This window comes from Vibrio caribbeanicus ATCC BAA-2122 (assembly GCF_000165125.1).
Lineage (GTDB): Bacteria > Pseudomonadota > Gammaproteobacteria > Enterobacterales > Vibrionaceae > Vibrio > Vibrio caribbeanicus.
In genome coordinates this window covers 57,672-115,342 of sequence record NZ_AEIU01000075.1, presented here as the reverse complement: position 1 = coordinate 115,342, position 57,671 = coordinate 57,672, and the positions used below count along the sequence as shown (strand labels likewise).

Sequence of the window (57,671 nt, the reverse complement as noted above, 5' to 3'; positions counted from 1 at the left end):
GACTACTTTGACGTTAATTTAGAAAATATTCAAGCCAGCGCTGTAGCTGGAGTTGTTTGGTACAACCAATACTTTGGGGCTTCATTAACGTTAGCTGCAAAGAGTCCCGACTATAAAGAGGCATCGAAATCAATCTACGGGAACGGCTCACTATCAATGTTCGTATTCTTCTAAACGCATCATATCGTAAATTTGAGGCAATCAGTGTTCAGGCTACCAGCTCGATCCTCTACTGTGCCACTTATACGCTTGAGTTCCTCGTTGTTACCCTCAAGCTCTTTCATTGCGGAAGAAATCTGTGCCATATTGCCAGCCATGTTTTGACTAGTTAGTGCCAATTCTTTTATTGAGTTAAAAATAATTTCTGTTTGGTTTGACGTTTCGTCCGCTTTCTCTGTAATGAGTTTAAGGGCACCTACCGCACGCTCGCCCCTTTCTCGACCAGTCAACATGGTCTCTTCAGATTTCCCAATATACTGTATAACTTCAGCGCTTTCCTTTTTCATCGTATCAATAGTATCTGATATCTCTGAAACAGCATCGACCGTCCTAACTGCAAGACTACGTACTTCGTCAGCGACTACTGCGAAACCACGTCCTTGTTCCCCGGCTCTCGCCGCTTCGATAGCAGCGTTGAGTGCAAGTAAGTTGGTTTGCTCTGCAATAGCGTTAATAATTTCCATTACTGAATCGACCTTCGAGGAAGCTTCTTCAAGTTGCTTTATGTGTCCAGCAGCAGATGTCATTATTGTGCCGACTTCCTCTAACGAACCGATGGCCGAACGGATGACAGTACCTCCCTCTTCTGCGGCCTTGGTTGTTTCACGTGATATTTCTGCCACGAACTCTAGCGAGCTTGAAACTTGTTGGGTTGTAACGCTAACTTCCTCGGTTGATGAAGCAAGCACTTGAGTCTGACCCAAGACTTCGGTCTGATGATGGGACAAGCTATCTAAGCCTCGATTCAACTCTGCAGCATTTCCCGAAAGTGCATGACTACTTTCTTGCACACCAGCAACTAAGTTACCCAGATTTTCACAGCTTTGATTGATATTGTCTGCCAATATATTAAATTCATCATTGCGGTTATCTGTAATTGCCATCCTATGCGACAAGTCTCCATTGGACACTCTCTGTAATACCGCTTTAGTTCTTTTTAGTGAACGAGAAAGAGAAGTATGCTGCATAACAAAAATGGCAATCGTGAAAACCGCCAAAATCACACTAGCAATTAAAGTTGACCACAATGTTTGAGTCGACGCCCTCTCGGCTACTTTTTGGTATCTACTGCCAATGCCCCCTAAATTTGAAGTAATCTCTCCTATTAACTCAGTCATTTTTGTCTTAGCGATATCCAACTGCTTTTCCACTGCACCTAGCTCTTTGGACAACTCACTTACTCTCGAAAACGTGTTTTTGTATTCCTCAATCTCTTTTTCATACAAATCGAGCATAGCATAAACATTTGACATGCTCTCGAAGCCAGCCATAGCACGATTAAATAGCTTCAGATTCTTCTCAGTGGGTTGTAAAAGATAATTTTGTTGAGATTTAACCATGGCTTGAAAATCTGAATTTAAAGTGACCATACCTGTTTCCAGTATTTTCTGTTCAATGATACCCGCAAGGCCTTTTAGCTTACCAAGTTTACCCTCATCAATATTAAAACCAAGCTCTTGTTTAACTTCAAGCCAGGGTGTTACATCACTCTCAAAATCAGCCACACTCTGAGCGAGTTGTTCCCCTTCTGAGGAAAGTCCTACCTGACTCAAAAATGCCGAGTCTGACGCAACCGCTGCACTAATGGTATTGATCTGACTCTGTGCACCAGCAACATTCTCTCCCGTCATCGTATCTAGCTCAGCACTCAGTGCTAAAATAATGCTCTGCGTTTGATAAATCGAAAGGGAGCCCTGCGCGATGTTCGAGCTACTCTGATACTGGTCTTTCATGTGCGACAAACGTTCGGCTGTAAAGATAGCAAGTGCGGCAAAGCCAAATAATAATATAGATAAAAGAACAACAACTTTCTGCTTTTGAGAGAGCGCAAGCTTCGTCATATCGATTCCTTTAGTTTACTCGGAGGTACCATTTGCCAAAAAATTAAAAAACCAATTAACAACATTGTCATTTAACTTTTTTACAACATAAATCTTAGCAAATAAACTTCTTTTTTATCGTCAACCTATTCTGTAACTTGAGTCCCGTGCTCTCTACATGCCCTATATCATGGGGTTTCAGTAACAAGTCTAGACCTTTTTGAGTCAATAACTAAAAGAGGCTTTAGTAAAATTTAGAATAGATTTACCAGCCTCATAATTCTTTTATCAATTTTGGCAGTGAACGATAAAATCTGATATTACTAGCGTACTAACCCGTAAAATTACGTAACAACAACAATTATTATGTCGTTATGAGTCTCAGTGAATTAACGCTTCTAGGCATCGTCATTGCAACAATGAAATTGGTTTGGTCTGACGTCTCGTCAGTACTCTTGCCCAAACTACTCCACTGCTCGACTTTCCAATATATCACTATGGGCTCAATAGCATTGCTGGTGCTGCTTTGGTCTGTAAAATCAGGCCTCAATGATGACATGTCAGTTCATTTTTTAGGTTTAACAACGCTAACATTAATGTATGGTTGGAGATGCGCCTATTTTATCTCGTGTACAAGCGCAATATGCCTGGTTATTTTAGGGAGCTTACCACTTGAAGCTCTCCCCCATTTTCTTGTCATATCTTGTCTAATACCTATCCTACTGAGCTATCTCGTTTTTGCCATCAGTTATCATGCTTTACCACGTAACATTTTCGTGTTTATTTTTGTCGCAGGTTTTTTTAATGCCGCTTTAGTCTGTATCGCACACTTGTGCATAAAAGGCTTTTGGATTTATTGTTTTACTGATTACGATTGGGAAGCGATTAAAGCAAATTACTTAATTCTCATACCATTGCTCTCTTTCCCCGAAGGTTTAATAAACGGGATGTTTATCGCAGTATTAACCGTGTTCAAGCCGGATCTTCTCCGTGTCTTTTCAGACAGACACTATATTTATGACCAATATCGTGAATAAATTACAGTGACTTAAACGTTTCACTTACCCGCAAAACATCACTCTGGCAGAAGGCATAAAACCAAATTAGAAAATCCGGTTACATTTCCAACTCAGCAAAGACTTGAGCCCATGATTTACACTGACTCTCTCACAATACGCGCTCGGTCACAATTTATGATTAAACACATATTTTTTAAGCAAAATTCCCAAAAACCAACTAATCTTAAATTAGAGAAGAATTGCCATTCCAAGTGGGTTTAATGTCAGTTTGACAGGTTCAGAGGGGAATCTATTATGAGTATTTTTGAACACTTCCAAGCACGCTATGAAGCCTCAAAGGATGAGGAATTATCCCTTCAAGACTTTTTGAGTCTTTGTAAGGATGACAAAAGCGCATATGCCAACGCTGCTGAACGTCTACTGATGGCAATAGGTGAGCCAGAGGTTATAGACACGGCACAAGACCCGCAACTAAGTAGAATATTTTCAAACCGAGTTATTTCTCGTTATGAAACATTCAAAGATTTTTATGGCATGGAGGATGCCATCGAGCAGATAGTAGCCTATCTGAAGCACGCTGCTCAGGGGTTGGAAGAACGTAAACAGATACTGTATTTATTGGGTCCAGTTGGTGGGGGTAAGTCTTCGCTCGCAGAAAAGCTAAAATCATTGATGCAGATGGTTCCAATTTATGTGTTATCTGCCAACGGTGAACGTAGCCCGGTTAATGACCATCCTTTCTGCCTTTTCGATTCCAACGAGGATGGAAACCTACTGAAAGAGGAGTACGGGATCGAGAAGCGTTACTTACGCTCAATAATGTCACCATGGGCTGCCAAGCGTCTACACGAATTTGGTGGGGATATATCGAAATTTAAAGTTGTGAAAGTCAAGCCATCCATACTGGATCAAATTGCAGTAGCGAAAACCGAACCTGGTGATGAAAATAATCAGGATATATCGTCTTTGGTCGGTAAAGTTGATATTCGTCAGTTAGAACACTTTTCGCAAGATGATCCTGACGCCTACAGTTACTCTGGTGCATTGTGTCGTGCCAACCAAGGCCTTATGGAATTCGTAGAAATGTTCAAAGCACCAATCAAAGTGCTTCACCCACTTTTAACTGCAACCCAAGAAGGCAATTATAATGGTACCGAAGGTCTATCTGCACTGCCTTTCGATGGTATGATATTAGCGCACTCTAACGAATCGGAATGGCAAACTTTTCGCAACAACAAGAATAATGAAGCATTTCTCGATAGGGTTTATATCGTCAAGGTTCCATACTGTTTACGAGTATCTGAAGAAGTTCGAATCTATCAAAAGCTACTCGATCACTCAGAGCTATCAAAAGCACCTTGTTCACCAAGTACACTTGAACTACTCTCGCAATTCAGCATTCTATCTCGTTTAAAAGAACCGGAGAACTCGTCTATCTTTTCGAAAATGAGAGTATATGATGGCGAAACACTCAAAGACACCGATCCGAAAGCAAAAAGCTATCAAGAGTATCGAGATTTTGCGGGTGTTGACGAAGGGATGTCAGGTCTATCGACTCGCTTTGCTTTTAAGATTCTATCTCGTGTTTTCAACTTCGACCAAACTGAGGTCGCAGCAAATCCCGTGCATCTGTTTTATGTCATAGAGCAACAGATAGAGCGAGAGCAGTTCCCTGGAGAGACGGCTGAGAAATATCTTGAATTCTTGAAAGGTTATCTAGTTCCACGTTACGTCGAATTTATTGGTAAAGAAATTCAAACAGCCTATCTCGAGTCATACTCTGAATACGGGCAAAATATTTTTGACCGCTATGTCACTTATGCTGATTTTTGGATTCAGGACCAAGAGTACCGTGACCCCGAAACAGGACAGTTATTCGACCGCTCTGCGCTGAACAATGAGCTTGAGAAAATTGAGAAAACAGCTGGTATAAGTAATCCTAAAGATTTTCGGAATGAAATTGTCAACTTTGTTTTAAGAGCTCGTGCGAACAACAACGGCACAAATCCAGTTTGGACAAGCTACGAAAAACTAAGAACGGTCATTGAGAAGAAAATGTTCTCTAACACTGAAGAGCTTCTACCAGTTATTTCGTTTAACACTAAAACGTCTTCAGAGGATCAGAAGAAACATGACGACTTCGTCGCTCGCATGATGGAAAAAGGTTATACAGAAAAGCAAGTCAGATTGCTATCTGAGTGGTACTTACGCGTACGTAAGTCATCATAGCAGTGAATTAAACGTCAGAATAAACCGTCAAATTAGTTTGGCGGCAGAGCGAGGTAAATTTTACCTCGCTCATCTAGGGACAATCACGAGTGTGAGAGGTGGCCTATGTCGCAATTTATCGATAGACGACTGAATGGAAAAAACAAGAGCGCAGTGAATAGACAGCGCTTTTTAAAACGGCACAAAGAACAAATTAAGGACTCTGTCGCCGATGCGGTCAATCGCAGGTCAATCACGAACACCGAAACCGGTGAAGATGTATCTATACCACACAAAGACATCAAGGAACCCGTTTTTCATCAGGGAAAAGGGGGGTTAAAAGAGAGAGTTCACCCTGGGAATGATCAGTTCATTACTGGTGACAAAATTGATCGGCCCAAAGGCGGTCAAGGCGGAGGTTCAGGTCAAGGCGACGCGAGCGCTGATGGAGAGGGACAAGACGATTTTGTTTTTCAAATATCTAAAGATGAATATCTCGATATCCTATTCGAGGACCTTGAATTACCCAATTTAGAAAAGAACCAAATAAATAAAATTACTGAATGGAAGACACACAGGGCTGGTTATCAAACAGCCGGCGTTCCCGCCAATATCGCAATCGTTAAATCGCTCCAACAGTCATTGGCAAGACGTACTGCTATGACGGCAACAAAAAAGAGAAAAGTTAAAGAGTTAGAAAGTGAGCTGGATTCAGTCAAATTGTCTGAGCCCGCGCAAATCTTGGAAGAGAAACGCCTTAAGGATGAAATTGCTACACTAAGAAAAAAAATCGAGACCGTTCCGTTCATAGATACCTTTGACCTAAGATTTAAAAACTATGAGCGCAGGCCCATCCCCTCTTCTCAAGCAGTCATGTTTTGCTTAATGGACGTTTCTGGCTCTATGGATCAGGCAACAAAGGATATTGCTAAGCGATTCTATGTGCTTTTGTATTTGTTCCTAACGCGAACTTATGAAAATGTTGAGGTAGTTTTTATACGACACCACACTCAAGCAAAAGAAGTCGACGAACACGAGTTCTTTTACTCTCAGGAAACTGGCGGCACTATTGTTTCCAGTGCTCTCAAGCTTATGAATGATGTCGTATCAAAGCGCTACCCTGTTGGGGAATGGAACATTTATGCAGCTCAAGCATCGGATGGTGACAATTGGGCCGATGATTCCCCAAGATGTAAAGAGCTATTATCCAAAAATCTACTACCAAATTGTCAGTATTACTCATACATTGAAATTACCCGCCGCTCACATCAGACCCTGTGGCATGAGTATGAGAAGCTAGAAGAAAGCTTTGATAATTTCGCCATGAAAAATATACGTAGTGTCGAGGATATATTTCCTGTGTTCAGAGAGTTATTCAGGAAAGAGACAGCGTAGGGAGGCAATATGACTGCAAAGACAAAAAAACGGACTAAAAACAAGGTACTTTCTGATGGTCCAGATTGGACTTTTGAACTGCTCGAACGCTATCACTCCGAAATAAAGAGAGTTGCTGATTATTACAAGCTAGACGCCTACCCCAATCAAATTGAGGTAATTACCTCGGAGCAAATGATGGATGCCTACTCGAGCATAGGCATGCCCATCAACTACAATCATTGGTCATTTGGTAAGAAGTTTATCCAAACAGAACAGGGCTATAAACATGGTCAAATGGGCCTCGCCTATGAGATAGTCATTAATTCTGATCCATGTATCGCCTACCTTATGGAAGAAAACACAGTAACAATGCAGGCTTTGGTAATGGCGCATGCTTGTTATGGACATAATTCCTTCTTCAAGGGTAACTATCTCTTCCAGACATGGACAGATGCAAGCTCTATCATCGATTACCTTCTATTTGCCAAAAATTATATTGCCGAATGTGAGCAGAAACATGGTGTCCAAGAGGTTGAAGATTTATTAGACTCTTGCCATGCACTAATGAACTTTGGCGTAGATCGTTACAAGCGACCAGAAAAAATTTCAATTGCTGAAGAGAAATCAAGGCAAGAGGAACGCGAAGCATATCTGCAGTCTCAAGTGAATGACTTATGGAGAACAGTCCCTAAGTCAAAAGCGGAGCCAGAAAGCAACAGCCTGCGCTTCCCTTCCGAGCCTCAAGAAAATATTCTTTATTTTATCGAAAAACATGCACCATTGCTTGATTCTTGGCAGCGAGAAATTGTTCGAATTGTTCGAAAAATTAGCCAATATTTTTATCCTCAGAAACAAACACAAGTGATGAACGAGGGTTGGGCAACGTTTTGGCATTACACAATTCTGAATCATATGTACGACGAAGGATTAGTAACAGATAGATTTATCCTGGAATTCCTACACAGCCATACCGGTGTCGTAGCCCAGCCATCCTACAATAGCCCTTATTTTAGTGGCATTAATCCATACGCTTTAGGATTTGCAATGTTTCGGGATATTCGTAGAATCTGTGAAGAACCCACTGATGAAGATAAAGAATGGTTTCCCAATTTAGCTGGAACTGATTGGCTCGGCGCCGTCCATTTTGCTATGAAGAATTTTAAAGACGAAAGTTTCATCAGTCAGTATCTTTCACCTAAAGTAATGCGGGATTTCAAACTTTTCTCTATCGTTGATGACGACAGAAAGAACTATATCGAAGTAAGTGCTATTCATGATGATAGTGGTTACCACGCCATAAGGGAAAAGCTTGCAGCTCAATACAATTTGAGTAACCTTGAACCCAATTTGCAAGTTTTTAATGTGGATGTACGAGGCGATCGATCACTAACGCTTCAGTACATACCTCATGATCGAATTCCCCTTGATGAAGGCTATGAAGAGGTTCTTAAGCATTTATATCGGCTTTGGGGTTTCGATATTGTTCTTGAAGAAGTTAAAGAGAGCGGCAGACGAGAAATTTTAGGAACGTGTCCTCAGAGAAACGATTACGATGGCAAGATTTAATCGTTTTTACTAGTTATTCAAGGCCCCTTGCGGGGCCTTTTTATCCAACCAGTCTTCTTACAATTTCCAAGTCTTCGGGAGTATCGACACCAGCAGGGGGACATTCTCTCGCAATATCAACGTGAATTTTCTCGCCGTAATACAGAACACGAAGCTGTTCAAGACACTCAATTTGCTCAAGTGGTGAAGTCTGCCACGAGATATATTTATTTATAAAGCCTGCTCTGTAGGCATAGATTCCTATATGTCTTAGCAGAGGGTTCGAAGACGATAAGATTTCGGGGAAGTTTTCTCTGTCCCAAGGGATACTTGCTCGACTGAAATATAACGCGTGGCACGCCTCATCTCTAACTACTTTCACAACATTAGGGTTAAACACTTCGTCGTTATTCTCAATCTCTACAGCGAGAGTGGACATCGGAGCTGAGCTCTTTGCTAAGTTTTCTGCCACTTGCGCAATATTAGAAGGAGGAATAAGAGGCTCATCACCTTGTACGTTGACCACAATGTGATCATCAGGTATTGCCATATTTTCAACAACTTCAGCTAGCCGCTCCGTCCCTGATTCATGCTTACTTGATGTCATACATAACTGGCCACCAAACTTTTTTACCGCATTTTCAACCCTAACATCATCAGTAGCGATGATAACACTTTCGGCACCGGACAAGAGTGCTTGCTCATAGACTCTCTGAACCATTGTCTTGCCACCGATATCTGCAAGTGGTTTACCAGGTAAACGTGCTGATTGATAACGTGCTGGAATCACGACGGTAAAAGCCATTAGTTATCTTCCTCTAAACTGATTCTACGAGCTTCAGACTCAAGTAGAACAGGAATCCCTTGTTTAATTGGATATGAAAGACGATCAAATTTACAAATCAGTTCTTGTTTATCTTTATCAAACGTTAATTTGCCCTTACAGATGGGACATGCAACGATTTCAAGCAGACGATGATCCATACTTTGCCACAACCTCTTTAATTTTATCTAGAATAAACGACGCATCTTGTTGCGAAAACTGCGCAGATACCGGCAAATACCACCATTTGTCATTCGCATACTGAATGCATTTGACTGCATCTTTTTCCGTCATCAACAAATACTCACCTTTTTCGGCAAGTTGCTCGAGTTCAGAGCGCTCAAATGACTTATGGTCTGCAAAACCTTTTTCATAGGTGGTCTCTATCCCCAAATTCTCTAACATATTGAAAAATCTTTGTGGATGCCCAATTCCGGCCATAGCGACTACACCACGACGAAACGAAGAAATCTCTCTCTGTTCCTTTGTCTTTAAATTAACGGCATTTTGTGGTTCGAGCGACATTAATTGTTCTCCGTTCACCCCTTTACCGCCATTGTTAATAATAACATCTACCTCTTCTAGACGCTCCAATGACTCACGTAATGGGCCTAGCGGTATTAAACTTTCGTTGCCAAATTTTCTTGAACCATCAACAACTATGATCTCTAAGTCTCGCTCCAAGGCATAATGTTGCAATCCGTCGTCAGTTACAATGATATCAACACCAAGTGGCAGCAGTGCTTGCACAGCTTCTGCTCTGATTGGAGAGACTGCAACGTGTGCTGAAGTACGATCAAAAATTAATTTAGGTTCATCACCACTGTGCATTGTCGGCGTATCTGATTGAACGATCAATGGATAGGCAGGAGCTCGCCCTCCATATCCACGAGAGACCACACCTGGAGATAGCCCCATTTGCTTAAGCTGTTCGACCAACCAAACTACTACCGGCGTTTTACCGTTGCCTCCAGCGGTTATATTCCCAACAACGATGACGGGGATCGGAGCTCTATAACTGGGTTTAATACCAGATTTATATCGAGATCTACGAAGTCTAACTACCACGCCAAAAACCAAACTAAGCGGCCATAGCAGAGGCCAAAAAATATATTTAGCCCAATGATTTTTAAACCATATTTTCTCTATCAAAACTATTCACCAAACTGAACGCGATGAAGCTGAGAATAAGCACCATCTTGGCTAATGAGGTTATGATGAGCTCCTCTCTCTACTATCTCACCTTCATCAACAACTAAGATTTGATCTGCATTCTCGATGGTTGAAAGGCGATGTGCAATAACAAGAACTGTCTTGTTTTTCTGAAGTTCATCCAGTGCTGACTGAATGGCCTTCTCTGATTCTGTATCCAAAGCAGACGTTGCCTCATCGAGAATCAAAATAGGCGCATCTCTTAATAATGCTCTTGCTATAGCGATACGCTGACGCTGTCCTCCAGACAAGCTTGCTCCATTTTCACCTATTATGGTATCGAGACCTTGCGGCATTTTCTCAATAAAGTCCATGGCAAAAGCTAGTCGTGCCGCCCTTTCAATCTCATCGCGACTATATTTTTCAGTTGCTGCATAAGCAATATTGTTTGCAATTGTGTCGTTGAATAAGTGTACATTTTGAGAAACGAGCGCAAAGTGAGAGCGAAGGTTATTCAGTTGGTAATCTCTTATATCGTGATCATCCAAACAAATACTCCCAGCCTGAACGTCATAAAAACGGGTTAATAGGCTGGCGATAGTACTTTTTCCAGACCCAGAACGTCCAACCAAGGCAATGGTTTCGCCTTTAGCGATAGAAAAACTAACATTATTTAATGCTGGCTTTTCCTTGCCATCATAACTAAATGTAACGTTCTTTACTTCGATATTACCGCCAATGTTATTCGCGACATATTTCCCATTATCTTTCTCTGGCTCCAAGTCCATAAGCTGAAAAAGCGTTTGACTTGCCGCCATTCCACGTTGAAATTCAGAGGTCACATCTGTTAGCGCTTTTATCGGCCTCATTAAAGCAAACATTGAACTAAAGATAACCGTGAACGTTCCCGGAGTAAGTTGAGTTCTAATCGAGTCATTGCTTGCTAAAAAAAGCACAGCAATCAGCGCAATAGAGGCGATGAGCTGAATAACTGGGTTTGCAATCGCTTGTGCAGCAGTAAGTTTCATCGATTGTTGACGCATCTTGTTACTAACTTGGTCAAAACGCTGACTTTCAACACTTTGCCCTCCGTAACTCAACACAACTTTATGCCCTTTTAGCATCTGCTCAGCTGATGAGGTTACATTGCCCATCGCGTCCTGCATATTTTTAGAAATTTTTCTAAAACGTTTCGAGACAAATGAGATCCCCCACGCCACGATAGGTGCAATAATGAGTAATACCAGAGACAATTGCCAACTATTCCAGAACATAAGCACTAGCAAGCCAACGATACTTGCGCCCTCGCGAACAATACTAACAAGTGCTCTACTCGTTGCTCCGGCAACTTGTTCGGAATCGTAAGTAATGCGGGAAAGAAGACTTCCTGCCGATTCTTTATCAAAGTAAGAAACTGGCATTTGCATGAAGTGATTAAATATTGCTCGACGCATTTTCATCACCACATTTCCAGAAACCCAACTCAAACAGTAGGACGAAACAAAATTACTGACACCTCTGATTAGCATCATGGCAAATATGATAAGAGGAAGAGTACTCAAAAAGTCAGATTCAGCATTACCAAAGCCCTCATCCAATAAAGGCTTTAATAAGGAAAGCATATAAGTATCAGACACAGCACTAGCGATCAAAGCTACTACTGCAACCGCTAAACCGGCTTTGTACAAACGGATATAAGTCCAGAGTCGTTTGAAAGTTTGCCAGGTTGTTTCGTCTTGGTTTAGAGACATAGATATGTATACATTGCGAAAGTTTAGCGGCTATTCTACCTGCTTACGCAGCATATGCCTATACCAACTATTGCCCTTAGAGGCTCTACGCGTATTTAGTTTGTAATCGTCAGTATAAACATCAACCACTACTTGGCCGGAGCTTCCAGTATCTATCCACTCAACACCTCTGTCAGTGTAGCGCTTTTTCACTGCTGGATCAGGCAGGTTCCACCTTCCTCCAATCGTACTCGACGTAACTGCGATTGATGGATTGACAGTTTCTATAAATTTAGGGATCGATGAGGTTTTACTTCCATGGTGAGGAACGACGAGTAGCTCAGCATTTATCGACCAAGGCTCTCTTATCAATAACCATTCCACCATTGCGACAATATCGCCAGTTAGTAATACACTGAATTCACTCTTATTATCAGAAACTTTTAAAACACAGGAATGTGGATTGTAAGCCCTACTAACTGTTTTTTCCGGCCAAATTACTTCTACGTTTAATGCGCCCCATTTCCAACTCTCCCCCTTTATACATGGTATTGAAGCATCAGTACTTTGGCTGGAGACTAACTCCCTCGGAGACCATTCATCACGAAGTATATTAGCCCCTCCTGCGTGATCGTTATCGAAATGACTGATTACGAGGTAATCTAAATACTCAATACCGTGGTAACGTAATAAGGGGGTCACCACTCGGTCGACTTTGCTAGATTGCTTTGTCGCGCTGCCTGTATCGTAAACGAGAGCTCGATTTCCTTGTATGATAACGATCGCTAGGCCATGCCCTACATCCAACACGTTTAGTTGCCATGACGGAGGGGTATGCCAATTTCTGAGAGAGAAAATAATGGTAATCCCCAACAGCCCAAGAGTTTTCTTTGAAAAGATCAAACTACACATAACGACTAGTGGCAGGAAGAAAAAATACGGGATAAGCTCTGAATCTATATCCCACCAGCCCTGTGGTAGATGGTTAAGCACGTAAATCACTAGGTCTAAACTAGCGTCAACTGAACTCCACAATATTTGATTCACTTTCCCGAAACTCAGAGTTAAAAAGGCCAAAAAATTTAATGGAATGACAACAAAACTAAACCAAGGAACAAACAGTATGTTAAGAAAGAGGGAAAAGGTACTGATCCCATGAAAAAAGAGCACAACGATCGGTGCCATAAAAACAAATATAAACATTTGCATGCAAAAAGCACTCTTAAGCCAATGTGATTTTTTTTCGGTCATACTTTGATATAAAAAAATTACCGCTATCGCCCCAACCGACATCCAAAGGCTTGGCGAGACCACTGAGAAAGGATAAATTGCCATTATTATTGAGAGTGTTAGCAAAAACTTGTAAGGCCCGGACATACGACCTATCAGATATTGCATTAAACAATAGAGCACACACATTACAAAGGCTCGTAACGTAGGCACGGAAAATCCAGCGAGCCAAGCATAAAAAAAAGCAGCAGAGACACCTAAAACAGCAGGAAAGTATATAAAACGTGAGTTTAATCGTAAAAAGACCAGCCCCGCTCCCCAACCTAGAGAATAAATAATCCCGATATGTAGACCTGATATAGTTAACAAATGGCTTAAACCACTCTGTTGCAATCTGTCACGCAGTTCATCATCAATATTATTTTTTATGCCAAACAGAAGGGCTTCTATCATACCTATGTTATTCAGCTGGCGAATTTTTTCATTCAGATTATTAATTAAATAGCTATGAAACGAGAAGCGACTTTCTATGGCTAGGCTTTTCGTGGCAACAACATTTCCATAACCAACAATGCCCTTCGATAAAGCAAACTTTTCTTTATCTGGTCCAACAACATTCATCATGCCTCGAATATTTTTCAGGCGTAACTCTGCATCTAAAACCTCCCCATACTGAAGTGGGACAGGACTTGTAAGCCATATTTTGGGCCGAAAAATATTTGGTAAATCCTGATCATTAATCTTTTTAACGATAACTATTCCTTGAAAGCCGTACTGTATTGGTTTAAAAAGACTATCAGCTTCAACGATGGCAGAAATCCTTTGACCTGACTGAAAAAGAATTTTTGTTTTGTGCTGCAGAATGTGTCCATGAGAGAGGACTACGATAAAGGCAAAAATAAGCCCCACAGAAAATCGTCCTTTTCTATACTTGAACGACAGACAAAGTATCGTGATGCCGATCATCAGGAAAGACAAGTTTGGTAATTCAGGCCAATGTGGACTGCTCATTACAACTGCAACAAAAGAAACCAGCGTCCAATAATGTAAGTAGAGAGTCATATTTTTATATGCCGAAAAAAATAATCAAACGTTTTATGCCAGACCATGAGGTGATCAAACGTCAAAAGGCACTTAAGGTTTTTGGTAATGTCTTGTACAACCCAAACTTGTGGTGTCTGAATCGTCGCTCTGCCTCTGGGGCTTTCGCAGTAGGCTTGTTCATGGCTTTTGTTCCTTTACCTAGCCAAATGATTATGTCCGCAGGTTTAGCCATTGCCTGTGGTGTAAACCTTCCACTTTCTGTCGCACTGGTTTGGGTGAGTAACCCTGTTACGATGCCAGTCCTATTTTATTTCGCATATAAACTTGGAGCATGGGTGCTTCAAGTTCCGCCACAAAACTTCCACTTTGAGCTATCGTGGGACTTTTTACTTGATCAAATGACTACGATTGGGCCATCTCTATTGCTAGGGTGTCTTATATGTGGTGTTGTTTCCGCTGCTCTGGGTTATTTCGGTATACGCACCTTTTGGCGCTACTCAGTAGTAAGAAGCTGGCAACAAAGAAAAATTAGAATAAAACTATTGAAGAAGTAAACAGAAGAATATCGTTATTTGTAACTCATGCTCTCTAATGTGAAAAACATAAGTTTATCAAGGACGATTACAATGGGCTCTCAACGAGCCCATGTATATTTATTTTGAACTTAAAACCGTTGCAGGCTGTAGCTTGCTGGCTCTAGAGGCAGGGTAAAAAGTAGCGACGAGACTCAAGGCAATCGCGGTCATCGAAACAAGTGCTACATCACTTAGCTCAAGCTTAGAAGGTAAGAAGTCAACAAAGTAGATATCTCCTGATAGAAACTTATGCCCAATGACCCCTTCGATGCAGGTGATAATATAAGTTAAATTTGAGGCGATAAGCATACCGACGATACTCCCAAAAAGACTACCGATCACACCTGATAGAATGCCCTGCCACATAAATACTTTCTTTATTAAGCGGTTGTTTGCCCCCATCGTACGGAGAATAGCAATATCTGATGCTCTATCTTTAACCGCCATCATTAATGTTGACACAATATTGAAACTAGCCACACCAATAACAAGCACCATGACTAAATACATAATGATGCGAACAAGTTGGATATCACGATAAAGAAAGCCAAATTTTTGTTGCCAGCTTTTTAAATAGACATAAGTATCAAGCGTGCCTCCAACTTCTCTGAGTATAGAGTTGGCCTTCAAAACGTTTTTGAATTTTAGAGCAACGCCGGTAACACTGGTACCGAAGTTAGAGTACTTTTGTGCATCAGCAATTGGAATCAAAGCAAGGCTATGGTCGATTTGTCCGTTCAATGATAAAAGTCCGATGACTTTTAATCTTACTCTCTTAAGAGATTGAACTTTTTGAATCGCCCCTTTAGTTGGGATCATCAAACTCACATAATCCCCGGTCGTTACCGATAACTTCTCAGCAACACCTTTGCCTAAAATAATCTGTCGTTCTCCCGCTTTTAAATTTTGCCAAGCATTCTTCGTAACGAAGTTAGGAATATCAGAGACACCGCGCTCCATACTGGGATCGACTCCCCTAACTTCAATCGCTTTAAGTAAGCTCCCTTTTTCAGCTAGAGCGGTAATCTTTACATAGGGTGCCGCCGCAACGACCTCAGGGTGCTGCTCTGATTGCTCAATAATCGAGTTCCAATTGGAAATGGGACCGCGAACTCCCTCAAGCTCACCATGTGGAATTACAGACAACACTCGGTTCTCTAATTCTCGCTCAAAACCATTCATTGCTGACAGCCCAATGATAATGACAGCAACACCGACCGCTATACCAATGGTCGAAGACATAGAGATAAAAGAAACCATTTTATTTCTTTGCCTTGCGCGGCTAAAACGGAATCCGATCAATAGTGACAGAGATTTAAACACCGACTAATCTCCAATTCCAAGCAAACGACCATCCTTCATATGAAGTTTTCGCTCCATTTTATCAGCGAGATCGTTATCATGTGTTACGACAAGAAAAGCAGTTTCTGACTCTTGGTTAAGCTCTCGCATCAAATCATAAATAGACAATGCGGTGCTATAGTCGAGATTTCCCGTTGGTTCATCTGCTAACACCAACGCAGGACGATTAATAAGTGCTCGCGCGATCGCAACCCTCTGGCGCTCCCCTCCCGACAACTCGGCTGGCCTATGCTCAATTCGGTGTCCAAGCCCAACTTTTTCCAACAATTTTCTTGCTAACAGTTTGGCTTGTGATAGCTTCTCACCCCCTATTAATAGGGGCATTGCAACATTCTCTAGCGCACTAAAGTCTGCCAATAAATGATGAAACTGATACACAAAGCCTAGGTGTTGGTTACGTAGCTTAGCTTGACGATTCATACTTAAGGCACCTAGGTCCTCTCCAAGAAAAGAGATATTGCCAGAACTCGGGGTATCCAATGCCCCCAAAATATGGAGCAAAGTACTTTTACCTGAACCTGACGAACCAACAATGGAGACTAACTCACCCTTCGTGAGCGATAAACTCACCCCGTTTAATACTTGAGTATCAATCGCACCATCATTGTAAGTTTTAAATAAATTGTGGCACTGAAGAATATTACTCATACCTTAAAGCCTCTGCCGGTTTCACTGAAGATGCACGAATGGAAGGAAAAAATGTTGCTGCTAAACTTAGTAGGACAGCAAGTATTATCACAATAAGAATCTGACTCGGTTCTATTAGAATGGGTAATTGTCCCCCGTTTGAAAAAAGTGCTACGCCCACAAAAGACAGAATTAGATTAAGGTTAAGAGACAAAATAACACCCAATATACCCCCTAGAACGGCACCAGCGATCCCACTACTTGCACCTTGAAACATAAAAATAGCGAGCACTTGATGATTACTCATACCTTGAGTTTTAAGTATTGCAATTTCAGACTGCTTCTCCATCACAACCATAATCAAAGCAGAAATGATATTGAAGGCCGCTACCGCAATAATCAAACCTAGCATCAAACCCATCATGTGTTTTTCCATTTTAACTGCTTGGAACAACTCCCCTCTTTCAGCTCTCCAATCCTGCCACTTCCACCCTTCTGGTAGCGTCTTTTTGCTCAACTCACTAACGGAAAAAGGATCCTCAAAAAACAACCTCCAACCTGATATAGTTTTTGAGCTAAATCCCATCAGTCGACCTGCATCTTGTATATGTGTCACCATTAACTGTCCATCAATATCAGAACCTGTATTATAGATACCAGCAACCTTAAAGAGTCTTTGAGAAGGTATTCTACCTAACGGTGTATATTGACTTGCGCTAGTAACCATCAATCTTACACTTTCACCCACAGAGATACCCATAGCACGTGCCAGCGAGTGGCCGAGAAACACTCGATATTCCCCTGCTTCAAGATTTACGAGCTTACCTGCAATCAAATAGCGACTTATCGGATCGCTGTTTGATGGATCAATACCGATAATTATCCCAGCACTAATCTGATCGGCACTTTGTATGATTGCTTCACCTTTAACTATTGGCTCAGGGGCCTGTATCGATGGAAATTGAGAGACAAATTTGGGAGGCAATGGCGACATGTCAGTTTTGTCATTATTTTGGGAAATAACAGCCTGAGGTAAAACCCCGAGAATCCGGTTTTTTAATTGAGCTTCAAACCCATTCATTACCGAAAGAACGGTTACTAGCGACATAACACCAATTGTAATTCCCGCTGTAGACATGTAGGAGACAAAACGACTAAATTTGTCGTCGGATCCTCCCCTAAGATAACGCAAGCCTATAAAGGCAGATACTGAATGAAGCATAATTAACTATCAACTTTGGGACATAAGAGCACTTGGGATGAACCGTACTTTACCTATTAATTTACAATGGTTGTAGTGTTTAATTGCCAATTAGCCGTTAAAATAACAAATAAACAACTAGATACCTTGATTACCCGTCAGAGATAACGATAATCAAAGGTAATATAGAAGGAATCTAGAATGTCTGAACAAGAATTTTTTACTGTCAATCACACAATGACCGTTAACGTTGAAGTGATGACTGTCAACTTTTCACTCCCGAGCGTCGAAAAATTTGAGGCTGAGATTCCTGCGCCTTTTATCGTTGCAAGTGAATTTAGTAATCTTGACCTCCTCAATGACGCTGCACGAAATGAGTTAAAAAATAGTGACTTCAAACACGTTGTTCAGTTACTCGATAACCAGAACTCAAAACTCAATTTACTACTTACTTTTATGCTTTCTCAACAAGACGATCCCTCGATGCGTTTTCAGACACATTCTTTTGGGGCCAGTCAATTTACTTATTTTTCACCAGAACAATTAGATCTCGACCAAAAAGTCAGAGCAAAGCTATTTTTAGAGCACCCAGCGGCAGCTGTATATTGCTACGGTCACGTATCTCAGATCGAAAAAGTAGATGATGCGTATTTAGTTACGGTAAAATATGACCTACTGAGAGAGCTTGATGAAGACTTACTCATCAAAGCTGCGTTACATCAACAACAGAAACTCCTCCGTCAGCGCTCACTGGATCGCGACAAATAAATAAAAATTATGACTCAAAAAACTCTATTTAATCTGGCGAGTCCTTCAACCGCTGGAGACAAAAAACAATTTGGTAACCTCATTGGCTCGAGCCTTCCAATTGCCATCTCTGAGCTGGCAAAGTCTCACAATGCTCACGCTCTGCTGGTCGTACCGGACCCGCAAAGTGCGCTCAAAATTACTCATGAACTTGAGCAGTTTACTGATCAATCGGTATCCTTATTTCCCGATTGGGAGACTCTACCCTACGATAGTTTCTCGCCACATCAAGAAATTATTTCCGACAGGATATCCCATCTCTACCATTTGCCTACTCAATCTGAAGGCATAACAGTTGTCCCTATTAACACATTACTTCAACTCCAATCCCCACGAGAGTTCTTATTACAACACACGCTTATGGTAAAGGTTGGAGATTTATTCTCGTTAGACAAATTAAAGATACAGCTCGAAAAGTCAGGATATCGACACGTTGAACAAGTGTTTGGCCCGGGAGAATATGCGACCAGAGGCTCGATTTTGGATCTCTTCCCCATGGGTTCCGACACCCCCTTTAGAGTTGATTTCTTTGACGAAGAGATTGACAGTATAAGAACCTTTGACCCAGAAAATCAACGTTCACTCACGGAGACCGACGAAATCAGGCTGTTGCCTGCTCATGAATTCCCTACGACAGAAAGTGCGATTGAAGATTTTCGTGTTCGTTGGAGACAGCGATTCGAAGCTCGAAGAGAACCAGAATCTGTCTATATGCAGGTATCAAAAGGAGTGTGGCCAGCAGGCATTGAATACTGGCAACCACTCTTTTTTGAAACGACAGAGACGCTTTTCGACTACATACCCGATAATAGCCTGATGATTGTCCTTGGCGATATAGAGTCTGCGATGGAGACTTTCCTAAATGACGTTGACTACAGGTACGAACAAAGGAAAGTGGACCCACTTCGTCCATTACTCCCTCCCGACCAACTATGGTTGAAAAAAGATCAGCTTTACAAACGTTTAAAAGATTTTCCACAAGCTCAACTATCTACTGATGTAATCAATGAAGAAAAATCTGGGAAGCATAACTTAGAAGTCGATAGGCTCCCAGATCTGCGAGTTAAACACCAAAACAATAACCCGCTATCGGCCTTACAAGAGTTTGGGGAGAGTTTTGCAGGTAAAGTGGTATTCTCCGTCGAATCTGAGGGCCGAAGAGAAGCACTTCTCGAACTCATGAGCCAAATTAATCTTCGCCCAGAGATCACTGATAGTCTGCAACAAGCATTAAATAGTGACTCAAAATATTCATTAATTATTGGCTCAGCAGAACATGGATTTGTCGCAAAACACATCCATTTTGCATTGATTTGTGAGAGCGATTTACTTGGTGATAGAGTCATTCAACGTCGACGAAAAGGACGTAAAGCAACAAACAGTGATTCGGTTATAAGGAATCTTGCGGAACTCAAGCCAGGACAGCCCGTTGTGCATATCGATCACGGTATCGGCCGCTATACAGGACTGCAAACATTAGAAGTTGGCGGTATCACCACTGAGTATGTAACACTCGAATATCAAAATGAGGCCAAACTATATGTTCCGGTAGCAGCCCTAAACCTTATAAGTCGATACTCTGGTGGAGCAGAAGACAGTGCGCCGCTACACAAATTGGGTAGTGAGTCGTGGTCAAAAGCAAGGCGAAAAGCAGCGGAAAAAGTCAGAGATGTCGCCGCAGAACTTCTAGATGTGTATGCCAAGCGAGAACTCAAACCGGGTTTTCAATTTCAGCTCGATAGAGGTCAATATGCAACATTTAAAGCAGGTTTTCCTTTCGAAGAAACTGACGATCAAGCTATGGCAATTAATGCTGTCATGTCTGATATGTGCCAAGCAAAAGCAATGGATAGACTCGTTTGTGGGGATGTCGGATTTGGGAAAACAGAGGTTGCGATGAGAGCGGCTTTCGTTGCAACGGACAATGGTAAACAGGTTGCCGTTCTGGTCCCTACTACCCTTCTTGCCCAACAACATTTCGAAAACTTCCGAGACCGTTTTGCAAATCTACCCATTCGTGTTGAAGTACTTTCAAGATTCAAAACTGCGAAAGAGCAAAAACGTATTTTAGAGGACATAGAAGCAGGTAAAGTCGACCTAGTAGTTGGCACACACAAACTTCTCTCAAACGATATTAAATTTAAAGATCTGGGCTTGTTAATTGTCGACGAGGAACACCGTTTTGGAGTACGTCAAAAAGAAAAAATGAAATCGATGAGGGCAGACGTAGATATACTAACGCTTACAGCAACTCCGATACCAAGAACTCTCAACATGGCGATGAGCGGCATGCGTGATTTATCGATAATTGCGACCCCTCCAGCACGCAGACTCGCGATAAAAACGTTTGTTCGTCAAAAAGATGATGTTGTAGTTAGAGAAGCGGCTTTACGAGAGATCATGCGTGGTGGTCAAGTCTATTTTCTACACAACCAAGTTGAGACGATAGAGAAAGTCGCAAGTGAATTAGAAAAACTCATTCCAGAAGCACGGGTTACTTTCGCTCACGGTCAAATGCGGGAACGAGAGTTAGAACAGATAATGAACGACTTTTATCACCAAAGATATAACCTTCTGGTGTGTACAACCATTATCGAAACTGGTATCGACGTCCCAACAGCCAATACAATTATCATGGACAGAGCAGATAACCTAGGGCTAGCACAGCTGCATCAGCTCAGAGGCCGTGTTGGACGCTCCCATCATCAGGCTTATGCCTACTTATTAACTCCTCACCCCAAAGCTATCACTAAAGACGCAATCAAGCGACTTGATGCTATTGCATCACTTGAAGACTTAGGTGCTGGGTTTACCCTCGCAACCCATGACTTAGAAATTAGGGGAGCAGGAGAACTATTGGGGGATGAGCAAAGTGGTCAAATCCAATCGGTTGGTTTTACTCTTTATATGGAAATGCTTGAGCAAGCCGTAGAAGCACTCAAAAACGGCAAGGAACCTTCATTGGACGATCTCTTACGAGAGCAAACTGAAATTGAGCTTCGCATTCCGGCTTTACTTCCCGATGACTACATTCCGGATATTAATACTCGCCTTTCAATGTATAAACAAATCGCAGGTATAGCAGACAGCGATACCTTAGCAGATGTTAAGGTTGAGTTGATTGACCGCTTTGGGAAGCTACCAGATGCAGCAGAAAACCTTCTATCGGTCGCTAAGCTCAAACTCCAAGCGGCATCACTAAAAGTTAATAAAATAGAAGCGCATGACAAAGGTGGCTTCGTAGAATTTTACCCCGATGCTGACATTAACCCTGTATACTTGGTTAAACTATTGCAATCTCAACCGCAAAAATTTGCGATGGACGGCCCAACCAAGTTTAAGTTTACGGTACCATTAACAGATAGGCGTAAACGAATTCAATTTGTTACAGACACGCTAGGTGATTTTCAAAAAAACCTCGTGCCAGCACTTTAGCGTTAAAATAGAAACAATGAGGCCTTCGGGGCCTCAAGATGGAGATGTAATGAAAATACTGGTTCCTTTATTATTCATGCTATTTGCGATGCCAGCGTTGGCTGAGCGTCAGTTTGATATAGAAGTCGTCATTTTTAAGCGTGCTATTGACGCAGAAAAGACCAATGAATCATGGCCACAAAATTTACCGAGCATAGAGTTTAAAAATTCGGGCTCATTAAATGACTCAAATTACCGAGCTCGTAAAGGGGTGGTTATGCTTCCTGCATCAGAATATAAACTTAACGATCAAGTTACAAAGTTGAGTCAACATGCTGGTTTTAAGGTCCTGATGCACAAGGCTTGGCGACAAGGGGATAAAGGTCGATATGGTTCCCCCTCATTCCATATAAAAGCAGGTAAAGATTTTTCAAAACGTTTCAATGAAGATGGCACTATTCGTTTAAATACGCCAGCGGTTTCAAATGAAGGAATCACGGAACAGAGTATTCCTAAACCAATCCCACAGCTTGAAGGTAAACTTCAAATTTTTGTAGAACATTATCTCTATGCCGATTTGGAACTTGATTTAAAGGCACCTGGAACTAGGTCACTAGGTTTCTTGCCTCAAGAATTCAACGAGTCAAATATTCAGCCATCGTTTAACAATCAAGTTACTCACGTTGGAATGATGGAGGAAATTGCCCCTTCCATCCATGAAGAGGAGTTTTTACAAACCTTCAGAATGGACCAAAAAAGGCGCATGAGGAGTAACGAGACACATTATCTTGACCACCCCTTAATGGGAGTACTTATCCAAGTACGACGTGTCAACCAATAGACTAATTTGCTATGTCTCCAGATTTCCAAATTGTTACCCAGAATTTTATCCTAAGACTCATCAGAATTGATGAGTCTCAACAACTCGCGCACTGCATTAATCACTCACCGAGCCTTTATCCTTGGATCGACTGGTGTCACGCTGATTTTAGCCAACACGAGGCTGAGGCATTCGTAAAAGCGACGCGCCTTAGCTGGATAAAAGGCGAAGCATATGGATTCGGGGTTTTCTCTCGAGACAACTCTGTTCTAGTCGGCATGGTTGCAATCAATGAGGTTTATCATACATTCAATATGGCGAGTATCGGATATTGGATAGCAGATGAACATCAGAGGATTGGGCTAGGAATCAATGCTGTAAAAGTACTACTTGAGTTCTGCTTTGCCGAATTGAGTCTTACAAGAGTTGAGGTCGTGTGTGATCCTGAAAACACCGCAAGCCAAAAACTAATATTAGCTTGCGGTGGCGTCTTTGAAACGTTAGCCAGAAATCGTTTCATTCATAACGGAAAAGCGAGAACTGGCGCCGTCTACTCTGTTATACAATAGGTAAACAGCGCTGAGCTAGTAAACATAGTTCAGCGCGATTCCAACTTAATGTAATTTTAAGTTGGGTCTCAACACGCGGTTAATCCGTCCAACTAACATCATTAAGCCAGTTTTAAACATACCATGTAGCGCCATCTGGTGAAGGCGGTATAAGGATATATAAACCACGCGTGCAATCCTACCCTCGATCATCATCGATCCTTTAGTTAAGTTGCCCATCAAGCTCCCAACTGTAGAGAAGCGGCTCAAAGAAACTAAAGATCCATGATCCCTATATATATAAGGCCTTATCTCTCTTCCATTTAGCTTGGCAACAATATTTCTAAATGTGTGCGATGACATTTGATGGGCAGCCTGCGCGCGTGGAGGAACAAATGAGCCATCAGGTTGTTTGCACTCCGCAAGATCACCAATGACAAAAATATCTTCATCCTTGGTGGTCTGTAAAGCCTCGGTAACCACAAGCTGGTTAATGCGATTAGTCTCTAGGCCACCTATGTCTTTGATAAAATCAGGTGCCTTAATCCCTGCAGCCCATACCATTATTTGAGCGGCGATTTTTTCTCCACTCTGAGTGACTAAACCATTTTCATCAGCTTGAGTAACTCTTGTCGAAGTTCGTACATTAACGCCGAGCTGAGTTAATTCCTGATGAGCGGCTGATGAGATACGAGTGGGAAGAGCAGGGAGTATTCTGTCACCAGCTTCAATCAGATTCACGTTGAGTTTGCTAGAATCTAAATCACCGAATCCATAGTTGTGCAATTCTTTGACAGCATTATGGAGCTCAGCAGACAATTCAACACCCGTTGCACCTGCACCAACAATCGCAATATCTACTGTACCGTTGCCATGATTTGCATGTAGTTTCAAAAATTGATTATTCATCTCGCTGCGAAACAGGCTTGCCTGCTCTGGACTATCGAGAAAAATACAATGTTCTCTGACACCTGGAGTATTAAAGTCGTTCGATGTTGAGCCAAGAGCTAATACCAAAATATCATATTCCAACTCACGACTGGGCATCAATAAATCACCATGTTCGTCTTTCAACTCACTCAGCGTTATCGACTTCCTCTCGCGATCAATATCTTCTAAACTGCCCATTTGAAAATCAAAATGGTGATTTTTAGCATGGGCACGATAGCTAATCGCATCCACACCCTCATCTAAAGAGCCTGTTGCGACCTCATGCAATAATGGCTTCCAAAGGTGACTTGCTTTACGATCGACTAATGTAACCTCAGCACGACCTTTTCTGCCTAGAGTTCGCCCGAGCTTTGTTACCAACTCTAAACCACCTGCTCCACCACCTACAACGATGATTCTTGTCATAGTAAATTTCCTCAAAAGTATTATTAAACTGGGTCAAATCGAATTTCGACTTTAAAAATTTGAAAATGGAGACGTCCACTCGACAAAGAGTGAATGTTACTTCTAGAGGAAGATTGTTCTTCGAGAGTATTAAAAGCTTAGAATTCTCGTCTACTGAAAGAACAGCGCTATCTACCATAATGGCTTAGTTACTACTCTACCATTATATCGAGACGAACAGTGTACGCAACAAGATATATATATTATCAAGTATATTGTAATTGTTGTAATGCGTATGCGTTATAAACTATCGGGAAATAGTATATACCCGAGTGACTTAAAGGTGTAGGTTTCAAAGCGGTGTCATCTCGTTAGGTTTAAGAACAACACTACGAAATAATCGACTCTTTTTAGGTTGTTTGAGCAAAGATAAGTACTTTATGTGTCACTACTAACCGTCAAGTCTTCAGCAATTTGTGACGCTGTCAAAAAGTAGGCTTCATCACCCCAAAGTTGGAAAGCCAACAAATACCAGAGCATGGCCATCATTTTTGCACGAGGGCGCCAAGCAATAATACCCTCAATCCAATTATCTACATCTTCGATGCCGCGTAACTGACAGTAGCGATAGCCGACTTCCAATGGTTTTTCACCCATCATTTCGGCACTCAAGACTAAATCTAGCCTTGGGTCTGTAATAGTTGCATATTCCCAGTCAATGATTTTATTTCCCGCATCTGTTCTCACAATATTATGCCCCGCTAAATCTAGATGGCACAATACCTGACCGACATCAACGAGGTTTGGAGTTAAACGCCACTGATTGTATATAGATAAGAATGGTTCTACCTTATTCTGTTCGTTCAGAAGGATCCAATAGTGGTCTACTCTCGCTGTGTAGTTAAAAGGCGCAATAGGAAGCTTTGTCGCATCAAATTCATGCACCCTTCCCAACAGCTTTAGTAAAGCATCTAACTTTATATCATTGTTGCTTGTACTTCCCTCAACCCAACTAACTAATAATCCATGATCATTTAAATACATCGCTGAGGGCGCAAGATCCGTTGGTTTTAAAGCATTTAATATCTGAAATTCTTGGAATCGAGAAATTGAGAAGGCTTTAGTGATTGGCGTGACTGGTCGCCAGACATAACTTTCGTTTTCAGATAAGACAACTTTCCAACAACGATTAGTCAACCCACCAGTCAACGTTTGTGCATACTCAGGAGGGTAAGAAAAGTAGTGTCCTAAGCTAGAGAGCGATTGATCAAGCCTACAAGCTTCATCCCATAACATCCTAGCCATAAGACACTCCTTTACCATGAAATTATAAGCCTAGAAAGCTCTTAGATTCCTGCTTACGAATTTCTGTTTCATCAGCCCATTCAATAAGACCCGTTTTGAGATCCATTAGGCGCATCGTCATTTTATAGTAGACGTCTTTATCACTCCCCGCATTTTTAGCAATGCTAGATAGATTTCCATATAGCATGTATTGCGCTCCGACCATTTTGCCGAATTGGATAGCTGTGCTCTGATTCACAAGCTCGTCATTATTTTGGAAGTTTAGTTGCTCACGGACAGACTCGACTCTATCCATATCAACAAAACGAAATTTCCCGGAGTTCAGCATTTTGGTACTGATAGTGTCTGTTATTGACTCAGTATCAATATGTTCACTTGTCTTATTTTTTATGCGTTCAACGAAAACAATCGGCCTAGAATCACGAGTTAATGCCGCTACTGAACCAGACATCATCATACTATCAACCATCTCACCAGCAATTTTTTGTAAGTCTGTTGACCCAAAGTCGATAGTTGTCGTCTCAACGGCCTGCGCATCACCATAACTCACTTGGTTGGAACAGCCGCCTAGGACGACAGCCAAACCGAGCAATGCAATCACACTTTTTTTCATGGTTAATTCCTTAGATTTCTCTATAAATTTTATCGGTCATTCGACCTCTAGTCTTTTAGTTGTCGGATTTGTACGCGAAATTCGCGTCCATTAGGATTAATTGAAACCTCAGAAATCGAAGCTTCTTCAGTTCCGTGAATGATAAGCTGTCTCCAAGGACCGCGTTTAGCGTTAACCTCAAGCCCTTGATCATCATACCAATAAAACCGGTATTGAATTGATTGGTCACCTTTGTATTTACTTACTAGTCGCACAACTCCACGAGTTCTACCATCGACGATAGTTGTTGAAATATCTTCGATTGAAAGTCTCCCAGCGAGTACATTATCGCCATAGATGACTCTTTGTGAGGCACCTTCAATCTTTAACCCCGATGTATTGCTAGCACAACCTAAGAGAGATAACGTGGCGGCCGCTATTGCTAACCATTTTTTCATTTTATGTTTCCTAACTGTTTATGCCAAATTGTGGCATGTGCACCTTGACGAGAGAGCCAAACCAAAGCCGTATTTCCAGCTTGGAGTTCAAAATTATATTCTTGTCCTCCAACAGACACAGTTTGCATTCCCGGATTCACGACCATACTTGAGGTGTAAATTTGAGAAGGTAAGGTTAACCAACTTCGAGTATCAGGTTGTTCAGTCAATGTATTCCAAACATTAACCAACAAACTACCAATATTTTCTTCTTCGGTTAGACTCTTCCTAATCATATCTTTCGCCCATACACGAAGTGCTTGACGGATAATGATTGAAGGTAACCTCTCACTCAAACTTTGACTGGCCATTAAATCTACGTCGGCGATTAAATTCGAGTCTGCCTTGCTCCCATTTACACTTAGAGGAGGAAAGGATGGACGCAATTTATCGCTGTAATACGGCAAAGCAATAGAGTATAAAGCACCGTTACCGCGGCTATCATATAGCGGCAGAGATAACTTCCAACTATCTAATGAATCGACGACCCCGCGCTCATCCAAAATAACAATTCTTGATTTGGACGCCGGTAATGGTTCAACTTGCCCATATTGTTTTTCTAGGAGTTTGAGATCATTACGCATACCAAGCCGCTGAGCCACACGCATCGTTCCGCGGATAACCTCTAGATTGTTAGGAGCAACAGCGAGAGCTCGACGGTAATCCACATAAGCGTTATTCAAATCTCGATTAGCTTCGTATAACAGTGCCGACAAGTAAAAAAGGTAACCGTTCTGAACAGCTTTTAGCTTTGACCCTGCGTCTGGATAATTTGCTAAAATACTTCCCAGATTGGGAGAAAGCCCTTGTGCCGACATTTGTTTTTGGTCAGCCTCTAATTCGCCTTCCCGATCTTTGCGCGCTTTTTCTTGCACTTGATTTGCTCGACGCATCTCAACCAATGCACCATCAAGTTGGTTCTTCTGCACATAAGTTAGCCCAAGATACAAATGAAGGAAGCCCAACTCATAATCCGCAGGCTCGTAGGTCTTAAAGTTATCATTGACAGCGAGTGCACTGAGACTTTTTGTAGTTTCACTGACTGAAATAACTGCTTGATCCTGCTGTTTGCGAACCGCCAAATCTGCACTTTCAAAAGCCGATTTACTTTCTTTATAATCTGCATTTAAAAAGTACACACGCCCCTTTTCCATATTGTCGAGAATAGGGCCAGCGACCTGATCGCTTAGGGATTCTTCTGCCTGTTTGTAGTTCCCATAAAGAACGGCTTGATGAACATCGTCATTCTGAGCACTGTAATGACTAAATATATTTCCCGCTGTTAAATTTGCACAACCTGCGTTGAAAACTGCTAGCAAAGTAACTAGGGCTCGTATTACGAGTCTTTGCACCACTAACTCCAAACTTTACGTGAGTTTGATAGATCTATTTGTCCCAATAAAGTACTAGGGCAACATTTTTTACTTTTGGTTCATGTTATTTCATCTAACTCAAAAGCATTGGGCCTAGTGGCCTACCCCCAACCAAATGCATATGTATGTGATAAATTTCTTGACCACCATGAGCATTGCAGTTGACGATCAGTCTGTAGCCATCTTCATCGATCCCTGCCTCTTTTGCGAGCTTACGGGCAACTGTAAACATGCGTCCCAACGCGATTTCATCTTCAATTTCGATATCGTTTATCGTTGGTATAAGTTTGTTTGGGATAATAAGGAAATGCTTTGGTGCTCGGGGGTTTATATCTACGAAAGCAGTGACTAAGTCGTCTTGATAAAGAATTTCAGACTCTATTTCGCCACGAATAATCTTACTATATATTGTTTCTTCCGCCATCGGACGCTCCGTCGTTTCTTTGACATAATTTTTATGACACGAGTATGCGTTAACTAACGAAAAATAACAATTAAAAACACCGTTCGATAATAAATTTATTTAAATATGGTCAACTTTTTACGCCGCGCTCTCTTTATAAGAGTACAATTCGAGTGATACTCATGCTTGTAAAAATAGTGTCATTTTTATGAAATTGAAGACTTATTTTACGTTGGAGCCCTTGTTTTTTGATTTTCGGATGCCTATATCATTATATGGCCTGCTACTCATATAATTACACTTTCCACCAGGCCATACACGAGGAAAATAAATGGCTGTGCATGTTGGGATTATTGACCAAGATCCAATCAGACTACTGACTCCGATGCTAGACAGTAGGACCATCAGTAACCACATTATTTTTATTGGTGTTTCTGACCAATTAGAGATGTATCTTCGCTTAGATAGCGTGCTCAAAAAAAGAGGCTTAAGCTCAGAGTTTTTTGAAATTCCTGACGTAGCTAACCCAACACAGATTAAATGTTCACTTAGTCTTTTGACTCAAAAATTACTAGATAGAAAAGAAGAAATAAAACTCAACGCTAGCTGTGGACTAAGACACAGACTGCTGTCAGTTTATGAAATTTTTCGCAGTAACGAATGGCCAATTTTTGTTGTTGAACCAACGACCGATAAGCTGTGTTGGCTATATCCAAACGGAAAAGAAGATACCCAAGTCCAAGATAATATTACTATCTCAGATTACCTCACCGTCTTTGGTGCTCGCGGTGAATTTTACGACCAGCAATTTTCAGAGCAACTAGACGAGAAACTTCACTCACTTGGTGAACGCTGGGCGAGTAATGCATTAGAGTTAGGACCAGGACTTGCCACCCTAAATTATTTAGCAACAACTTGTCGTAAAGAACAAAAGCTTGATGTTTTTTTGTCTGATAAGCAACAAGGTTACCGAGAACTCAATATACTGATATCTGACCTAGTCAGTGCAGAAATAGCCACTTATGAAGAGGGCAAACTTACATTTTCTGATGAAGGGGCCCGAAGGTTTGCTAATGGTGAATGGTTAGAGACTTTGGTTCACAGCACTGTTCGACAGATCAGAAAGGATATGCCAACAATTCAAGATCACTCACTCAACGTACAAGTTTATCGCCAGTTAGGTGATAAAGAGGTGCGAAACGAGCTTGATGTAGCGTCAGTGGTTAATAATAAGCTTCATATTATTGAGTGTAAAACTAAAGGAATGAGGGATGATGGAGATGATACTCTCTATAAATTAGAATCTCTTCGAGATCTTTTAGGTGGGTTACAGGCTCGAGCCATGCTAGTTAGTTTTCGCCCCCTCAGGCACAATGATATCATTAGAGCAAAGGACCTTGGGCTTGCTTTAATTGGTCCAGACGAACTGAAAAACCTTAAATCGCAGCTAGAGTTGTGGTTCGAGGGAGCAGGAGGGAATGACGAACAAGGACTTTAGTCTGACTAGGAAAAGAGTCGCTAATCAAGCGACTCTATGGATTATCAACTGTCGTCTTCCGTAAAGTTAGTCGGTAATGACGTCTTCATCTGATTCCAAATCTGAGCACTTTCCATTCCGTAGTTTCGAACAACTATTAATATCTTATCTCGATTACCAGATTGACAGACCTCTAACAGATCTCTATAGAACTGTAGGGCGAGTTGGCGAGCCTTTACATTTGAGAAGTAGTAGCTCCCTACTCTATCGTAAAGCTTTTTGATGCCGTTAAAAATCAGACCATAGATCTGATTTCCTGAGTGAAAAGCAAGACGCTGGAAAAGCATATAATCATAGAAATTAAAAGTTTTAGCGAGCAATGCCGAATGGCGTTTCGCTTCATCTTTTTCACCATCGTCTTTTACAAACTGACGAATTTTTTCTGCATATGGAGAAGACTCCATGAATACATCCCACGATTCAGCAGCAATGAGAGCTTCACATGAATCAATAACACTTATGATCGTTTTTTCGGAGTTTTCTTTATTTGCTTTAAAAGCATAACGCATAAAGATCGGACTTATATTAGTCCTTGCGGCCAACAAATCCTCAACGATCGACGTTGCATTATCAGCATCTAAGGTCATGAGCGTATCGAGTATATGAAGCCCAGATGTTTCCATGAACTGATTTACTCGAGTTGGTTTACCGTGCTGTATCGTCAGCCAGCCATCACGCGCAAGGCGTTGTAGCACCTCTCTAAGTGTTGTTCTTGTAACACCTATGAGCTCTGATAGCTCTCGCTCAGCCGGTAAAATAGAACCAGGCGGAAAACGGCCTTTCCAAATACTCTCAATAATATATTTTTCAGCAAACCCCGCAGGGCTCTTAGCCTTAATGACCATGTAGATTCTATCCAAACTTGTATATTTACGGGTCTAATATGACTCATCATACCACTAGTTTTGCAATATCGGAAACTAGACTCTGTAAAGAATTTTTAATTTATAAATAGAACAAATACTCTAACTGTGAATAATTAGTAAGCTCACGTTAATGATAAATACCCGACAGTTGTTGTTTGAAAATCCGACTTGAACAGATTTACCATGTCATTGGAGCAAAAGGTGAGGAGAAAGAATTGATGTGTTCGATTCGCTAATTACTATTTTCTTGTTTATTTGGCCTTTTCGTAAAGTATAAGAGCTCAAGATGAACTTTTAGTATGTTATTTGATGTTTTTTCGCAACTTTGATCCCGTTTTTACCAAAAAATATGCTAATAAAATACTCAAACTAAATTTATGATTGACTAAATGATACCAATGGGTAGAGTGACGTCCAAAGTAAAGGAGTACTTGTCTATTTTGAAACGTAGCTTGATGTAATACATCCTTTTTAATATAAGGTTAGACTTTTACTAAGTTGCTGTTAAACCGAACATATTTCTCATAATATATCTCTTCTCATAATAATCAGGGGAATATCACTCTTCGGTAACGAGTTCGCAAGTGCACGCAGTGTCTATTCATAACAACATTAAGAGTATCTCAGTCATGCCGATGTCGCTCGGAAACGCGTTTATTAAAAATTTTCTAGGTAAAGCCCCTGATTGGTACAAAGTCGCGATCATCACCTTTTTAATAATTAATCCTCTTGTCTTTTTTCTTATCGATCCTTTTATAGCTGGCTGGCTGCTAGTTGCTGAGTTTATTTTCACGCTCGCCATGGCACTTAAGTGTTACCCACTCCAGCCAGGCGGGCTCCTTGCTATAGAAGCAATAGCCATCGGAATGACAAGTCCTGGTCAGGTAAAACATGAGTTAGTTGAAAACATAGAAGTTCTGTTGCTGCTGGTCTTTATGGTCGCAGGTATCTATTTTATGAAGCAACTGCTGCTTTTTATATTTACCAAAATATTGTTGGGAATACGCTCTAAAAGCATGCTTTCATTAGTGTTTTGTTTTGCAGCAGCCTTCTTGTCCGCTTTCCTAGACGCTTTGACTGTTATTGCCGTAGTGATAAGTGTGGCCGTTGGTTTCTATGCGATATACCACAAAGTCGCTTCTGGACAAGGCCCACATGCAAGTCACGATCACACTCGAGATGACCATCTATGTGAACTCACTAGAGACGACCTCGAAAATTATAGAGCTTTCCTACGCTCACTTCTCATGCATGCCGGAGTTGGTACTGCGCTGGGTGGTGTAATGACAATGGTCGGAGAGCCACAAAACTTGATTATTGCCGACCAAGCGGGATGGTTGTTCGGAGAATTCATTATAAGAATGCTCCCTGTTACCGCTCCAGTTTTTATCTGCGGTATGATCACATGTGTCGCGGTAGAAAAATTAAAGATTTTTGGCTACGGCGCCCGATTACCAGACAATGTTCGCACGATTCTGGTCGAGTTTGATCGAGAGCAAAAGAAACGTCGAACCAAGCAGGATATTGCGAAACTATGGGTTCAAGGGATCATTGCTATTTGGCTAATTGTAGCACTCGCTCTGCATCTGGCAGCAGTTGGGCTGATAGGCCTTTCAGTGATTATACTTGCGACAACATTTACTGGTGTTATTGAAGAACACTCCATGGGTAAAGCGTTTGAGGAAGCACTACCTTTTACTGCACTTCTCACCGTATTTTTTGCGGTCGTTGCCGTTATTATTGACCAAAAACTATTTAAACCAGTCATAGACGCTGTCCTCCATGTAGAAGACAAGAATACCCAGTTGGCTCTTTTCTATCTCGCCAACGGAATTTTATCTATGGTGTCTGATAACGTTTTTGTAGGTACTGTCTACATAACTGAAGTCAAAACTGCACTTATCGAGGGTATCATCAGCCGTCCTCAATTCGATTTACTTGCGGTTGCGATCAACACAGGAACAAATTTACCTTCAGTCGCGACTCCTAATGGACAAGCTGCGTTTCTATTTTTGCTTACCTCAGCTTTAGCGCCGCTGATACGTTTATCTTATGGCAGGATGGTCATAATGGCTTTACCGTATACGATTGTTTTAGCTATCGTCGGTCTAATAGGTATTATGTTCTTTGTTGAACCAATGACTGCTTGGTTTTACAGCCATGGTTGGATTACTGAGGGAGCCAACATAATCGATTCTGCTAATTCTGTGGCGCACTAAAAATAGCAGTGAAAAACTTTCTCTTCCTAGGAAACTTTTCATGTATCTTAAGCTCTGAGTAATCAGAGCTTTTTTATTATAGGAATCCTATGTGAACATTTTTTTAACACTCGATCAGCTTTCTCGCAAACGAGGAAGCTGGAGCCTTCTCTTCCTTCTTACCTTAGTGATAGAGATTTGCGCATTATTCTTTCAACATGTTCAAGATCTTCAGCCATGTGTTATGTGTATTTACGAGCGGGTCGCAATGTTTGGAATTCTGGCGGCAGCTCTTATCGGGCTCATGAAGCCAGATAATGTGATCTTGCGTACTCTAGCCATGATAAGCTGGGGATACGCCTCATATAGGGGTTTGGCTTTATCAAATCAACATGTTGACTTTCAATTTAACCCATCTCCATTTGCAACATGTGATGTTTTTGTGTCTTTCCCAGATTGGGCACCTCTAAACACTTGGCTACCCTCTGTTTTTGAGGCTTATGGTGACTGCAGTGAAGTTGTTTGGCAATTTTTTGGACTTTCCATGCCGCAATGGCTCGTCATCATCTTTTCTTTAAATATTCTTGCCTGTGCAATTGTTTTTATATCTCAACTAGTTGCACGAATGCTTCCAAAACAATAAAAAAGAGGGTTGATAAAATCAACCCTCTTTTCTAATTAACCTCACGCCCTGGGGCTGGTGCTAGCACTTCTCGATTCCCATTATGTCCTGGGGCACTAACGATACCATGTGCCTCAAGTTGTTCGACAATACGTGCAGCCCTATTGTAACCAATTTTAAATCGACGCTGTACGCCCGATACAGAGCCTCGACGTGACTGAACAACATGTTCAACAACCTGATCAAATAATGGGTCAGTCTCTTCCTCACCCTCTGGCTTTTCTCCTGGTAGTAAAGATTCAGAACCTTGGTCGCCACTCGTAATTTCATCAATATACTGTGGTTTGCCCCTAGCCTTCCAATTATTTACCACAGAATGAACATCATCATCTGAAGCAAAAGCACCATGAACACGAACTGTATGACTCGAACCAGGAGGAAGGTAAAGCATATCTCCCATGCCAAGCAATGATTCTGCTCCACCTTGATCTAGAATAGTCCTTGAGTCCGTTTTGGTCGAAACGGTGAAAGCAACACGAGTAGGTATGTTCGCTTTGATAAGACCGGTAATAACATCTACTGAAGGTCTTTGGGTAGCAAGTATCAAATGGATCCCTGCTGCACGGGCTTTTTGCGCTAACCGTGCTATTAGTTCCTCTACTTTTTTACCTACTACCATCATCAAATCAGCAAATTCATCCACGATGACAACAATGTAGGGAAGTTTCTCCAGTAATGGTGGTAGCTCATCCATACTGTCGCCTTCTTGCCACAGCGGATCATGGATAGGGTGACCAGCCTCAGATGCCATTTTTAGTTTGTCATTGAACCCTTTTATGTTCCGAACACCAAGCGCTGACATTAATTTGTAACGGCGCTCCATTTCACCAACACACCATCTCAGAGCGTTGGATGCATCTTTCATGTCAGTAACAACTTCAGATAAAAGATGAGGGATCCCCTCGTATACCGAGAGTTCAAGCATCTTAGGGTCGATCATAATAAAACGGACATCCTCAGGGCCAGCTTTATATAACATACTAAGAATCATCACATTGACCCCAACAGATTTGCCTGAACCTGTCGTCCCCGCAACCAATACATGGGGCATTTTCGCGAGATCGGCAACCAAGGCCTCGCCTGCAATATCCTGCCCCAGAACGACCGTTGTTGGAGATTTAGCTGTTTGGAATTGCGGGCTTCCAACGACATCTGAAAAATAGACCGTTTGCCGGCTCATATTAGGTAACTCTAGACCTACATAAGGTTTACCCGGAATAACCTCGACAACCCGTACCGCCATTGCTGAAAGAGAGCGTGCTAAATCCATTGATAGGCTCGATATACGGCTTACTTTGACTCCTGGTGCAAGGTCGAGCTCAAACCGCGTAATGACAGGCCCTGGAAAAATATCAACGACCGTTGCTTTTATCTTATAATCAGCAAGTTTAGCCTCAACCAATCTCGCTATATTTTCTAACGCCTCTCTATCAATGAAATTTTCCCTTTTTTCAGGGTGATAAAGTAACTCTAAAGTTGGCAGAGGCTCATCTGGAACTGGAAGGTTTGATTCTTTTTGAACTAGGAATGGGTTTTGTTTCGCTGCACGCTTCTCCTGAGCTTCTGTTACAAGTTCCTGAAATGCAGCTGCATCATCTAAATTATGTGAACCTGGAGACTCTTGGTCATGGTCAGCGTCTTGTTCTTCATTAATACTTGCAAAATCTATGTCTCTCTCAATATGCTTGAGCTCTACTTCCTCAACGATTGTATTTAACTCTTCAGCTTTTATTGATGGTTCAGTAACAACCTCTCCAATCCTAGACTCATGCCAAGGCAAGTCCTCTTCTTTGCTTTCAACTTTATCTTCACTACCAACTGAGCGATCGAGTTTATCCGAGTATGTGACATGAGAGACTTGCTCTATATCTTCTTGAGCTATGTCATCGTTCATATCGGTCTCAATCTCAGCTATCGTCGATTGAAGTAATTCATCTTTCCTCATCACAAGCTCAGATATTCTGTCATTATCAAACTGAGCTTTCAGTGGTTCAACGACTTCTGATTCAACGCTCGATTGATTCGATAAAGTTCTCTCCATTTGAGTAACAGTTTCTGGAATATGGATATTGAACTGCCGATCATGCCTTTTGCTATCATTACCTTCGACTTCTGAACCTGATGACGTTACATCGAGACCATTGTCTTCTTGAATTTCACTAGCTTCATTACTTTCATAGAGCTGCGGTTCTAACACCTCTTTCGAGGTCCCTCTGAAGAGGTTGATGAAATGACTTATAATACGAAGAGTCGAAGATCCTATAGAATCGACTAAGTTAAGCCACGATATTCCAGTGAGCAACGTAAAGCCCGCTCCCCATAAGAAGAGAAGAACTAGTGTTGTCCCAAGAACGTTCAAAATAGGAATGGCAAGATTTGATAAAACATCTCCGATAACACCACCAGAAGAAAAGTACCAAATATCATCAAAATTAATGTCCGCTAGTCCACAGCTGGTCAATACAAGAAGGGTTAATCCGAGGAGGCGACTGCCCCAGATCATAAAGTCTACAGGTTCATCTTCTGCTCTTTTTCGAAAGAGAACCCAGCCAAATAGGGTAATAAGAAGTGGTATAGTGTATGCAAGCAAGCCGAATGAGAAAAATAAACTATCTGCTAACCAAGCACCAAAAACACCCCCCGCATTATTTACTTCTCCTCCCCATGCAGTTTGTGACCATGATGGATCAGCCTCATTGAACGTGATTAATGCAACGAATAGCAATATAGAGGTCAGTACCACTACAATAAGACTGCTCTCTTTCAAGCGTTGCGGTCCGTTTAGCCTGAGAGGTTGAGCGTTATTTCCAGTCTTTACTATCGTCTTTACTTTGTTTTTGGTTTCTTTGAACATACCCAACTTAATATGTGTTTGATTTCTTGCGATAATGAGATAATAAAAAAGCCTGAGCGGAACAACCACTCAGACCCTTCAATTTAAACACATCAAGCAGAAAAACCCAATTGCTGAAAGTCAGAATATGGAAAGCCTTTACAACCAAGAGACTTTAAATCGCTTGGGTAGAACGATCCAAACCTAAATAATTTTCTTTATCGAGTTTTAATAACAAGCTGGTTCGTTTGCTTGACTTCTTCCATGACAACATAAGTCCGAGTGTCATTGACTCCAGGTAAGCGTAGCAGAGTATCACCCAGAAGCTTACGATAAGCACTCATATCTGATACTCGGGTCTTAAGTAAGTAATCAAAGTCACCCGATACTAAATGACACTCTTGAATATCATCTAGCTTCTGCACCGCCGTATTGAACTGTTCAAACACATCTGGGGCTCCACGATTGAGGGTAATCTCTACAAACACGAGGAGAGACGCGTCAAGATACTGAGGATTCAACAATGCCGTGTAGCCCGATATATAGCCTTGTCGCTCTAAGCGTCGAACACGCTCCAAGCAGGGTGTAGGTGATAGACCCACTCGCTTAGACAATTCTACATTGGAGATCCGACCATCTTTTTGTAACTCATTTAAGATATTACGATCGATTCTGTCTAGGTCTTTAGACGGTCTTTTGTTGTTGTCTACCATTTTTTATTCCACCTTATTACTTCCTTGCAAAAAAATATACTACAACTTTTTAATATTCAGTATCAAATTTTACTTAATCATATCTATACTAGACATTAATTCGACAGAATTACCCTACATATAGTTAATACAACCAGCATTATTTATGCAACCAACATAAAATGAGGAGTCAGGATGATCATTGGCGTACCAAAGGAAATTAAAAACCACGAGTACCGTGTTGGAATGATCCCAGCCAGCGTTCGTGAGCTTATCTCTCACGGACACGAAGTTTTAGTTGAGACCAACGCCGGTTCAGGTATTGGTTTTTCAGACGATGATTACATCGCCGTGGGCGCATCCATTCTCCCTGCTGCTACTGACGTTTTCGCCAAAGCAGACATGATTGTAAAAGTAAAAGAGCCTCAAGCTGTCGAGCGAGCTATGCTTCGCGAAGGGCAAATACTGTTTACTTATTTACACCTTGCACCTGATTTTCCACAAACTGACGATCTAATCAAGAGCAAAGCCGTTTGCATAGCGTACGAAACTGTAACAGATAATATGGGTCGCTTGCCACTACTCGCGCCAATGTCTGAGGTAGCGGGCAGAATGTCTATTCAAGCAGGTGCACAAACATTAGAAAAATCTCATGGTGGTCGTGGCCTTCTACTAGGTGGCGTTCCTGGCGTAGAGCCAGCTAAAGTTGTCGTCGTCGGTGGTGGAGTAGTCGGTGCAAATGCGGCACGTATGGCTGTTGGTCTACGCGCAGATGTTACAATCCTTGATCGTAACGTAGATACTTTGCGTCGTTTGGATGAAGAATTTCAAGGGCAAGCTAAAGTTGTTTACTCAACAGTAGACGCAATTGAAAAACATGTCCTTGAGGCCGACCTAGTCATTGGCGCAGTACTTATTCCGGGAGCAGCAGCGCCGAAGCTAGTAACGAAAGAACACATCAGTAAGATGAAGCCAGGCGCTGCGGTAGTCGATGTTGCTATCGACCAAGGGGGATGTTTTGAAACTTCTCACGCTACAACGCATGCAGAACCCACCTACGTAGTTGATGACGTCGTTCACTATTGTGTTGCAAATATGCCTGGAGCAGTAGCTCGTACTTCAACATTCGCTTTAAATAATGCAACTCTTCCTTATATCGTAAAACTTGCGAATAAAGGTTATCGTGCGGCCTTAGAAGAAGATAAAGGATTCTTGGAAGGCTTGAACGTAATCCACGGTAAGGTAACGTGTAAAGAAGTTGCTGAAAGCTTTGATCTTGAATTCGTAGAGCCCTCAGAAGCTGTTAAAATGTTCAGTTAATCGCTAAGGTTAAAGAAAAAGGCAGTTAACTTGGTTAACTGCCTTTTATTTGAGATTTAGAACCAACGCTCTAAAGACGCTTTATCCAACTGCCTAAATGCACGACTAAGAATCTTAGCTAGTTCCTTATATCGGGGAGATGGCTTTGCAGGCTCTAAGGCGCACCCACTCTCTATTATTCTCTGATGTATTTCCCTATACCAAACCGCCAGAGAAGGTGGAAGCAAGGTGTTCGCTCTATTGCCCAGCCACCAAATTCCCTGGAGAGGTAGGCTGATAGCAAACAAGGCGATAACGATCGACTGTGTCATTGCACCATATTGAGAAAAAACCATTTGCATGAGCACACCGATAGTCGCAACTGCAGGCATCACCTTTATGCCAAAACGTGTGGCTTTAATAATCCGTTGTTCTGGGAACAATAGATTCAGCTCTTTACGCATGGGCCACACATCCATATAGCGCTGTCCATCACGCAAGCTGTGGATTAAACCAACTTTTTCACTCATAAAATCCCCTCGCTTACTCTAAGAGCCAAAAAATAGTTGAATAATTCAACTAAAGGTACAAAAATTGATAAAAAATAACGTGAATTCAAATTTTTTTTGTTATTATTGAGCATTATCGTTATTCTTTATAGGCCCACAACCTCATTGTTGCTGTTCTTTACAATTTAAGCAACTTTTGAGACTTTTCTGCAACGGACGCTAAAGTGATAGTTAACACCCGTCACTCTGTATACGGAGTTAGAGGCCTTTTGACCAAAGACGAATCATGTTTATAAAATTTAGTTCGTGTTTGTGGTTGTTTTTTATTCTAACTGATTGTCACAGGTAATCACTCATGTCAAAGCTAGTCTTAGTTTTAAACTGCGGTAGTTCTTCTCTTAAATTTGCTGTCGTTGATGCAGAAAATGGTGATGAGCACCTAACAGGTCTCGCCGAATGCCTACACCTACCAGAAGCACGTATCAAGTGGAAACTTGACGGAAAACACGAAGCTCAACTAGGTAACGGTGCAGCACACGAGGAAGCACTCGCATTCATGGTAGAAACTATTCTCGCTTCTAAGCCAGAACTCTCTCAAAACTTAGCTGCGGTAGGCCACCGAGTGGTTCATGGTGGGGAGAAATTTACCCAATCAGCACTCATCACCGACGCTGTTTTAAAAGGTATCGAAGACTGTGCGACTCTTGCTCCTCTGCACAACCCAGCACACATCATCGGCATTAAAGCGGCACAAAAGTCTTTCCCTGAGTTAAAGAATGTCGCAGTATTTGACACCGCTTTCCATCAAACAATGCCGCAAGAATCGTACCTTTACGCCTTGCCTTACAACCTGTACGAAAAGCACGGTATTCGTCGCTATGGGATGCATGGTACCTCACACCTATTCATCACTCGTGAGGTAGCGGGGTTACTAGAGAAGCCAATAGAAGAATTGAATATCATAAACTGTCACCTAGGTAACGGTGCATCGGTTTGTGCGATCAAAAATGGTCAATCCGTCGATACTTCAATGGGACTGACTCCATTAGAAGGTCTAGTCATGGGCACAAGATGTGGCGATATTGATCCAGCAATTATCTTCCACCTTCATGATACACTTGGTTATTCTGTTGAAAAAATCAATAACATCCTAACCAAAGAATCGGGCCTTGCAGGTCTAACTGAAGTAACTTCTGATTGTCGATTTGTTGAAGATAATTATGGTGAAAAAGAAGAAGCAACTCGAGCAATGGACGTCTTCTGCCACCGCTTGGCAAAATACATCGCGGGATACACTGCTTCTTTGGATGGTCGTTTGGATGCTATCGTGTTTACAGGTGGCATTGGTGAAAACTCAGCTCCAATCCGTCAGATGGTATTAGAGCGCCTTGGTATCTTTGGAATAGAAGTTGACAATGATGCCAACCTTAAAGCTCGATTCGGAGGCGAAGGAACGATTACAACAACCAACAGTCGTATTCCTTCTATGGTAGTTTCTACTAACGAAGAGCTTGTAATTGCAGAAGATACTGCACGTCTCGCTGAAATTTAAACCATAGCTTGGCTGGTACATAACCCAGCCAAGCTTCTTTTTGATACTTTTAACGTCTACTCTTTAATAGAGGACGGAAAATAATCGCCACAGGTATCTATAGATGTCACGTACAATCATGCTTATTCCTGCAAGCGCTGGTGTTGGCTTAACTAGCGTTAGCATGGGCACTCTCCGCGCTATGGAGCGTAAGGGAGTAAATGTCTCTTTTTACAAACCAATTTGCCAACCAAGAACTGGTGAAGATCAACCGGACTTAACCTCTACTATCGTTAGTGCAAATAGTGATATGCAAATTGGTGAGTCTTTGGCCATGTCCGTCGCCGAAAGCTTAATCGGCCATGACAACATGGATGAGCTGCTTGAGACCATTGTTGAACGTTTTAATAAAGTTAACAAAAATGCCGACGTAACACTCATTGAAGGACTGGTTCCAACACGGAAACACCCTTTTGCAAACCAAGTAAATGCTGAGATTGCTGCGACGCTAGGCGCTGAAATCGTTCTAGTTGCAACACCCGGAACCGATAGTCCCGCACAACTAAAAGAGCGTATTGAAGTCGCTTGTTCGAACTTCGGCGGTACAAAAAACAAGAATATTTCTGGCGTCATCATTAACAAACTCAATGCTCCAGTTGACGAAACGGGACGAACTCGTCCCGATTTATCAGAAGTTTTTGATGATGCGGACAGTGCAAAACAAAACGAAATGAAGGTAATGGAGATATTCGACTCCTCGCCAATTCGTGTTCTCGGATGTGTTCCGTGGAGCATTGACCTGATCGCAACTCGCGCAATTGATATGTGTAACCACATGAATGCCGAGATTGTAAACGCTGGTGACATTGACTCACGTCGTATCAAAGGCATTACCTTCTGTGCACGTTCTCTACCAAATATGATCGGTCATTTCAAACCTGGTTCTCTATTGGTAACCTCAGCCGACAGACCAGATGTTATCGTTGCTGCGTCTCTCGCTTCAATGAATGGTCTTGAACTTGGCGCTGTACTCCTGACTGGTGGTTACGATATCCCAGAACAAATCGTTGAACTGTGTCAGCCTGCATTTGATTCTGGTCTACCCATTTTTAAAGCTCAGGGAAATACATGGCAAACCTCACTGAACCTTCAAAGTTTCAGTCTTGAAGTTCCTGCTGATGACAAAGAGCGGATCGAGCTTATCAATGACCACGTGGCAGGTCACATCGATGCAAGCTGGATTGAATCAATGACAGAAGGAACTGAGAAGTCACGCCGATTAAGTCCTCCTGCCTTCCGCTATCAGCTTACCGAATTTGCCAGACAAGCAGGTAAACGTATCGTACTTCCTGAAGGCGACGAGCCGAGAACTGTTAAAGCAGCAGCAATCTGTGCTGAAAGAGGCATAGCAGAATGTGTTCTTTTGGGAAATCCAGAAGAAATTAAGCGTGTTGCAGCTCAGCAAGGTGTTGAACTCGGTGCTGGTGTCAAGATTATCGATTCTGATGCCATTAGGGAAAACTATGTTGCACGATTAGTTGAGCTACGTGGCGCAAAAGGTATGACCGAAGTCGTTGCGAGAGAGAAACTTCATGACTCTGTATTCCTAGGTACCATGATGCTTGAGAATGATGAGGTTGACGGACTAGTATCAGGTGCGGTTCACACGACGGCAAATACCATCGTGCCTCCATTCCAGATCATCAAGACAGCACCTAACGCCTCAATAGTATCATCGGTATTCTTTATGCTGCTTCCCGACCAAGTGTTGGTATATGGCGACTGTGCAATTAACCCAGATCCTACAGCTGAACAGTTAGCAGAGATTGCGATACAATCAGCAGACTCTGCGGCCGCTTTTGGTATTGACCCACGTGTTGCGATGATATCCTATTCTACTGGTGAATCTGGCAAAGGTGCCGATGTAGACAAAGTCCGCGAAGCAACAAAGTTAGCTCAAGCTAAACGTCCGGATCTTGTCATCGACGGCCCACTTCAGTACGACGCTGCTATTATGGAGAATGTCGCAGCCTCTAAAGCACCTAACTCTCCTGTGGCGGGTAAAGCGACTGTATTTGTCTTCCCTGACTTGAACACGGGTAACACAACTTATAAAGCCGTTCAACGTAGTGCTGATTTAGTTTCTATCGGTCCGATGTTGCAAGGAATGAGAAAGCCTGTTAACGATTTATCTCGCGGTGCATTAGTCGATGATATTGTTTACACCATCGCCTTAACCGCCATTCAAGCGGACCAAGAGCAAAAATAATATTGCCAGCCTTTCTAAGCCCTTTTCTTAAAGGGCTTTTTCATAGAAAGTCTCTACCGTGCGCTGAATACAACTCTAGATAAGGCCCTTGGGGAATAACCTGCGTTGGATTGATATTCTTATGGCTAAAGTAATAGTGGCGTTTAATATGCTCAAAGTCTGTCGTTTCAGCAATCCCATCTAATTGATACAGTTCTTTAAGGTAGCCATACAAATGCACATAATCCGCAATACGCTTTTTATTGCATTTGAAATGGCCAACATAAACAGGATCAAAACGTACTAATGTTGTAAACAGTCTCCAATCGGCTTCAGTGATTGTGTCTCCCACTAGATAACGGTGGTGGTGTAAATGATTATCCAATTGATCCAGCGCATCAAACAGGCTTAAAAACGCTTCATCATAGGCTTCTTGGGTTGTGGCAAAACCGCATCGATAAACACCGTTATTGATATTCGGATACACAAAATTATTCCATTCATCGATAATGTGACGTAGCTTTTCAGGATAGAAGTCTAAGTCATTGCCCGTAATATGATTAAACTCACTGTTAAACATCCGGATGATTTCAGAAGACTCATTACTCACAATTACATTTAATTTTGTATCCCACAGCACTGGAACCGTTACTCGACCTGTATATTGAGGTTCGCATTGAACGTAAAGTTGGTAAAGGTATTGGAAACCAAAAAGTGGCTCCTTTTTTGATATTTCCCACCCCTGCTCCATCATTTCAGGGTCAACGACCGTCACAGCGATGTGTGGTTCAAGCCCCTTAAGCTTTCTATATATCAAGGTTCGATGTGCCCAAGGACATGCCAGAGAAACGTAAAGGTGATAGCGTCCGGACTCCGCATTAAACTTCGTTCTCTTATCAGCCCTTACCCATTGCCGAAAACCTGCATCTTCACGCACGAATCGTCCTTTAGATTCCTGCGTATTGTACCAAGTGTCATACCAAACACCCTCAATCAGCTTTCCCATAATACTCTCTAAGACAAACTCCTTTATCGAAGTATATACCCCCAGCGACTCATCTGACTTGAATTAGAGCATATTAAGGACGTCAATTTCATGATTATCGAGCACATTGGTAAGGCGACGAGTAGAAATTCTCATGCGGTATACCAAGAGAAAAAAGACGCACTACCACAAAGGCAGCGCGTCTAAGCCTGTCACAGGCTGAAGTCGTAATGATAGAACTGAATTAATTCAACACTTATCTATCTTTTGGATCTAAAGCATCTCTTAGACCATCACCAACATAGTTAAAACAGAACAAGGTTACGACCATAAAGGCAGCTGGAAACGCGAGTTGCCAAATAGCAATCTCCATGGTTTGAGCCCCCTCTTGCAATAAAGCACCCCAGCTTGTCATTGGCTCTTGGACACCTAACCCCAAAAATGAGAGGAATGATTCTGTAAGAATCATGCTTGGTATAAGCAATGTAGAATATACGGCAACGATACCTAATACATTTGGAACAATGTGCCTTGTGATGATTTTCCAGTTACTCACCCCAGAGACATTTGCCGCTTCAATGAATTCTTTATTTCTTAAACTTAGCGTTTGGCCACGAACGATCCGCGCCATATCTAACCATGCGATAGCACCGATAGCGACGAATATTAGGACTATATTCCGGCCAAAAAACGTAACTAAGACGATAACTAAGAACATGAATGGAACAGCGTAGAGAATTTCTAATATACGCATCATGATGCGATCGACTTTACCACCAATAAAGCCTGAGGTTGCTCCATAGAGTGTTCCAATCAGAACAGCAACGAATGCCCCTAGGATTCCGACCATAAGTGAAATACGACCACCCACAAGGGTACGAACATATAAATCTCTTCCCAAACTATCGGTACCAAACCAATGATCAATATTTGGACCTACATGCATCGCATACCAATCCGTATCATCGAAGGTATGCTGGGCGATCATAGGCAAGAAGACAACAGCAAGAGTCATGACAAATAAAATGCATAGACTGACCATTGCTGCTTTATTTCGTACAAAGCGGATACGAGCATCTTGCCATAAGCTTCGACCCTCAACCTCGAGGTTTTCTGCAAATTTCTCGACCGCTTCAAGATTTTCTTTTTTCGTTAGCATAACTATACGTCCTTGTTAGTAGCGAATTTTAGGGTCGATCATTGCGAGCAGAATATCTACAATCGCATTGAACAAAATAAACAGGAAACCGATTAGAATGGTAATTCCCATCACAAGTGAGTAATCCCTGTTAAACGCCGCATTGACGAACAATTTACCAATTCCCGGCAAACCAAAGATGGTTTCGATAACAACAGAGCCCGTTATAATACCGACAAAAGCAGGCCCCATGTAAGAAACGACGGGCAAGAGTGCAGGTTTTAACGCGTGTTTTATAACGATGTAACGATAACTAAGGCCTTTAGCACGAGCGGTTCGAATAAAATTACTGTTTAGTGTTTCGATCATAGAACCACGAGTGATCCGAGCAAAGGTCGCGATATAGAGAAATGACATACCCAGAATAGGCAAAATCATGTACTGAATTGCCCCGCCGTTCCATCCACCAGCGGGAAACCAACCTAACTTTATAGAAAATATGTAAATTAGAACTGGAGAAAAAACAAAAGACGGCAGAACGACACCAATCATGGACGTTGACATGACCGTATAATCGAGCCATGTGTTTTGTTTGAGCGCAGCAAGAGTCCCTACAGCAACTCCAACAATAACCGTAAATATAAAGGCATAAAAACCGACTTTGGCTGATACGGGCAAAGACTCTGCAACCAATTCGTTAACCGTGTAGTCTTTGTATTTAAACGAAGGACCAAAGTCGCCCATTAATATATTGCCTAAATAAGTTGTATATTGCTCAAACAGTGGTTTGTCTAGACCATACTTCTCATTAATATTCTGGAGAACTTCTGGCGGTAATGTTTTTTCCGATGAAAAAGGACTTCCCGGAGCAAAACGCATTAAAAAGAAAGAGACCGTTATCAGAACTAATAAGGTAGGGATTGCCTCAATAACTCGAGAAAAAATAAGTTTAATCATACAACATCTCACATCTAAAAAATAATGCGCCAACCAATTGTTTTGGCGCATTGTTTGTTTACTTTAAAAGTTATTTAGTAAGGTACAAATCTTTAGAGTAGACGTTGTCTTGTGGGTTTTTCTCTGGATATCCTCCGACATGACTACTTACCAAGCGAGATTTAACATACTGATAAATCGGCGCAATAGGCATATCATTCGCTAATTGAGTCTCAGCGATTTCATAATATTTATTTCGCTCCTGCTCTGTTTTAGCAACATTAACCGCGTCATTCATGGCTTTGTCGTAGACCGCGCTGTTATATTTTTGGTCATTCGAGCCATTATCACTGACGGCAATGGCCAAGAAGGTGGAGGCTTCATTGTAGTCAGCACACCATCCAGCGCGACGGACATCAAAGTCACCCTGCTTTGAGCTTTCTAGGTATGTTTTCCACTCTTGGTTTTCAAGCTCTACATCAACGAACTTTCCGAGTGACTTTTTCCACATTGACTGTATCGCTACCGCGATTTTCTTATGGTTGTCGTCTGTATTGTATAGTAGTGAGAAATCTAGTGGCTTATCCTCGCCAAAGCCGGCCTGAGACAATAGTTCCTTAGCTTTTGCGATACGCGCATCGTGATCCATATTTGCATATTCGGGCAAGACAGGGTTAAATCCGGTAATACCGCTATGCGTTAACGCATAGGCAGGCTTTTGACCTTGACCTAAAATCGCATTTGTTATGATGTCTCTGTCGATCGCGTAAGATAGCGCTTTACGAACTCTCGCATCATTAAAAGGTGGGCGTTCATTGTTAAAACCGTAGTAGTAAGTACAAAGATATGGTGAAATAGCAACCTCGTCAGGATGTTCTTTCATCAAACGTCGGAATTGCTCATTCGGTAACTCGTCCGTCATGTGGATTTCACCAGATAAGAAACGATTCATCTCCGCATTTTGATTTTCAATCGGAAGGAAAGTCACTTTAGTAATGATAGTATCTTTGTCATCCCAGTAATTGCTATTGCGTTCAACAACAATTTTTTCGTTTACAACCCAATCAGTGAGTTTATATGCGCCATTACCAACAAAATGTTCAGGCTTAGTCCAGCTGTCGCCATATTTCTGAACAGTCGCTTTGTGCACCGGATACATAGTTGTGTGGGCTAACATCTTAACAAAATGAGGAACGACAACATCTGTCTCCAATACAAGAGTATGATCGTCAATAGCCTTCACGCCTAGGCTATCGATACCCTTCTTGCCTTCAACGATATCCTTGGCATTTTTCATTTTAGTGTATTCAATGTACCAAGCGTAAGGAGACGCTGTTTTTGGATCGACAGCGCGCTTAAAACTGTACTCGAAATCGTGTGCAGTGACAGGGTCACCGTTTGACCACTTAGCACCTTTACGTATCTTGAATGTAAACGTCTTATTATCATCTGTTGACCACGACTCTGCCACACCTGGAATAGTGTTTCCTTCAGCGTCTTGGATGACCAAGCCCTCCATTAGGTCTCGCAAGACATGCGATTCTGGTACGCCCTCTGTTTTATGAGGGTCAAGTGACGCCACTTCAGCACCATTGCCACGAACTAATTCTTGGACATCAGCAAGCTCGGTTGACTTAGAACTAGAAGCTTCTGTCGCTTTCTTTTCATCAGGTTTGTCACCACAGCCAGAAAGGGCTAAAGATAGGCCAGCGCTTAAGAATATAGCGCGAGTTATTTTATTCTTGTACATGCATTTAACTCCGAGTTTTTTGTATAGCATCCATGACTTCTTCACATTTTCACTGGAACGGCCAGCATTTCAGCTTTTTTTGCCTAATAAATAAGCATAAAATACTGAAAATTTGTAAAGATTGCAGCACACATTACCAATCATCATTCCATAATTCCATAAAAAGGTATCAAAAAATCATCAAATACTGACGTAATCGATACAAACCAGTTACAAGCACTGGAAGGCAATTAACAACTAGAATAAAAGTTTAATATTTACATCTAAGGTAGATTAACACGCCACTAGTTATGACAGATATCTCATTAGAAGATTATGCTGGCGTGTATCGTGCGAGAAAAAAAAACAAAGTTACACAGTGCAGTTAACATATATGCAAAAAATAACACAAAAACTTAACGTTATGTGAGGTTAATCACCTGATATCATTCTTGATTTTAGATTTGGTATTTTAAGTATCTGGCATAACAAACGTTAAACCAACTGATAAGCATCAACTAAATCTTGTCTTTTATCAGCTCCTATACTTTAAAACTTTTGGTACAGGATCTCAGAAAAAACATTTCAATTTGTGTGGTTTTGAAGCAAGAACACATAAGCAACACTGTGCATTACCCATATTGATAAATGACCTTTACCCTTCGCCAACATTCACACAGCAAATCAATTGAAAACAAGAAAAAAGGTGATGTATGCGAAATATTAATTATTTATTATTATTCCCAATAGTTTCTGTCTCTCAAGCAGCAAGTGTTGTCAGCATTGACGATATTGACTTAGCTAAGACTATAAACGACACCAATGGTGCAACACAGGTGTCGAGTGTGTTGCCAATATTGGCATTCGAAGACGTTACTCAAGCTTCAACACCCATTCATAATTTAGTTAGAAAACGACAGCTTCACCGTGGAATACCGGTCTACGGACAATCAATTGTTGTCGACCAATCACAGCGATTTGACACAGCGGTAGACGGAACCGTAATGGTAGGTATAGAGAACGACGTCACTTCAGTACACCCAATGCTCAGTGCTCATCAAGCTATTACTATTGCCCAAAATCAACACAAAGGTTTTACCAATCAAAGCCAAGAAGATGCGAAAGCTAACCTAATCATTTGGCAGGATAAACAAGCCTTAGCCAAACTCGCCTATAAAGTCGACTTTTTGTCTTTTGAAGGGATGAACCCTTCTAGACCTATTAATATCGTCGACGCAAATACGGGAGATATCTTAGATTCATGGGAAGGCATAAACTTTATAGAAGCGGAAGGTCCCGGCGGCAATGAGAAAAGTGGACGCTACTATTTCGGTGCCAACACAAAATACGGTGGATTTACTGTCAATCAGTATTGTCAGATGGATAGCGACAATGTGGTTACCTTGGATATGAATAACCAACAATATGGGGGCCAAGTTTATCAGTTTAACTGTAAGGTCAACAACTACAAAGCCGTTAATGGTGCTTACGCCCCACTCAATGATGCTCACTATTTTGGTCAAAGAGTGTTTGATATGTACAAGGATTGGATGGGAACTCGCCCTATTCAACAGAAACTTTCAATGCGAGTACATTATGGTTCCAACTACGGTAACGCCTTTTGGGATGGACGTCAGATGACTTTTGGCGATGGAAATTATTCGATGTATCCACTGGCCACATGGGACGTAATTGCTCATGAAGTCAGTCATGGTTTTACCGAGCAAAATTCCGGTTTAGAGTATCGAGGCATGTCTGGAGGCATGAACGAGTCATTTTCAGATGTTTCGGCAGCGGCTTTAAGCTTCTATGTTCATGGTGACTTCAATTGGAAAATGGGTGAGCACGTCATGAAATATTCACCTGCGATGCGGTATTTCATCAACCCTAGCCATGACGGATCTTCTATTGACCATATCAATCAATACTATAATGGTATCGACGTTCATCATAGCTCTGGTATATTTAATAAAGCCTTCTATCATCTCGCAACCTTCAATGGTTGGGACATCAAGAAAGCCTTCCTCACATATGCCACCGCAAATCAACTTTTTTGGCAACCCAATTCCAACTTTACCCAAGGAGCGGATGGGGTTTGCAAAGCAGCTGCAAAACTTGGATATGACACTGCTGGAGTCACAAATGCATTTAACCGAGTAGGAATACAGTTGCATTCTTGTTCTGGCTCAGCTCCAAATCCTGAGCCAACCCCTCAGCCACCAGTACCTCAACCAAATATCACAACTGTTGAGATAAACCAGCCTTACCCTATTTTGAGTTCTGATTCTGATGAACAGCACTTTTTGTTACCAAGCTCCAATGCCAACGAGATATGGATACAGACTTACAATGGTAGCGGAAATGTTGACATGTATGTCGCTATAGGACGTCCCGCTTCACTTACCGATTACGATTGCAGTTCTTCCAACCAAGATAATAGCGAATATTGTGGCTTCGATGGCATCAAAGGTATGAATATCTATACCATGGTGACGGGAGCTAACTCTTCAAATGAAGCGTATTTCGGTGTTAGTGGTTATGTAAATGCTTGCGATAACGTTTATGAATGGGCCTCATATTTCTATTACACCGCTGGTACAGAGGTCCAATATCAAGGCAATAAATTCATTGCGACACAAGATAATTGGGGGGCAAATCCCTACGAGCAGTATTGGAACTGGTCTTACCAAGGAAGCTGCCAATAACCTTATAACCGTGAGCCCACCAAGTGGGCTCACATTTGTTTGGGCAATGATTTATCGCCAATACCAGTGGCTACCTTGAACGCTCGCACCCAATGGCCAATTATTGTGGTTTCTTTTAAGACTGTTACCTAACCCATTTTTAAGCTGATTAGAATCCCAACGCCACTTTTGCGTATCACTCATGTCACACTCTTCTATAGTAATGTTGATCCCATCTTGATCTAAACATAAGTCGGGAGCGACTTTACTCGTGAGTTGACCTAATGCATTCAGTTTCCATAACTGATTATCACCATTATGACAGTGCCAACTGTAGATCCGAGATCCAGCATTGTAAGGTCCTGCCTCAACATCTAAACACTGTGAGCCGTTTGTCACCAACTGGTGCCATTCTTCTTTGGGCTTATCATCTTCAGATGATGCGGCTGCGAATAATGCACTTACTATTGAAGTCATTGGCTGGCTGTAGTGAGAAGCACTTGGCGCTTTTGTTCTCCAACTTTCGGGGACAACGTCTTTTACATCCCAGCTTCCAGCGCCATCATAGTATGATTTGGCAATAGCATCAGGCGTTGGTGTCCACAAGAAATCTGGATGACGATTTTGATACCACTCTCCTCCTATGGTATTCCCATCAGAATCCAGCTCTAGGTCGTAGTAGTATTTCACCCTTGCAACGCCATCAAGTCTCGGCGCATCATACTCACGATGAGTAGGATTGGTTTCAACCATATACTCTACAATCATCTCAACGCCAACAACCGATTCGGCCCTTGCAGAACGGTAGGAAGAGAATTTATCTTTGGTATACTCCGATAAAGCTATGGTTACATTATTCGGATCATTTGACGCTCGATTTGTCTGTGGGTTGAAGTAGGTCAATTTATACCCCAGGAGTGGTTGATTCCAAACCTGATAATCATAAGTCGCGTCCATGATTACACTGCGTTTACTGATCCCCAATTGGTTCAAGACAGATAGATGCCAGGTTGCGGGGTTGGTATCGACACAGTCTGGCTCAATGATACGGCCATTCTCGTCTTTTTCTGGACTTTTGATATTACAGCGACCACCAACAAAACGTGTGTTAAATGGAGCCTCGGACCAAAGCAGTGTACCGAGTGCTTTTATATCTGATGGATAGAATTTGATCGATTGTCCATTTGGGGCCTTCACATCCATTGATTTCATTGGCCTTGGAAGCATATATGCTGCCGCTGCCCAGCCGTGACAAAGACCCATCCAGCGCTCAACTTTACCGCGTGATTCATAATACCTTCTACCCGAATCCCAAGACCGTTTGGTCAGGGTAAAATTAGTGTCGCCAACTAAAAGGTCATATTTCTCTGCTGGCGAAAGTAAATGACGCTGATCATTGGGATAGCTATCTAACGGCTTTATTGATTCTGAAAAATCGTAATACTCTTGCCATGTATAGGCGGATAAATCCCTATCATTATAACGCCAAGCCGCAGCTCCAGAATAAAGCGGCCAATACGTATCAGACCAAGGTTGCTCATCTAATTTCATTGAATTTGGAGCTTTGAGACTGAGCTCATTTAGGTTGCGAATCAACCCATAACCGGCATCGACTAGCCTTGCCGGATTGTCATTACTTCTGATAGGTGAAAACATTCGAGCGTCGTTCGATGACCTTTCTATAATTAGGTCACGCAGATCCGAATGCAATTCGTCATCTGCAGACCACTCGACTGCAGAGTAATCATCTCCTTCTTTAGGTGGTAGTTGATTCATTGCATTAACGGGATCAGAATGAAAATAATCCATGAATGCAGAGATACTTGTTTCGTCCGCCATTACGTTAAATGGCAATGATGATATGGAGAGCAAAGCTATTAATTTTTTCATTATTAAAAAACCTACATAATAAATTTATATTATTATATTCACGCCATTTATTAATTTATTTGGCGAGACGTAGATTGTTCACTTTTTACCCTAAAATCAACGATTACTTGGTAGCAGATTAAAATAATGCTAGTGAATGCATCAAAAAAATCAGTTATATATATTAATTATATTTAGAAATGAATTTGACTATAAATAATTCAGAAAATCATCAAGATAGTATTTATGAACAAATATGTATTTATATCTATTTATAAAATAACAGTGTGTATTATAAAGTTTGTATGAGTTTCATAAGTACGTTAGATATTGATTGGATAGACAATAAAAGCATTATTTTGTACAAAATTTACGCCCCAAAACTTCAAATAATCCCCGAATATATACCCAAGTGATTTCAAGATATAGGACTCAGAGCTATGGATTAGGAAAATAATGCTACGAAGTAGTCGGCTCTTACCAAGTTGTTTGACGATGAAATAGGCACTGTAGCCCGTTCCAAAAGGGTAACTTACCCTGCTTTACATAGGTCATTAGCGATGTTCGGTTTTACATGTGAGATATTCAAATCGCTTCCATCACGACAAACGAATAATATCCCACTTAAAACCGCACACCTCGAGGTTAATGGACAATCAATTAAGCTCTATTCCTCACGCATGGAATACATCCAGTATTCAAAAATTGGTTTTAACAAGAAGGAAGCTGGAGTTCTTTCGTCAGTGCGAATAAACGCATCGACAAGCATACCTGGGACTAACTCAAGCTCTGCAAGATCCTGTTTGGCCTGTTCATCAAGGGTAATTTCTGCGGTAAAAAATGAGGTACCGCTATTAGGATCAGAGATGACATCTGCGGATATATTCTTTATTTTACCATAGACCTCAGGAGTCGTTACCGCATTAAAGCTTGGAAAGCGAATTCTCACTTCTTGGCCAATACTAACTCTGTCAATTTGCAATGGGTCGATCCTAACATTAACTACCAAGGGCATAGAACTAGGCACAATATTTGCGATTTCTGTACCTGCTTGAATAACGCCTCCAATAGTATTCGCCGAGAGCCCAAGAACACGCCCACTCATTGGTGCACGGAGTACTAACCGCTTTAGTTTGATACTATTTAGGTCAATATTTTCGATAAGCTCAGCTTGCTTTACTCGGAGATCTTGTAGCTCAGATTGCGCATCCTCTTGGAATTTTGTTTTTTGTCTTAGCCACTCAATTTCGTGATCAGCAATGGTGTTACGTGACTCGGCAATACTCGCTTCTAACTGCCCTAACTCACTTTCATATTTCGCTGCCTCTCGATGCAAAATTCGTAACTGTGTCTTTGAAGCAAACTCTTGCGCCTGAAGTCGCTCCTGAGCATCAAGGTCTTTTTGAGTCAGCTTCAGTTGCTTTTTGGTTGCAGCGAGCTGACGCTGTAATCCGGAAATCACATTCTCAGTTCGTTTTTGTCTAATTTGAGACTGTGCCTTTGTTTGATCAATAATGGTCTTCCGAGCATTAAACAACATCTTTTCATTGTTGAGTATTTCTTCGAAGCCCTCTATACCTGTCCCCATTTCAATAAGTTTTGAGGAGTAGTTCAGCTCATTCGAACCACTAATCTCACTAAATAACCTCTCTATACGAGCTCGAGCTTCTACCCTCTTACGTTTAAGCACGGTTTGCTGAGTATGTAAACTCGCACCATCGAGAAGGAGTAGTGGCTCGCCGATTTCAACAAATGCTCCTTCTCGTATATAAATGTGTTTTACTATGCCGCCGTCTGGGTGCTGCACGGCTTGCTGCTTGGCCTCTACACTAATCTGTCCAGAAGCCACGACCGCACCATCAATTTTTAGGCTAACCGACCAAAGAACAAAACCACCTAGGCCGAAAATCAATGCTAACATCCCCACGAAGAGATATCGCTGCATTGATACGTAGAGTGCAAAATCATTAGGATCACGGTTTTCTTTCATGAGGTGGCTCCAGATCGAGTGACTTGATTAAGCACTTTATCTTTGTCGCCAAATGCCACCATTTTACCTTTATCTATAACCAACACCTTATTACATTTGGTCAAAGCTGATGGTCTATGTGCGATGACTAATACCAATTTCTCTGAATTACGCGCATTTTTAATTGCTTGATTTAATGCTTGCATACCCGGCTCATCGAGGCTTGAGTTAGGTTCATCGAGAATCAGCATCACTGGGTCATCGTAAAACGCTCTAGCTAGACCTATTCGTTGCTTCTGTCCTCCTGAAAGTACTCCCCCACTGCTCGTGATTTGAGTATCATAACCATTAGGAAGTTTTAAAATAAGATCATGCGCCGCAGCCTGCTGACTTGCAGCAATGATTTTTTCTGAACTTTTGTCGAGGTTAAATCGCGCAATATTTTCAGCCACCGTTCCTGGGTATACTTTCACATCCTGCGGTAAATACCCAATTAAACTACCTAAAGTTTCATCATCGTATTGATTGAGTTCAGCGCCGTCTAACCTAATTTCACCACTACTCGGAGGCCAAAAGCCGATTAGCGCACGAGCGAGTGACGTTTTCCCAGATGAGGAGGGACCAATAATACCAATCGCATCACCGGGCTCTGCTGCAAAGGTTATTCCCCGAATTACAGGAGAGGTTTCTCCCGCTGGAACAACATATAGGTCATTGACAATCAACTTTGCTTTAGGTCTGGGTAACTCAGTTTTAGCTGGCTCAGCAGGATACTTTTCTAACAGTTTATTTAATGATTTCCACGAGTTTCTTGCTTGTTGGAAGATTTGCCACTGTCCAACAACTTGCTCAACTGGTGCAAGAGCTCTACCTAGCAAAATCGAACCCGCAATCATGGTGCCACCCGTCAAATCTCCATTCAACACTAACAAAGCACCAAGTGCTAAAATAGCTGACTGTAACAGTTGACGAGTAGTCTTGGTAATGACCGACAGTAATCCACCGATATCAGCAACTTTTATATTCGTTTTGAGTGCTCGTTGACGAGTTTGGCGCCATTTGGTTGCCATCCGATTGGACATTCCCAAGCCCTTGATAGTCTCGATTGAAGACCGGACCCATTCGGTTTGTAGATCGGCTTGGGCAGATTGCCGACTTGATTGGACTTGGCCTTTGCGAGTTTTAAACTCATTTAGTACTGATAGGAAGAAAATAAGTATTGCGCTTGAAATAGAAAACCATCCTAGCCAAGGATGAAAAAGAAACATAACGCCAATATAGAAAGGCGTCCAAGGTAAATCGAATATCGCGCCAGTGGCAGATGAAGACAAACCGGCTCGGAGCGACGACAACTCTTTCAGTGGACTTGCAGGTTGATCTCGAAAGGTTTGTGACTCAGCCTGCTTCATAACAATTTTAAATACAGTCTCATCCAACGCAGACTGTACACCAGAACCTATTCTAGCAAGAATTCTTCCCCGGCAATGGTCCAGCACCCCCATTACAACGTAGACAAAAACCACAATAATGAATAATGCAAACAAGGTCGCGGTCGAGTGACTTGCTAAAACGCGGTCATACACTTGTAACATAAAAAGAGGCCCCACTAACATCAGGATGTTAACAACGGCACTGAAAATAGCGACACCAATGAAACTCATTCGGTGTTTTTGAATTGCTTTCTTTAAGCTGTGGCAGCCTTGGCTGGAACTTTTTAAAGGCTCTGTCATACTTCTACTTCAAAATGAATTCAATTTACAGTTCAGAGAAATAACCTTATTTGTCTGAAAAATGTGAGAGTATTTGTTCATCTGCCGTGGTTCGCCATCCTTCTGGGACATTCTCCCCGAAATAGGTAAGTACACGCCCTGTTTTGCCACCAGGAGTTACCCTCAAACCTCGAGCAAAACGATCGGAAAACCTTTCACGCAATACGCTTTTAAGTGCCAAAGTATGCTTTACAGAAAACGGGGAAACATAATCAACAAACCATAAACGATCCCCAGAGTTCCAATCCTCAAGGCGTATTAACGATGGGTCACGTATATATCTTAGCTCAGCATCTTCTGAAAAATAGGCCCAGCTTGCATAGGCAACAGGAATACCATCATTCCCATGGAGAATCTCATACTGGCCCAAACTAATCGGAGGAATGGTATTACGGCTCATAAGCCGCGTAGACCAATCCTCATGAAGCTTAGAGTTCATCCATAACCAAGAGATTTGTCCAAGTTGAACGAAGTTATCAAGCTCTTTCATATCTTCACCTTGTCCCTGAAAACGGATAAGTGGAGCAAGCTCCACTTATCCGTGACACTTTGAGAGTAATACAACGCGTTAGTAATTAACTTCTCCTATGCAATCGCATAGTAAGATGTCCCTTCCTCAAATTGAGACCCCTGCTCAGTTCTGAGGAATTCCGTATAGGAGTTACCAAATATCTGGTCTAATTCACTATAGCCATACGTTTCGGTCTGGCTTACATCAGAATTAAACACAAACAATTGGTTTGCACTACCAACAGAGCCATTACCCTCATATCCCTCAGTGTAGAAGTTTTCAATCGTTACTGTTGAACCACCAATACCGAATTTCAAGTCTTTAGACTGTTGCCCAGCGCTAGAAAATATTTGGATATGTTCAAAAACCTTGCTACCGAGATTAAAGGTGAATACATCATTAAGCGCTTGTGCACCAAAGTCCTCAGTTTCGCTGTCTAGGTTAAAGTCAATCAACTTAACCGAGTCTTCCGATGACTCAGAAAAGTCAAATACAAATTCATCAGCACCTGAACCACCAATCAAAACATTTGTACCGCCTGAACCATTGAGCTTATCGCTGCCTTCTCCGCCGAAAATAAGGTCACTGTTTGCAGAGCCAATAATCCCATCATTGTTCGCAGTCCCTCTTATCTCTAATCCCTCTTTTTGTTGAGAGGAA

The 57,671-nt window shown here is 41.8% G+C and carries 45 protein-coding genes (2 of these 45 cut by a window edge); 17 read left to right on the top strand and 28 right to left on the bottom strand.

Annotated elements, in window-relative coordinates; genetic code table 11:
* On the top strand, positions 1-174 hold the end of the coding sequence (locus RH40_RS11495; protein WP_009601680.1) for a lipid A deacylase LpxR family protein. Its footprint begins 834 nt before the window's first position; the window shows 174 of its 1,008 coding nt (coding positions 835-1,008); its start codon lies off the left edge, out of view; it ends in the stop codon at positions 172-174.
* A gap of 5 nt (positions 175-179) precedes the next feature.
* Here the strand turns inward: RH40_RS11495 and RH40_RS11490 are convergent, their stop codons facing one another.
* Positions 180-2,060: a methyl-accepting chemotaxis protein gene (locus tag RH40_RS11490; protein ID WP_009601679.1), complete on the bottom strand. Its 1,881-nt coding sequence runs from the start codon at positions 2,058-2,060 to the stop codon at positions 180-182.
* Positions 2,061-2,413: 353 nt separating this feature from the next.
* Between RH40_RS11490 and RH40_RS11485 the strand changes: the two genes are divergently transcribed.
* The 4 genes from RH40_RS11485 (at position 2,414) to RH40_RS11470 (ending at position 8,209) form a co-directional block, all read left to right on the top strand.
* Positions 2,414-3,076, top strand: a complete 663-nt coding sequence (locus tag RH40_RS11485; protein ID WP_009601678.1) for an energy-coupling factor ABC transporter permease — start codon at positions 2,414-2,416, stop codon at positions 3,074-3,076.
* 276 nt (positions 3,077-3,352) lie between these two features.
* The gene (locus tag RH40_RS11480) at positions 3,353-5,287 is read left to right on the top strand and encodes a PrkA family serine protein kinase (protein ID WP_009601677.1); all 1,935 of its coding nucleotides are present in this window, start codon (positions 3,353-3,355) and stop codon (positions 5,285-5,287) included.
* Positions 5,288-5,392: 105 nt separating this feature from the next.
* The gene (locus RH40_RS11475; RefSeq protein WP_009601676.1) at positions 5,393-6,661 is read left to right on the top strand and encodes a YeaH/YhbH family protein; all 1,269 of its coding nucleotides are present in this window, start codon (positions 5,393-5,395) and stop codon (positions 6,659-6,661) included.
* A 9-nt stretch (positions 6,662-6,670) separates the two neighbouring features.
* Positions 6,671-8,209 carry a SpoVR family protein gene (locus RH40_RS11470; protein WP_009601675.1) on the top strand — a complete coding sequence of 513 codons (1,539 nt, stop codon included), beginning with the start codon at positions 6,671-6,673 and terminating at the stop codon, positions 8,207-8,209.
* Positions 8,210-8,249: 40 nt separating this feature from the next.
* On the opposite strand, the gene kdsB is transcribed toward RH40_RS11470, so the two are convergent.
* From kdsB to RH40_RS11445, 5 genes are read right to left on the bottom strand one after another with little or no spacing between them, the layout of a single operon-like run.
* Positions 8,250-8,993 carry a 3-deoxy-manno-octulosonate cytidylyltransferase gene (gene kdsB / locus RH40_RS11465; RefSeq protein WP_009601674.1) on the bottom strand — a complete coding sequence of 248 codons (744 nt, stop codon included), beginning with the start codon at positions 8,991-8,993 and terminating at the stop codon, positions 8,250-8,252.
* A complete protein-coding gene (locus RH40_RS11460; protein ID WP_009601673.1) occupies positions 8,993-9,172 on the bottom strand; it encodes a Trm112 family protein in 180 nt (59 codons plus the stop codon). Before RH40_RS11460 ends, kdsB begins: the two co-directional genes overlap by 1 nt.
* A complete protein-coding gene (gene lpxK / locus RH40_RS11455) occupies positions 9,153-10,163 on the bottom strand; it encodes a tetraacyldisaccharide 4'-kinase (protein ID WP_009601672.1) in 1,011 nt (336 codons plus the stop codon). Before lpxK ends, RH40_RS11460 begins: the two co-directional genes overlap by 20 nt.
* A gap of 2 nt (positions 10,164-10,165) precedes the next feature.
* Entirely contained in the window at positions 10,166-11,914 is a 1,749-nt protein-coding gene (gene msbA, locus RH40_RS11450) for a lipid A ABC transporter ATP-binding protein/permease MsbA (protein ID WP_009601671.1), read from the bottom strand.
* Positions 11,915-11,944: 30 nt separating this feature from the next.
* Positions 11,945-14,134, bottom strand: coding sequence for a DNA internalization-related competence protein ComEC/Rec2 (locus RH40_RS11445; protein ID WP_158091826.1), 2,190 nt, complete (start codon positions 14,132-14,134; stop codon positions 11,945-11,947).
* A gap of 59 nt (positions 14,135-14,193) precedes the next feature.
* Here RH40_RS11445 and RH40_RS11440 point away from each other — a divergent pair, with 59 nt between their 5' ends.
* Positions 14,194-14,721 (top strand): DUF2062 domain-containing protein, encoded by a 528-nt coding sequence (locus RH40_RS11440; protein WP_039954657.1) that lies wholly within the window; start codon positions 14,194-14,196, stop codon positions 14,719-14,721.
* 99 nt (positions 14,722-14,820) lie between these two features.
* On the opposite strand, the gene lolE is transcribed toward RH40_RS11440, so the two are convergent.
* The 3 genes from lolE to lolC are packed head-to-tail and all read right to left on the bottom strand — an operon-like array spanning position 14,821 to position 17,953.
* Positions 14,821-16,065: a lipoprotein-releasing ABC transporter permease subunit LolE gene (gene lolE / locus RH40_RS11435; RefSeq protein WP_009601668.1), complete on the bottom strand. Its 1,245-nt coding sequence runs from the start codon at positions 16,063-16,065 to the stop codon at positions 14,821-14,823.
* 3 nt (positions 16,066-16,068) lie between these two features.
* Positions 16,069-16,752 carry a lipoprotein-releasing ABC transporter ATP-binding protein LolD gene (gene lolD, locus RH40_RS11430; RefSeq protein ID WP_009601667.1) on the bottom strand — a complete coding sequence of 228 codons (684 nt, stop codon included), beginning with the start codon at positions 16,750-16,752 and terminating at the stop codon, positions 16,069-16,071.
* Positions 16,745-17,953 (bottom strand): lipoprotein-releasing ABC transporter permease subunit LolC, encoded by a 1,209-nt coding sequence (gene lolC / locus RH40_RS11425; protein ID WP_039954626.1) that lies wholly within the window; start codon positions 17,951-17,953, stop codon positions 16,745-16,747. The genes lolD and lolC overlap by 8 nt, the downstream gene beginning before the upstream one ends.
* A gap of 180 nt (positions 17,954-18,133) precedes the next feature.
* On the opposite strand from lolC, the gene RH40_RS11420 reads away from it, so the two are divergent.
* From RH40_RS11420 to RH40_RS11405, 4 genes are read left to right on the top strand one after another with little or no spacing between them, the layout of a single operon-like run.
* Positions 18,134-18,700, top strand: coding sequence for a hypothetical protein (locus RH40_RS11420; protein ID WP_009601665.1), 567 nt, complete (start codon positions 18,134-18,136; stop codon positions 18,698-18,700).
* 9 nt (positions 18,701-18,709) lie between these two features.
* Positions 18,710-22,174: a transcription-repair coupling factor gene (gene mfd, locus RH40_RS11415; RefSeq protein ID WP_009601664.1), complete on the top strand. Its 3,465-nt coding sequence runs from the start codon at positions 18,710-18,712 to the stop codon at positions 22,172-22,174.
* Positions 22,175-22,223: 49 nt separating this feature from the next.
* Positions 22,224-22,994, top strand: a complete 771-nt coding sequence (locus tag RH40_RS11410; RefSeq protein WP_009601663.1) for a peptidoglycan binding protein CsiV — start codon at positions 22,224-22,226, stop codon at positions 22,992-22,994.
* A gap of 11 nt (positions 22,995-23,005) precedes the next feature.
* Complete coding sequence (locus RH40_RS11405; RefSeq protein ID WP_009601662.1) at positions 23,006-23,542, top strand: GNAT family N-acetyltransferase; 537 nt, start codon at positions 23,006-23,008, stop codon at positions 23,540-23,542.
* A gap of 45 nt (positions 23,543-23,587) precedes the next feature.
* On the opposite strand, the gene RH40_RS11400 is transcribed toward RH40_RS11405, so the two are convergent.
* From RH40_RS11400 to RH40_RS11375, 6 genes are all read right to left on the bottom strand, one after another.
* Complete coding sequence (locus tag RH40_RS11400) at positions 23,588-24,877, bottom strand: NAD(P)/FAD-dependent oxidoreductase (RefSeq protein ID WP_009601661.1); 1,290 nt, start codon at positions 24,875-24,877, stop codon at positions 23,588-23,590.
* A 417-nt stretch (positions 24,878-25,294) separates the two neighbouring features.
* On the bottom strand, positions 25,295-26,161 hold the full coding sequence (locus RH40_RS11395) for a phosphotransferase (RefSeq protein WP_009601660.1): 867 nt from the start codon (positions 26,159-26,161) through the stop codon (positions 25,295-25,297).
* 22 nt (positions 26,162-26,183) lie between these two features.
* A complete protein-coding gene (gene lpoB, locus RH40_RS11390) occupies positions 26,184-26,774 on the bottom strand; it encodes a penicillin-binding protein activator LpoB (protein WP_009601659.1) in 591 nt (196 codons plus the stop codon).
* A gap of 47 nt (positions 26,775-26,821) precedes the next feature.
* Positions 26,822-27,211 (bottom strand): YcfL family putative periplasmic lipoprotein, encoded by a 390-nt coding sequence (locus RH40_RS11385; protein WP_009601658.1) that lies wholly within the window; start codon positions 27,209-27,211, stop codon positions 26,822-26,824.
* Positions 27,208-28,602: a COG3014 family protein gene (locus RH40_RS11380; protein WP_009601657.1), complete on the bottom strand. Its 1,395-nt coding sequence runs from the start codon at positions 28,600-28,602 to the stop codon at positions 27,208-27,210. The genes RH40_RS11385 and RH40_RS11380 overlap by 4 nt, the downstream gene beginning before the upstream one ends.
* A gap of 94 nt (positions 28,603-28,696) precedes the next feature.
* Entirely contained in the window at positions 28,697-29,047 is a 351-nt protein-coding gene (locus RH40_RS11375) for an HIT domain-containing protein (RefSeq protein WP_009601656.1), read from the bottom strand.
* A 310-nt stretch (positions 29,048-29,357) separates the two neighbouring features.
* Here RH40_RS11375 and RH40_RS11370 point away from each other — a divergent pair, with 310 nt between their 5' ends.
* The gene (locus RH40_RS11370) at positions 29,358-30,524 is read left to right on the top strand and encodes a DUF1887 family protein (protein WP_009601655.1); all 1,167 of its coding nucleotides are present in this window, start codon (positions 29,358-29,360) and stop codon (positions 30,522-30,524) included.
* Between the two features lie 44 nt (positions 30,525-30,568).
* Here RH40_RS11370 and fadR read toward each other — a convergent pair whose 3' ends face one another.
* Entirely contained in the window at positions 30,569-31,408 is an 840-nt protein-coding gene (gene fadR / locus RH40_RS11365) for a fatty acid metabolism transcriptional regulator FadR (RefSeq protein WP_009601654.1), read from the bottom strand.
* A gap of 650 nt (positions 31,409-32,058) precedes the next feature.
* Here fadR and nhaB point away from each other — a divergent pair.
* Both nhaB and dsbB read left to right on the top strand, forming a co-directional pair.
* Positions 32,059-33,648, top strand: a complete 1,590-nt coding sequence (gene nhaB / locus RH40_RS11360; RefSeq protein WP_009601653.1) for a Na(+)/H(+) antiporter NhaB — start codon at positions 32,059-32,061, stop codon at positions 33,646-33,648.
* Between the two features lie 91 nt (positions 33,649-33,739).
* Entirely contained in the window at positions 33,740-34,270 is a 531-nt protein-coding gene (gene dsbB / locus RH40_RS11355; RefSeq protein WP_009601652.1) for a disulfide bond formation protein DsbB, read from the top strand.
* 31 nt (positions 34,271-34,301) lie between these two features.
* Here the strand turns inward: dsbB and RH40_RS11350 are convergent, their stop codons facing one another.
* Positions 34,302-37,163 carry a DNA translocase FtsK gene (locus RH40_RS11350; RefSeq protein WP_039954653.1) on the bottom strand — a complete coding sequence of 954 codons (2,862 nt, stop codon included), beginning with the start codon at positions 37,161-37,163 and terminating at the stop codon, positions 34,302-34,304.
* Positions 37,164-37,360: 197 nt separating this feature from the next.
* Positions 37,361-37,855 (bottom strand): leucine-responsive transcriptional regulator Lrp, encoded by a 495-nt coding sequence (lrp, locus tag RH40_RS11345; protein WP_009601650.1) that lies wholly within the window; start codon positions 37,853-37,855, stop codon positions 37,361-37,363.
* 174 nt (positions 37,856-38,029) lie between these two features.
* Between lrp and ald the strand changes: the two genes are divergently transcribed.
* The gene (gene ald, locus RH40_RS11340; protein WP_009601649.1) at positions 38,030-39,154 is read left to right on the top strand and encodes an alanine dehydrogenase; all 1,125 of its coding nucleotides are present in this window, start codon (positions 38,030-38,032) and stop codon (positions 39,152-39,154) included.
* 56 nt (positions 39,155-39,210) lie between these two features.
* On the opposite strand, the gene yfbV is transcribed toward ald, so the two are convergent.
* A complete protein-coding gene (gene yfbV / locus RH40_RS11335) occupies positions 39,211-39,663 on the bottom strand; it encodes a terminus macrodomain insulation protein YfbV (protein WP_009601648.1) in 453 nt (150 codons plus the stop codon).
* A 334-nt stretch (positions 39,664-39,997) separates the two neighbouring features.
* Between yfbV and RH40_RS11330 the strand changes: the two genes are divergently transcribed.
* Together RH40_RS11330 and pta are read left to right on the top strand one after the other, a co-directional pair.
* Positions 39,998-41,194, top strand: coding sequence for an acetate kinase (locus RH40_RS11330; protein ID WP_009601646.1), 1,197 nt, complete (start codon positions 39,998-40,000; stop codon positions 41,192-41,194).
* A 103-nt stretch (positions 41,195-41,297) separates the two neighbouring features.
* On the top strand, positions 41,298-43,442 hold the full coding sequence (pta, locus tag RH40_RS11325; RefSeq protein ID WP_009601645.1) for a phosphate acetyltransferase: 2,145 nt from the start codon (positions 41,298-41,300) through the stop codon (positions 43,440-43,442).
* Positions 43,443-43,482: 40 nt separating this feature from the next.
* On the opposite strand, the gene RH40_RS11320 is transcribed toward pta, so the two are convergent.
* The 4 genes from RH40_RS11320 to RH40_RS11305 form a co-directional block, all read right to left on the bottom strand.
* Positions 43,483-44,427: a glutathione S-transferase family protein gene (locus tag RH40_RS11320; RefSeq protein WP_009601644.1), complete on the bottom strand. Its 945-nt coding sequence runs from the start codon at positions 44,425-44,427 to the stop codon at positions 43,483-43,485.
* A 235-nt stretch (positions 44,428-44,662) separates the two neighbouring features.
* Positions 44,663-45,565 (bottom strand): oligopeptide ABC transporter permease OppC, encoded by a 903-nt coding sequence (gene oppC, locus RH40_RS11315; RefSeq protein WP_009601643.1) that lies wholly within the window; start codon positions 45,563-45,565, stop codon positions 44,663-44,665.
* A 15-nt stretch (positions 45,566-45,580) separates the two neighbouring features.
* The gene (gene oppB, locus RH40_RS11310; protein ID WP_009601642.1) at positions 45,581-46,501 is read right to left on the bottom strand and encodes an oligopeptide ABC transporter permease OppB; all 921 of its coding nucleotides are present in this window, start codon (positions 46,499-46,501) and stop codon (positions 45,581-45,583) included.
* A gap of 70 nt (positions 46,502-46,571) precedes the next feature.
* Positions 46,572-48,230, bottom strand: a complete 1,659-nt coding sequence (locus RH40_RS11305) for an ABC transporter substrate-binding protein (protein WP_009601641.1) — start codon at positions 48,228-48,230, stop codon at positions 46,572-46,574.
* Between the two features lie 692 nt (positions 48,231-48,922).
* Between RH40_RS11305 and RH40_RS11300 the strand changes: the two genes are divergently transcribed.
* Positions 48,923-50,914 carry a M4 family metallopeptidase gene (locus RH40_RS11300; protein WP_009601640.1) on the top strand — a complete coding sequence of 664 codons (1,992 nt, stop codon included), beginning with the start codon at positions 48,923-48,925 and terminating at the stop codon, positions 50,912-50,914.
* A 51-nt stretch (positions 50,915-50,965) separates the two neighbouring features.
* On the opposite strand, the gene RH40_RS11295 is transcribed toward RH40_RS11300, so the two are convergent.
* The 5 genes from RH40_RS11295 to RH40_RS11275 all read right to left on the bottom strand — a co-directional run.
* Entirely contained in the window at positions 50,966-52,783 is a 1,818-nt protein-coding gene (locus RH40_RS11295) for a ricin-type beta-trefoil lectin domain protein (RefSeq protein ID WP_009601639.1), read from the bottom strand.
* 646 nt (positions 52,784-53,429) lie between these two features.
* Positions 53,430-54,752 (bottom strand): HlyD family type I secretion periplasmic adaptor subunit, encoded by a 1,323-nt coding sequence (locus tag RH40_RS11290; protein ID WP_009601638.1) that lies wholly within the window; start codon positions 54,750-54,752, stop codon positions 53,430-53,432.
* A complete protein-coding gene (locus RH40_RS11285; protein ID WP_009601637.1) occupies positions 54,749-56,461 on the bottom strand; it encodes a type I secretion system permease/ATPase in 1,713 nt (570 codons plus the stop codon). Before RH40_RS11285 ends, RH40_RS11290 begins: the two co-directional genes overlap by 4 nt.
* 46 nt (positions 56,462-56,507) lie before the next feature.
* Complete coding sequence (locus RH40_RS11280; RefSeq protein ID WP_139056881.1) at positions 56,508-56,990, bottom strand: toxin-activating lysine-acyltransferase; 483 nt, start codon at positions 56,988-56,990, stop codon at positions 56,508-56,510.
* 95 nt (positions 56,991-57,085) lie between these two features.
* Positions 57,086-57,671: the final stretch of a bifunctional hemolysin-adenylate cyclase precursor gene (locus RH40_RS11275; protein WP_009601635.1), read on the bottom strand. Its footprint extends 4,187 nt past the window's final position; 586 of the gene's 4,773 nt are visible here — the last part of the coding sequence; the start codon falls outside the window, past its right edge; the stop codon is at positions 57,086-57,088.

Bases quoted from the DNA above. Each gene is read 5' to 3' on its own strand.
- RH40_RS11490 (WP_009601679.1), bottom strand. From the start codon at position 2,060: ATGACGAAGCTTGCGCTCTCTCAAAAGCAGAAAGTTGTTGTTCTTTTA.
- RH40_RS11485 (WP_009601678.1), top strand. From the start codon at position 2,414: ATGAGTCTCAGTGAATTAACGCTTCTAGGCATCGTCATTGCAACAATG.
- RH40_RS11480 (WP_009601677.1), top strand. From the start codon at position 3,353: ATGAGTATTTTTGAACACTTCCAAGCACGCTATGAAGCCTCAAAGGAT.
- RH40_RS11475 (WP_009601676.1), top strand. From the start codon at position 5,393: ATGTCGCAATTTATCGATAGACGACTGAATGGAAAAAACAAGAGCGCA.
- RH40_RS11470 (WP_009601675.1), top strand. From the start codon at position 6,671: ATGACTGCAAAGACAAAAAAACGGACTAAAAACAAGGTACTTTCTGAT.
- kdsB (WP_009601674.1), bottom strand. From the start codon at position 8,993: ATGGCTTTTACCGTCGTGATTCCAGCACGTTATCAATCAGCACGTTTA.
- RH40_RS11460 (WP_009601673.1), bottom strand. From the start codon at position 9,172: ATGGATCATCGTCTGCTTGAAATCGTTGCATGTCCCATCTGTAAGGGC.
- msbA (WP_009601671.1), bottom strand. From the start codon at position 11,914: ATGTCTCTAAACCAAGACGAAACAACCTGGCAAACTTTCAAACGACTC.
- RH40_RS11445 (WP_158091826.1), bottom strand. From the start codon at position 14,134: ATGAGCAGTCCACATTGGCCTGAATTACCAAACTTGTCTTTCCTGATG.
- RH40_RS11440 (WP_039954657.1), top strand. From the start codon at position 14,194: ATGCCGAAAAAAATAATCAAACGTTTTATGCCAGACCATGAGGTGATC.
- lolD (WP_009601667.1), bottom strand. From the start codon at position 16,752: ATGAGTAATATTCTTCAGTGCCACAATTTATTTAAAACTTACAATGAT.
- lolC (WP_039954626.1), bottom strand. From the start codon at position 17,953: ATGCTTCATTCAGTATCTGCCTTTATAGGCTTGCGTTATCTTAGGGGA.
- RH40_RS11420 (WP_009601665.1), top strand. From the start codon at position 18,134: ATGTCTGAACAAGAATTTTTTACTGTCAATCACACAATGACCGTTAAC.
- mfd (WP_009601664.1), top strand. From the start codon at position 18,710: ATGACTCAAAAAACTCTATTTAATCTGGCGAGTCCTTCAACCGCTGGA.
- RH40_RS11410 (WP_009601663.1), top strand. From the start codon at position 22,224: ATGAAAATACTGGTTCCTTTATTATTCATGCTATTTGCGATGCCAGCG.
- RH40_RS11405 (WP_009601662.1), top strand. From the start codon at position 23,006: ATGTCTCCAGATTTCCAAATTGTTACCCAGAATTTTATCCTAAGACTC.
- RH40_RS11400 (WP_009601661.1), bottom strand. From the start codon at position 24,877: ATGACAAGAATCATCGTTGTAGGTGGTGGAGCAGGTGGTTTAGAGTTG.
- RH40_RS11395 (WP_009601660.1), bottom strand. From the start codon at position 26,161: ATGGCTAGGATGTTATGGGATGAAGCTTGTAGGCTTGATCAATCGCTC.
- lpoB (WP_009601659.1), bottom strand. From the start codon at position 26,774: ATGAAAAAAAGTGTGATTGCATTGCTCGGTTTGGCTGTCGTCCTAGGC.
- RH40_RS11385 (WP_009601658.1), bottom strand. From the start codon at position 27,211: ATGAAAAAATGGTTAGCAATAGCGGCCGCCACGTTATCTCTCTTAGGT.
- RH40_RS11375 (WP_009601656.1), bottom strand. From the start codon at position 29,047: ATGGCGGAAGAAACAATATATAGTAAGATTATTCGTGGCGAAATAGAG.
- RH40_RS11370 (WP_009601655.1), top strand. From the start codon at position 29,358: ATGGCTGTGCATGTTGGGATTATTGACCAAGATCCAATCAGACTACTG.
- fadR (WP_009601654.1), bottom strand. From the start codon at position 31,408: ATGGTCATTAAGGCTAAGAGCCCTGCGGGGTTTGCTGAAAAATATATT.
- nhaB (WP_009601653.1), top strand. From the start codon at position 32,059: ATGCCGATGTCGCTCGGAAACGCGTTTATTAAAAATTTTCTAGGTAAA.
- RH40_RS11350 (WP_039954653.1), bottom strand. From the start codon at position 37,163: ATGTTCAAAGAAACCAAAAACAAAGTAAAGACGATAGTAAAGACTGGA.
- lrp (WP_009601650.1), bottom strand. From the start codon at position 37,855: ATGGTAGACAACAACAAAAGACCGTCTAAAGACCTAGACAGAATCGAT.
- ald (WP_009601649.1), top strand. From the start codon at position 38,030: ATGATCATTGGCGTACCAAAGGAAATTAAAAACCACGAGTACCGTGTT.
- yfbV (WP_009601648.1), bottom strand. From the start codon at position 39,663: ATGAGTGAAAAAGTTGGTTTAATCCACAGCTTGCGTGATGGACAGCGC.
- RH40_RS11330 (WP_009601646.1), top strand. From the start codon at position 39,998: ATGTCAAAGCTAGTCTTAGTTTTAAACTGCGGTAGTTCTTCTCTTAAA.
- pta (WP_009601645.1), top strand. From the start codon at position 41,298: ATGTCACGTACAATCATGCTTATTCCTGCAAGCGCTGGTGTTGGCTTA.
- RH40_RS11320 (WP_009601644.1), bottom strand. From the start codon at position 44,427: ATGGGAAAGCTGATTGAGGGTGTTTGGTATGACACTTGGTACAATACG.
- oppC (WP_009601643.1), bottom strand. From the start codon at position 45,565: ATGCTAACGAAAAAAGAAAATCTTGAAGCGGTCGAGAAATTTGCAGAA.
- oppB (WP_009601642.1), bottom strand. From the start codon at position 46,501: ATGATTAAACTTATTTTTTCTCGAGTTATTGAGGCAATCCCTACCTTA.
- RH40_RS11305 (WP_009601641.1), bottom strand. From the start codon at position 48,230: ATGTACAAGAATAAAATAACTCGCGCTATATTCTTAAGCGCTGGCCTA.
- RH40_RS11300 (WP_009601640.1), top strand. From the start codon at position 48,923: ATGCGAAATATTAATTATTTATTATTATTCCCAATAGTTTCTGTCTCT.
- RH40_RS11295 (WP_009601639.1), bottom strand. From the start codon at position 52,783: ATGAAAAAATTAATAGCTTTGCTCTCCATATCATCATTGCCATTTAAC.
- RH40_RS11290 (WP_009601638.1), bottom strand. From the start codon at position 54,752: ATGAAAGAAAACCGTGATCCTAATGATTTTGCACTCTACGTATCAATG.
- RH40_RS11285 (WP_009601637.1), bottom strand. From the start codon at position 56,461: ATGACAGAGCCTTTAAAAAGTTCCAGCCAAGGCTGCCACAGCTTAAAG.
- RH40_RS11280 (WP_139056881.1), bottom strand. From the start codon at position 56,990: ATGAAAGAGCTTGATAACTTCGTTCAACTTGGACAAATCTCTTGGTTA.